The 40,601-nt window shown below is 67.4% G+C and carries 44 protein-coding genes; 25 read left to right on the top strand and 19 right to left on the bottom strand.

All coding sequences use genetic code 11. The annotated features are described in order from the left end of the window. Positions 1-121: 121 nt before the first annotated feature. Complete coding sequence (locus ORI27_RS29505) at positions 122-943, bottom strand: alpha/beta fold hydrolase (RefSeq protein WP_266000695.1); 822 nt, start codon at positions 941-943, stop codon at positions 122-124. A 53-nt stretch (positions 944-996) separates the two neighbouring features. On the opposite strand from ORI27_RS29505, the gene ORI27_RS29500 reads away from it, so the two are divergent. The 3 genes from ORI27_RS29500 (at position 997) to secA (ending at position 5,453) form a co-directional block, all read left to right on the top strand. Then, complete coding sequence (locus ORI27_RS29500) at positions 997-1,626, top strand: ComF family protein (protein WP_266000701.1); 630 nt, start codon at positions 997-999, stop codon at positions 1,624-1,626. A 295-nt stretch (positions 1,627-1,921) separates the two neighbouring features. Further along, entirely contained in the window at positions 1,922-2,596 is a 675-nt protein-coding gene (hpf, locus tag ORI27_RS29495) for a ribosome hibernation-promoting factor, HPF/YfiA family (RefSeq protein ID WP_407666464.1), read from the top strand. Positions 2,597-2,672: 76 nt separating this feature from the next. Beyond that, the gene (gene secA, locus ORI27_RS29490; RefSeq protein WP_266000694.1) at positions 2,673-5,453 is read left to right on the top strand and encodes a preprotein translocase subunit SecA; all 2,781 of its coding nucleotides are present in this window, start codon (positions 2,673-2,675) and stop codon (positions 5,451-5,453) included. Between the two features lie 55 nt (positions 5,454-5,508). On the opposite strand, the gene ORI27_RS29485 is transcribed toward secA, so the two are convergent. After that, complete coding sequence (locus tag ORI27_RS29485) at positions 5,509-5,970, bottom strand: Rv3235 family protein (protein ID WP_266000693.1); 462 nt, start codon at positions 5,968-5,970, stop codon at positions 5,509-5,511. Positions 5,971-6,150: 180 nt separating this feature from the next. On the opposite strand from ORI27_RS29485, the gene ORI27_RS29480 reads away from it, so the two are divergent. The 5 genes from ORI27_RS29480 to ORI27_RS29460 all read left to right on the top strand — a co-directional run bounded on the left by ORI27_RS29480 (position 6,151) and on the right by ORI27_RS29460 (position 11,488). Next, positions 6,151-7,560, top strand: coding sequence for a WS/DGAT/MGAT family O-acyltransferase (locus ORI27_RS29480; protein ID WP_266000692.1), 1,410 nt, complete (start codon positions 6,151-6,153; stop codon positions 7,558-7,560). 25 nt (positions 7,561-7,585) lie between these two features. Beyond that, the gene (gene ppk2, locus ORI27_RS29475) at positions 7,586-8,443 is read left to right on the top strand and encodes a polyphosphate kinase 2 (protein ID WP_266000691.1); all 858 of its coding nucleotides are present in this window, start codon (positions 7,586-7,588) and stop codon (positions 8,441-8,443) included. Positions 8,444-8,452: 9 nt separating this feature from the next. After that, positions 8,453-8,971: a DUF6912 family protein gene (locus tag ORI27_RS29470; protein ID WP_266000690.1), complete on the top strand. Its 519-nt coding sequence runs from the start codon at positions 8,453-8,455 to the stop codon at positions 8,969-8,971. Positions 8,972-9,033: 62 nt separating this feature from the next. Then, the gene (locus tag ORI27_RS29465) at positions 9,034-10,182 is read left to right on the top strand and encodes a ferredoxin reductase (protein WP_266000689.1); all 1,149 of its coding nucleotides are present in this window, start codon (positions 9,034-9,036) and stop codon (positions 10,180-10,182) included. A 70-nt stretch (positions 10,183-10,252) separates the two neighbouring features. Beyond that, a complete protein-coding gene (locus ORI27_RS29460) occupies positions 10,253-11,488 on the top strand; it encodes a fatty acid desaturase family protein (protein WP_266000688.1) in 1,236 nt (411 codons plus the stop codon). A 76-nt stretch (positions 11,489-11,564) separates the two neighbouring features. Here ORI27_RS29460 and ORI27_RS29455 read toward each other — a convergent pair whose 3' ends face one another. The 3 genes from ORI27_RS29455 to aroA are packed head-to-tail and all read right to left on the bottom strand — an operon-like array spanning position 11,565 to position 14,726. Further along, positions 11,565-12,413, bottom strand: coding sequence for an aldo/keto reductase (locus ORI27_RS29455; protein WP_266000686.1), 849 nt, complete (start codon positions 12,411-12,413; stop codon positions 11,565-11,567). Positions 12,414-12,453: 40 nt separating this feature from the next. Next, positions 12,454-13,443, bottom strand: a complete 990-nt coding sequence (rsgA, locus tag ORI27_RS29450; protein WP_266000684.1) for a ribosome small subunit-dependent GTPase A — start codon at positions 13,441-13,443, stop codon at positions 12,454-12,456. Continuing rightward, positions 13,440-14,726 carry a 3-phosphoshikimate 1-carboxyvinyltransferase gene (gene aroA / locus ORI27_RS29445; RefSeq protein ID WP_266000683.1) on the bottom strand — a complete coding sequence of 429 codons (1,287 nt, stop codon included), beginning with the start codon at positions 14,724-14,726 and terminating at the stop codon, positions 13,440-13,442. Before aroA ends, rsgA begins: the two co-directional genes overlap by 4 nt. A gap of 44 nt (positions 14,727-14,770) precedes the next feature. Here aroA and ORI27_RS29440 point away from each other — a divergent pair, with 44 nt between their 5' ends. The 3 genes from ORI27_RS29440 to ORI27_RS29430 all read left to right on the top strand — a co-directional run bounded on the left by ORI27_RS29440 (position 14,771) and on the right by ORI27_RS29430 (position 18,982). Continuing rightward, complete coding sequence (locus ORI27_RS29440) at positions 14,771-15,550, top strand: SOS response-associated peptidase (protein WP_266000682.1); 780 nt, start codon at positions 14,771-14,773, stop codon at positions 15,548-15,550. A gap of 55 nt (positions 15,551-15,605) precedes the next feature. Beyond that, the gene (locus tag ORI27_RS29435; RefSeq protein WP_266000681.1) at positions 15,606-17,144 is read left to right on the top strand and encodes an aldehyde dehydrogenase family protein; all 1,539 of its coding nucleotides are present in this window, start codon (positions 15,606-15,608) and stop codon (positions 17,142-17,144) included. Positions 17,145-17,245: 101 nt separating this feature from the next. Further along, positions 17,246-18,982, top strand: coding sequence for a sensor domain-containing diguanylate cyclase (locus ORI27_RS29430; RefSeq protein WP_266000680.1), 1,737 nt, complete (start codon positions 17,246-17,248; stop codon positions 18,980-18,982). On the opposite strand, the gene ORI27_RS29425 is transcribed toward ORI27_RS29430, so the two are convergent. Together ORI27_RS29425 and ybaK are read right to left on the bottom strand one after the other, a co-directional pair. Continuing rightward, positions 18,979-19,830, bottom strand: coding sequence for an SDR family oxidoreductase (locus ORI27_RS29425; protein ID WP_266000679.1), 852 nt, complete (start codon positions 19,828-19,830; stop codon positions 18,979-18,981). The genes ORI27_RS29430 and ORI27_RS29425 overlap by 4 nt on opposite strands. Before the next feature lie 10 nt (positions 19,831-19,840). After that, complete coding sequence (ybaK, locus tag ORI27_RS29420; RefSeq protein ID WP_266000678.1) at positions 19,841-20,329, bottom strand: Cys-tRNA(Pro) deacylase; 489 nt, start codon at positions 20,327-20,329, stop codon at positions 19,841-19,843. Positions 20,330-20,571: 242 nt separating this feature from the next. Here ybaK and ORI27_RS29415 point away from each other — a divergent pair, with 242 nt between their 5' ends. Beyond that, positions 20,572-21,207 (top strand): sigma-70 family RNA polymerase sigma factor, encoded by a 636-nt coding sequence (locus ORI27_RS29415; protein WP_266000699.1) that lies wholly within the window; start codon positions 20,572-20,574, stop codon positions 21,205-21,207. Further along, positions 21,204-21,518, top strand: a complete 315-nt coding sequence (gene rsrA / locus ORI27_RS29410) for a mycothiol system anti-sigma-R factor (protein ID WP_266000677.1) — start codon at positions 21,204-21,206, stop codon at positions 21,516-21,518. The genes ORI27_RS29415 and rsrA overlap by 4 nt, the downstream gene beginning before the upstream one ends. A 51-nt stretch (positions 21,519-21,569) precedes the next feature. Here the strand turns inward: rsrA and ORI27_RS33230 are convergent, their stop codons facing one another. Beyond that, complete coding sequence (locus tag ORI27_RS33230) at positions 21,570-21,644, bottom strand: 50S ribosomal protein bL37 (RefSeq protein WP_099252079.1); 75 nt, start codon at positions 21,642-21,644, stop codon at positions 21,570-21,572. 112 nt (positions 21,645-21,756) lie between these two features. Here ORI27_RS33230 and ORI27_RS29405 point away from each other — a divergent pair, with 112 nt between their 5' ends. Both ORI27_RS29405 and ORI27_RS29400 read left to right on the top strand, forming a co-directional pair. Further along, positions 21,757-21,972 (top strand): biotin/lipoyl-binding carrier protein, encoded by a 216-nt coding sequence (locus tag ORI27_RS29405; RefSeq protein WP_036345994.1) that lies wholly within the window; start codon positions 21,757-21,759, stop codon positions 21,970-21,972. Positions 21,973-21,976: 4 nt separating this feature from the next. After that, positions 21,977-23,473 carry a sensor histidine kinase gene (locus ORI27_RS29400; protein WP_266000676.1) on the top strand — a complete coding sequence of 499 codons (1,497 nt, stop codon included), beginning with the start codon at positions 21,977-21,979 and terminating at the stop codon, positions 23,471-23,473. 87 nt (positions 23,474-23,560) lie between these two features. Here the strand turns inward: ORI27_RS29400 and ORI27_RS29395 are convergent, their stop codons facing one another. Together ORI27_RS29395 and ORI27_RS29390 are read right to left on the bottom strand one after the other, a co-directional pair. After that, positions 23,561-23,815, bottom strand: a complete 255-nt coding sequence (locus ORI27_RS29395; protein WP_059021738.1) for a WhiB family transcriptional regulator — start codon at positions 23,813-23,815, stop codon at positions 23,561-23,563. A 248-nt stretch (positions 23,816-24,063) separates the two neighbouring features. Beyond that, a complete protein-coding gene (locus ORI27_RS29390) occupies positions 24,064-25,038 on the bottom strand; it encodes a diacylglycerol/lipid kinase family protein (protein WP_266000674.1) in 975 nt (324 codons plus the stop codon). A 91-nt stretch (positions 25,039-25,129) separates the two neighbouring features. Here ORI27_RS29390 and ORI27_RS29385 point away from each other — a divergent pair, with 91 nt between their 5' ends. The 4 genes from ORI27_RS29385 (at position 25,130) to ORI27_RS29370 (ending at position 27,404) form a co-directional block, all read left to right on the top strand. Then, positions 25,130-25,603, top strand: a complete 474-nt coding sequence (locus ORI27_RS29385) for a GtrA family protein (protein ID WP_266000673.1) — start codon at positions 25,130-25,132, stop codon at positions 25,601-25,603. Between the two features lie 160 nt (positions 25,604-25,763). After that, positions 25,764-26,600 carry a lysophospholipid acyltransferase family protein gene (locus ORI27_RS29380; protein WP_266000697.1) on the top strand — a complete coding sequence of 279 codons (837 nt, stop codon included), beginning with the start codon at positions 25,764-25,766 and terminating at the stop codon, positions 26,598-26,600. Positions 26,601-26,622: 22 nt separating this feature from the next. Then, a complete protein-coding gene (locus tag ORI27_RS29375) occupies positions 26,623-27,021 on the top strand; it encodes a hypothetical protein (RefSeq protein WP_266000671.1) in 399 nt (132 codons plus the stop codon). A 152-nt stretch (positions 27,022-27,173) separates the two neighbouring features. Beyond that, a complete protein-coding gene (locus ORI27_RS29370; protein ID WP_266000670.1) occupies positions 27,174-27,404 on the top strand; it encodes a hypothetical protein in 231 nt (76 codons plus the stop codon). Positions 27,405-27,459: 55 nt separating this feature from the next. On the opposite strand, the gene ORI27_RS29365 is transcribed toward ORI27_RS29370, so the two are convergent. The 3 genes from ORI27_RS29365 to ORI27_RS29355 are packed head-to-tail and all read right to left on the bottom strand — an operon-like array spanning position 27,460 to position 29,641. Next, positions 27,460-27,939 (bottom strand): GNAT family N-acetyltransferase, encoded by a 480-nt coding sequence (locus ORI27_RS29365; RefSeq protein WP_266000668.1) that lies wholly within the window; start codon positions 27,937-27,939, stop codon positions 27,460-27,462. Continuing rightward, positions 27,936-29,033: an isochorismate synthase gene (locus ORI27_RS29360; protein ID WP_266000667.1), complete on the bottom strand. Its 1,098-nt coding sequence runs from the start codon at positions 29,031-29,033 to the stop codon at positions 27,936-27,938. The genes ORI27_RS29365 and ORI27_RS29360 overlap by 4 nt, the downstream gene beginning before the upstream one ends. Next, positions 29,030-29,641 carry an acid phosphatase gene (locus ORI27_RS29355; protein ID WP_266000666.1) on the bottom strand — a complete coding sequence of 204 codons (612 nt, stop codon included), beginning with the start codon at positions 29,639-29,641 and terminating at the stop codon, positions 29,030-29,032. Before ORI27_RS29355 ends, ORI27_RS29360 begins: the two co-directional genes overlap by 4 nt. 70 nt (positions 29,642-29,711) lie before the next feature. Between ORI27_RS29355 and ORI27_RS29350 the strand changes: the two genes are divergently transcribed. Continuing rightward, positions 29,712-30,515: a ParA family protein gene (locus ORI27_RS29350; RefSeq protein WP_266000665.1), complete on the top strand. Its 804-nt coding sequence runs from the start codon at positions 29,712-29,714 to the stop codon at positions 30,513-30,515. Here the strand turns inward: ORI27_RS29350 and ORI27_RS29345 are convergent. Together ORI27_RS29345 and ORI27_RS29340 are read right to left on the bottom strand one after the other, a co-directional pair. Next, positions 30,512-31,735, bottom strand: coding sequence for an Rv3212 family protein (locus ORI27_RS29345; RefSeq protein WP_266000664.1), 1,224 nt, complete (start codon positions 31,733-31,735; stop codon positions 30,512-30,514). The two genes, ORI27_RS29350 and ORI27_RS29345, sit on opposite strands and share 4 nt — an antisense overlap. A gap of 20 nt (positions 31,736-31,755) precedes the next feature. Then, positions 31,756-33,270 (bottom strand): DEAD/DEAH box helicase, encoded by a 1,515-nt coding sequence (locus ORI27_RS29340; RefSeq protein ID WP_266000663.1) that lies wholly within the window; start codon positions 33,268-33,270, stop codon positions 31,756-31,758. Positions 33,271-33,520: 250 nt separating this feature from the next. On the opposite strand from ORI27_RS29340, the gene ORI27_RS29335 reads away from it, so the two are divergent. After that, a complete protein-coding gene (locus tag ORI27_RS29335; protein WP_266000661.1) occupies positions 33,521-34,204 on the top strand; it encodes a ferritin-like fold-containing protein in 684 nt (227 codons plus the stop codon). On the opposite strand, the gene ORI27_RS29330 is transcribed toward ORI27_RS29335, so the two are convergent. After that, positions 34,205-34,777, bottom strand: a complete 573-nt coding sequence (locus ORI27_RS29330) for an MmpS family transport accessory protein (protein ID WP_266000660.1) — start codon at positions 34,775-34,777, stop codon at positions 34,205-34,207. It lies immediately after the preceding gene. A 185-nt stretch (positions 34,778-34,962) separates the two neighbouring features. Between ORI27_RS29330 and ORI27_RS29325 the strand changes: the two genes are divergently transcribed. Continuing rightward, positions 34,963-35,211, top strand: a complete 249-nt coding sequence (locus ORI27_RS29325; protein WP_266000659.1) for a DUF3107 domain-containing protein — start codon at positions 34,963-34,965, stop codon at positions 35,209-35,211. A 15-nt stretch (positions 35,212-35,226) separates the two neighbouring features. Here the strand turns inward: ORI27_RS29325 and ORI27_RS29320 are convergent, their stop codons facing one another. Beyond that, positions 35,227-35,901 carry a TetR/AcrR family transcriptional regulator gene (locus tag ORI27_RS29320; RefSeq protein WP_266000658.1) on the bottom strand — a complete coding sequence of 225 codons (675 nt, stop codon included), beginning with the start codon at positions 35,899-35,901 and terminating at the stop codon, positions 35,227-35,229. A gap of 163 nt (positions 35,902-36,064) precedes the next feature. On the opposite strand from ORI27_RS29320, the gene ORI27_RS29315 reads away from it, so the two are divergent. From ORI27_RS29315 to ORI27_RS29305, 3 genes are all read left to right on the top strand, one after another. Then, positions 36,065-37,108, top strand: coding sequence for a DUF3152 domain-containing protein (locus ORI27_RS29315; protein ID WP_266000657.1), 1,044 nt, complete (start codon positions 36,065-36,067; stop codon positions 37,106-37,108). A 200-nt stretch (positions 37,109-37,308) separates the two neighbouring features. Beyond that, positions 37,309-38,490 carry an adenylyltransferase/sulfurtransferase MoeZ gene (gene moeZ / locus ORI27_RS29310; protein WP_266000696.1) on the top strand — a complete coding sequence of 394 codons (1,182 nt, stop codon included), beginning with the start codon at positions 37,309-37,311 and terminating at the stop codon, positions 38,488-38,490. 36 nt (positions 38,491-38,526) lie between these two features. Then, on the top strand, positions 38,527-39,381 hold the full coding sequence (locus ORI27_RS29305) for a TIGR02569 family protein (protein WP_266000656.1): 855 nt from the start codon (positions 38,527-38,529) through the stop codon (positions 39,379-39,381). On the opposite strand, the gene ORI27_RS29300 is transcribed toward ORI27_RS29305, so the two are convergent. Both ORI27_RS29300 and ORI27_RS29295 read right to left on the bottom strand, forming a co-directional pair. Next, a complete protein-coding gene (locus ORI27_RS29300; RefSeq protein ID WP_266000655.1) occupies positions 39,378-39,674 on the bottom strand; it encodes an MGMT family protein in 297 nt (98 codons plus the stop codon). The genes ORI27_RS29305 and ORI27_RS29300 overlap by 4 nt on opposite strands. A 2-nt stretch (positions 39,675-39,676) precedes the next feature. After that, positions 39,677-40,465, bottom strand: coding sequence for an alpha/beta fold hydrolase (locus ORI27_RS29295; RefSeq protein WP_266000654.1), 789 nt, complete (start codon positions 40,463-40,465; stop codon positions 39,677-39,679). Positions 40,466-40,601: the final 136 nt, after the last annotated feature.

The following is a 40,601-nucleotide window of genomic DNA, read 5'->3' as shown; positions in this document are numbered from 1 at the left end:
AACAAGGCGGGCCAGGAGTCACAGGAGTCGCCAAGCGCTCCAACATCCCAGCCCGCTATACCCAAGCCTACGACGAGCCCACAAGTAGCTTGACTTCAGTTAGGAACTCAAAACAGATCCCTCAAAGGTGAGCCAACACCCGCTCAGCGAACGCCTCCGGATGTTCCCGGTGCATGAAGTGCCCGCCGGGCACTTCCTCGATGGTGTAGCCGTCGGTGAACATCCGGGAAGCGCGACGGTAGTCGGACACCTCGGCGACCGGATCATCAAGTCCGGCAAAGACGATGGTCGGCACGGTGATCCTCGCCTTCAGTGACGGCGACGGGAGTGGGGACAGCTTGCGGTAATAGCCGAAAGCCGCGTCGAGGCTCCCCGGATGGGAGAAACAATCACGGATGGCGTCGAACTCCTCTGAAGGGGGAGTCCACGTCGGTGACCATCGCCGGTAGATGGCGGGCAACGCCGCGAAGTCGTTGCGGGCGAAGCGTTCCGCAGCGCCCGGAAGTTTGTATGCCGCGAAATGCCTCGCACCCCAGAGCTTCTTGGGCGACGGCTTCAATGTCGCCGGGTGTGGAATGGCGAGAGTGATCAGTTTGGTCACGCGGCCAGGGCCCAGCGCTGCCGCACCGTATGCCGCCGCCGCGCCCCAGTCGTGGCCGATCAACACCGCCTCAGAAGCCCCCAGTGCGTCGATCAGGGCAAGCGGATCGCGGGCCAGCGTTTCCTGATCGGCATCCACCGCAGGCACTCCGCTCGGGTGGTACCCACGCATGAGCGGCGAGACGGCGTGGTACCCCTTCGCGGCGATGCGCGGGCGCAGATCGTCCCAAGTGTGCGCCGTGTCCGGGAAGCCGTGGAGCATGAGCACGAGGGGCCCGGAGCCCTCCTCGATGTAGGCGAACGTCAGCCCCTTCGCCTCGACGAATCCGGTCGTCCCAGCCATGTCCTGTGGACAGGACACCGGGTGTGTCGGCCGCAACCGCCACACTCGAGGCCATGCTCGACCTCATCCTGCCGCTGGAATGCGGAGGCTGCGGCACGCCCTCGACCACGTGGTGTGACGCCTGCGCGGCGATACTGGCGGTCCACGCCGACGAACCTCACCTCGTCACGCCGCGCATCGACCCGGGTCCACCCGTCTTCGCCCTCGGCCGCTACGCCGGTCCGCGGCGACAGGCCATCGTCGCGGTCAAGGAACGCGGGCGCCGCGATCTCGTCGCACCGCTGGCCCGCGCCCTGGCCCTGGGCATTCACCAGCTGGTCAGCTGGGGCATCCTGGACACCCCGTTCACCGTCGTCCCGGCCCCGACCCGCGCCGCGGCCGCCCGCCGCCGCGGCGGCGATCCGATAACCCGGATCGCGGCGCGGGCCACCCGAGATCACCCGGAGATCGACGTCACCCAGGCGCTGCGTACCCGCGCCATGGTTCGCGACTCCGTCGGTCTCACCGGTGCCGCCCGTGAACGCAACGTGACGGGCCGCATCAAGCTGAGGCGCCCGGTCAGCGGCGAAATCCTGCTCGTGGACGACATCGTCACCACCGGCGCGACGGCCCGCGAAGCCGTCCGGGTGCTTGAGAAAGCCGGGGCCAAAGTGACCGCTGTGCTGACCCTCGCGCAGGCCTGACCAGGTCCGCTAGTACGTCCTTGTAACAAGGGTCGAAAGACTTGGAAACAGGTGCGCCAAAAAGGTGGCACGGCGCCGTGAACAACGACTACCGTCGGGGCCAACACACCGTGAACACATCACGGGGCGGGGTCTACACCACAGGCCCGCCACTTCGCCGACCACGGTAGGAGGTGAGGTTCCTCGACCCCTGGCGCCGGCGGGTGAAACTCGTGCCACCCCTGTCGGCGCAGCTCCCCATACAGGCCGGCACGCCTGAGTGCGTGCAACCCGTAAGAGAAACGAGTTGTCAAGCATGTCAATCGATTCCGTGAATTCCGGTCAGCTCCTGACGGATGACGACCTTGCCGAAGACCAAGCCAACGCCGAGGTGCAGGTGTGCGGTCGCAACGTCGAGATCCCCGATCACTACCGCGTCTATGTCGCGCAGAAGCTCGCTCGCCTCGAACGGTTCGACCGCTCCATCTACCGCTTCGACGTCGAGCTCGAGCACGAGCGCAACCGGCGCCAGCGCAAGAACTGTCAGCACGTCGAGATCACCGCGCGCGGGCGCGGGCCGGTCGTCCGTGGTGAAGCCTGCGCGGACAGCTTCTACGGGGCCTTCGAAGCCGCCGTTCACAAACTCGAGAACCGGCTGCGGCGCACCAAGGACCGGCGCAAGGTCCACTACGGCGACAAGACGCCGGTATCACTGCACGAGGCCACCGCGGCGACACCCCCGATCGACGCGGCCGCGGCGTTCAAGCCCGAGAAGCCGGCCGCCCAGGAACCGGTGGTCGACGACCACGAGCCGGGACGCATCGTGCGCACCAAGGAACATCCCGCCAAGCCGATGACCGTTGACGATGCGCTCTACGAGATGGAGCTGGTAGGGCACGATTTCTTCCTGTTCCAGGACAAGGAGACGGATCGTCCGTCGGTCGTCTATCGCCGGCACGCCTACGACTACGGGTTGATCCGGCTGGGCTGATCGCCGGCTGCCCGGGCTCGACCAGCGCGTCACCTAGGATGGAGGGCGCCCAAGCCTCCAATCCAAAGGGATAAACGTGCTGTCGAAGTTGCTGCGCCTCGGCGAAGGTCGCATGGTCAAGCGCCTCAAGGGGGTGGCTGACTATGTCAACACCTTGTCTGACGACGTAGAGAAGCTGTCCGACGGGGAGCTGCGGGCCAAGACCGACGAGTTCAAGAAGCGCGTCGCGGACGGCGAAGGCCTCGATGACCTGTTGCCCGAGGCTTTCGCCGTGGCGCGCGAGGCGGCCTGGCGGGTGCTGAGCCAGCGCCACTTCGACGTCCAGGTGATGGGCGGCGCGGCCCTGCACTTCGGCAACGTCGCGGAGATGAAGACCGGTGAGGGCAAGACCCTGACCTGTGTGCTTCCGGCCTACCTGAACGCGCTGTCCGGGGATGGCGTACACGTGGTCACGGTCAACGACTACCTGGCCAAACGTGACAGCGAGTGGATGGGCCGCGTGCACCGCTTCCTCGGGCTCGAGGTCGGCGTGATCCTTTCGGGCTTGACCCCTGATGAGCGCAGGGCGGCTTATGCCGCCGACATCACCTACGGCACGAACAACGAATTCGGTTTCGACTACCTGCGCGACAACATGGCCCACTCGGTCGAGGAGATGGTGCAGCGCGGCCACAACTTCGCCGTCGTCGACGAGGTCGACTCGATCCTGATCGACGAGGCCCGCACCCCGCTGATCATCTCCGGCCCCGCCGATGGTGCCTCGCACTGGTACACCGAGTTCGCCCGCCTGGCGCCGCTGATGAAGAAGGACACCCACTACGAGGTCGACCTGAAGAAGCGCACCGTCGGTGTGCACGAGTTGGGTGTGGAGTTCGTCGAGGACCAGCTCGGCATCGACAACCTGTACGAGGCGGCGAACTCACCGCTGGTCAGCTACCTCAACAATGCGCTCAAGGCCAAGGAGCTGTTCGAGCGCGACAAGGAGTACATCGTCCGCAACGGCGAGGTGCTGATCGTCGACGAGTTCACCGGCCGTGTGCTGATCGGGCGCCGCTACAACGAGGGCATGCACCAGGCCATCGAGGCCAAGGAGAACGTCGAGATCAAGGCCGAGAACCAAACCCTGGCCACGATCACCCTGCAGAACTACTTCCGGCTCTACGACAAGCTCTCCGGCATGACCGGCACCGCCGAGACCGAGGCCGCCGAGCTGCACGAGATCTACAAGCTCGGTGTGGTCGCGATCCCCACGAACCGCGCGATGGTCCGCAAGGACCAGACCGACCTGATCTACAAGACCGAGGAAGCCAAGTACATCGCGGTCGTCGACGACGTCACCGAGCGCTACGAAAAGGGCCAGCCCGTCCTGATCGGCACCACCAGCGTGGAGCGCTCCGAGTACCTGAGCCGCCAGTTCCAGAAGCGGCGCGTCCCGCACAACGTGCTCAACGCCAAGTACCACGAGCAGGAGGCCAGCATCATCGCCGAGGCCGGCCGGCGCGGCGCGATCACGGTGGCCACCAACATGGCCGGCCGCGGTACCGACATCGTGCTGGGCGGCAACGTCGACTTCCTGGTCGACAAGCGGCTGCGGGATCGGGGCCTGGATCCCGTCGAAACCCCGGACGAGTACGAGGCGGCCTGGCACGAGGAACTGCCCAAGGTCAAGGCCGAGGCCGCCGAGGAGGCTGAGCACGTCATCGAGGTCGGTGGGCTGTACGTGCTGGGCACCGAGCGGCACGAGTCTCGTCGTATCGACAACCAGCTGCGCGGTCGCTCCGGGCGTCAGGGCGACCCCGGTGAGTCCCGGTTCTATCTGTCGCTGGGCGACGAACTCATGCGGCGATTCAACGGCGCGACGCTGGAGAGTCTGTTGACGAGGCTCAACCTGCCTGACGACGTGCCGATCGAGGCCAAGATGGTGACCCGTGCCATCAAGAGCGCGCAGACCCAGGTCGAGCAGCAGAACTTCGAGATCCGCAAGAACGTCCTCAAGTACGACGAGGTGATGAACCAGCAGCGCAAGGTCATCTACGACGAGCGCCGCCGGATCCTGGAGGGTGAGAACCTGCAGCAGCAGGCCCACGACATGCTGGTCGACGTGATCACCGCCTATGTCGACGGCGCCACCGCCGAGGGCTACGCCGAGGACTGGGATCTCGAGCAGCTGTGGACCGCGCTCAAGCAGCTCTACCCGGTGGGCATCGACTACCACGACCTGATCGATACCGACGCCGTCGGCGAAGCAGGCGAGCTGACTCGTGAGGAACTGCTCGACACGCTGGTCGAAGACGCCGAAAAGGCCTACGCCACACGGGAAGCTGAGATCACGGGACTCGCCGGCGAAGGGGCCATGCGGCAGCTGGAGCGCAATGTGCTGCTCAACGTCATCGACCGCAAGTGGCGTGAACATCTCTACGAGATGGACTACCTCAAGGAAGGCATCGGCCTGCGGGCGATGGCGCAGCGCGACCCGTTGGTCGAGTACCAGCGTGAGGGCTACGACATGTTCGTCGGCATGCTCGAGGGCCTGAAAGAAGAGTCGGTCGGCTTCCTGTTCAACGTCCAGGTCGAGGCGACACCGGCACCCGCGGTGGCCCCCGTCCAGACTCCGCAAGGGCTGGCCGATCTCGGTGCCCAGCAACAGGAGCCAGCGCCGGCATTGCGCGCCAAGGGGATCGAGGACGAAGACTCGCGCAAGCTGACCTACTCGGGGCCCGCCGAAGATGGTTCGGCCGAACTGCAGCGCAACGGCGGCGGCAAGCACGCCGCACCCGCGCCGGGCACCAGCCGCAAAGAACGTCGCGAGGCGGCTCGCAAGCAGGCCAAGGAGAGCAGGAGTCTGCGGCGCGGCTAGTTGGGCGACGATGCGGCGCAGCGAAGTGAGCCGCTGAGGAGTCCGACGATTGGCACTAGCCGATGTGTAGCGCGACCACCTGCCAGCGCACCCCGGTCGGGGTGGCCACTTGCTCGACTCGGCAGGCGATGGCATGGATGCGGTCGTCTCGGCTGTAGCTGGCGGCCACCTCGGCGGCGGACCCCTCGGAGTCGACCGGCTGTATCCGTAGCCGGCGCAGCCGCGCGGCGCCGCGGCCCTCGTGGCGGGTCACCGCCGGCAGCAGTGAATCGACCAATCCTGCCGCCAGCAGCGGGCGCAATTGGGATAGCGGCCGCCGCCGGTCGATCACCTCGAGCACCCGGCGGAGGGCCGCGTCGGCGAACCCGGCGGCGGCGCGCATCGGTGTGGCCCGAGTTGGCCGTGGTGCCGGCGGCCGCGGTAGGGCGTCGGCGCGGGGGCGCAACAGACGAGTCTGCCGGGGTGCTGTCTGAAGCACGGGCGGTTCGTAGTCGACGACGGGAATGACGCAGGACATAGACACTCTCCGGTGCTCGGTCGGTGGGACCGGCTGCCGGAGAGGGGCAAGCCGATGGCGACATGATGGCACACTCGCGGCATCGGCGTATGCACCCGCGATGCGGCGGTCGGGGGTGGGCGGTTACCGTGTCGAGACGGAGTGGGTGGGGGAGTAGTAGATGAGGGGAATGTCACGACGATGGTGACTCGGTTGTCGGCATCGGATGCGTCGTTCTATCACCTGGAAAACACCTCGACCCCGATGTATGTCGGCTCACTGGCGATTCTGCGCAAGCCCCGTTCGGGCCTCAGTTATGAAACCCTGCTGGAGACCGTCGAAAGTCGACTGCCCCAGATCCCGCGCTACCGCCAGAAGATCCGCGAGGTCACCCTGGGCCTGGCACGTCCGGTGTGGATCGACGATCCCGACTTCGACATCACCTATCACGTGCGGCGCTCGGCGCTGCCCTCGCCCGGCAGCGACGCGCAGCTGCACGAACTCATCGCCCGGCTGGGCTCCCGCCCGCTGGATCGGTCCCGCCCGCTCTGGGAGATGTACCTCATCGAGGGGCTGGCCAAGAACCGGCTGGCGATCTACACCAAGTCCCATCAGGCCCTCGTCAACGGGATGACGGCGCTGGAGATCGGCCACGTCGTCGCCGACCGTACCCAGAAGCCACCGACATTCGGTGAGGACATCTGGATTCCGGGTCCCGAGCCCACCACCAGCCAACTGCTGGTCGGGGCGGTCGGTGAGTGGTTCGCCCGGCCGCGGGTGCAGATGCAGGCGGTCCGCTCGGCCATCGGCGAGGTCGCCAACAACAGCGGTGAGTTGACCGAGCTTGCCCGGCGGCTGACCGACGTCGCCCGCACCGTCGCCCGCGGCACCGCCCCCAGCAGCCCGCTGAACACCAAGGTCTCCCGCAACCGTCGATTCACCGTCGCCGCCGGCTCGCTGGCCGACTACCGGCTGGTGCGATCACGCTACGACTGCGACGTCAACGACGTCGTGCTGGCCGTGATCGCCGGCGCCCTGCGCAATTGGCTGCTGTCGCGCGGCGAGCCCGTCACCAACAGCTCGACGGTCCGGGCGATGGCACCCACGTCCGTGTACCCGGAGGCCGACCTGGACACGTCGGGTCCGGGCCAGGCCATCAGCGAAGTGGCGCCGTTCCTCGTCGACCTGCCGGTGGGCGAGGGTAACGCCGTGGTACGGCTATCCCAGATCGCCCATACCACCGAGTCGCACTCGGCCGCTGCGAGTTTGGTGGATGCCCGCACGATCGTCACGCTGTCCGGGTTCGCGCCGCCCACCCTGCACGCGATGGGTACCCGGGTCGCCACCCAGTTCTCCGCGCGCCAATTCAATCTGCTGATCACCAATGTTCCGGGGCCGCAGTCACAGATGTATCTCGCCGGTGCCAAGCTCCTGGAGATCTTCGCGGTGCCGCCGTTGTTGCACAATCAGGTTTTGGCCATCGGTGTGACGTCGTATTGCGGCATGCTGTATTTCGGCATCAATGCCGACCGTGACGCCATGAGCGATGTCGATGTGTTGCCGACCCTGCTCGCCGAATCGCTCGACGAGTTGCTCGAAGCCGCGCAATAGGCCCCGGTAGAAGTACTATTCGGCGATGAGCAAGGTCGATTCCGGCGGTGCGGATTCAGCCAAGAAGCGCAACCGCAAGATTCCCAAGGACGTCTATAGGGCCGAATTATTCCGGCTGCAAACGGAATTGGTGAAGCTGCAGGAGTGGGTCAAATCCACCGGCGCGCGGGTCGTCGTGGTATTCGAGGGCCGGGACGCGGCGGGCAAGGGCGGCACCATCAAACGCGTCACCGAATATCTCAGTCCGCGCGTCGCGCGGATCGCCGCCCTGCCCGCGCCGACCGAACGTGAACGCGGCCAGTGGTATTTCCAGCGCTATATCGAGCACCTGCCGGCGCGCGGTGAGATCGTTCTGTTCGACCGGTCCTGGTACAACCGTGCCGGGGTCGAGCGGGTGATGGGATTCTGCAGCCCCAAGGAGCACACCCTGTTCCTGCGGCAATGCCCGATCTTCGAGCAGATGCTCATCGATGACGGGATCATCCTGCGCAAGTACTGGTTCTCGGTCTCCGATGATGAACAGCTGCGCCGGTTCAAGTCGCGCCGCAACGATCCGTTGCGGCGCTGGAAGCTCAGTTCCATGGACTTGGAGTCGGTGTACCGCTGGGAGGACTATTCCCGGGCCAAGGACGAGATGATGGTGCACACCGACACCCCGAACAGCCCGTGGATCGTGGTCGAGTCCGACGACAAGAAACACGCCCGGCTCAACATGATGGCCCACCTGCTGGCCAGCATCGACTATGACGAGGTCGAGCATCCCGCGGTCGAATTGCCCAAACGACCGGTGCTGGGCAACTACCAGCGCCCTTCGCGGGAAGTGTCGACCTATGTCGACGACCACGTCTCCACCCTGCTCGGGGACCGCGAGAAGGGCGGCTAATCTGCCGGTATGCGGGTCTACATCCCGGCCACGTTGGCCATGTTGCAGCAGCTGGTCGCCGACGGGTCGCTCCGGCCGCTCAGCGGGACGGCCTTCGCCGTGACGCCGACGCTGCGGGAGTCTTACGCCGAGGGCGATGACGAAGAACTGGCCGAGGTGGCCATCAGCGAGGCGGCGCTGGCGTCGTTGCGGCTGCTGGCCGGTGCGGGCGGTGACGAGCAGGCCGGCCCGTCTTCCCAGGGGCGTCCGCTGCGTCGCGCGGTCCTCGTCGCCGATGCGGACGCGACCGCCCGGCCCGATCTGGACGACGCCGTGGTCCGGGTCAGCGGGCGGATCACCCTGGATCAGGTGGTCGCCGCCTACGTGGACAACTCCGATGCGGAGCCGGCGGTGAAGGCTGCGATCGCCGTCGTCGACGACGCCGACCTGGGGGACGAGGACGCCGAGTTCATCGTGGGTGATGCCCAGGATCACGCCCTGGCCTGGTACGCCACCCAGGAGCTACCGTTCCTGCTCGATTTGCTCTGAGCGCCTAGATACGGGACCGTAAGTTACGGTACCGTAGGTTTGACGGCGGCAGGAGGCGTGCGATGGCGAAGAGCCAGGTGAAGATCAGTGCGAACGTGGTCGACACCATACGGCCGACGGTCGTCGGCGAGGGACGCAATCCCGCGATCGACGCGGTGCGCGCCCTGGTCGGGCGGATCACCACGCCATTGTTGCCCGACGACTATCTGCAGTTGGCCAATCCCTTGTGGTCGGCGCGCGAGATGCGCGGCCGGGTGCTCGAGGTCCGCCGCGAAACAGAGGACTCCGCGACGCTGGTCATCAAACCGGGCTGGGGCTTCACCTTCGACTACCAGCCCGGCCAATACATCGGAATCGGTCTGCTGGTCGACGGCCGCTGGCGGTGGCGATCCTATTCGCTGACCTCTAGCCCGCATGCCCACGGGGCGGGCCGTTCGCGCACCATCACCATCACCGTCAAGGCGATGCCCGAAGGATTCCTGTCCACCCACCTGGTCGGCGGCGTGAAGCCCGGCACGATCGTCCGGCTGGCGGCGCCTCAGGGCAACTTCGTGCTGCCTGATCCCGCGCCGGCCTCGGTGCTGTTCGTGACCGGTGGCTCCGGCATCACCCCGGTGATGTCGATGCTGCGGACCCTTGCTCGCCGAGACCAGATCGGCGATATCGTTCACATCCATTCGGCTCCAACCGAATCCGATGTCATGTTCGGCAGCGAGCTGGCCGAGCTGGCTCGCGACAACGACGGCTATCGGCTGACCGTGCGCACCACCCGCACCCAGGGGCGCGTGGACCTGCGCCGGCTCGACGACATGGTCCCGGATTGGCGAGAGCGTCAGACCTGGGCCTGCGGCCCGGAGGGAATGCTCAGCGAGGCCGAGAAGGTGTGGCAGGCCGCCGGGATCGGCGAGCAGCTGCATCTGGAGCGGTTCGCAGCGTCCCGGGCTGCCGTTCACGGACAGGGTGGCTCGGTGACCTTCGGCCGCAGCGGCAAGACGGTGACAGCGGACGCGGCGACGTCGCTGATGGAGGCCGGCGAGCAGGCCGGGGTGCGGATGCCCTTCGGCTGCCGGATGGGCATCTGTCAGTCCTGCGTGGTGGCTCTCGTCGACGGCCACGTCCGCGATTTGCGCACGGGTACCGAGCACGAACCGGGTACCCGGATCCAAACGTGCGTTTCGGCCGCGGCGGGCGACTGCGTGGTCGATGTCTGAGGTTTACTGCTTAGTAACCTACGGGAACGTAGGTTACGGTAGCGTAGGCGCAAGAAGGGAGGCATGAGTTATGGCAATTACCGATGTGGACGCGTTTGCGCATCTGACCGACGCCGACATCGAGAGCTTGGCGGTCGAGCTCGACTCCATCCGCCAGGACATCGAGGATTCCCTGGGCGCGCGGGATGCGCGCTACATCCGCCGCACCATCGCAGCCCAGCGCGGCTTGGAGATCGCCGGAAGGCTGATACTCACCGCCAGCTCCAAGCGATCGGCGTGGTGGGCCGGCACCGTGACCCTGGGCGTGGCCAAGATCATCGAGAACATGGAGATCGGCCACAACGTCATGCACGGCCAGTGGGACTGGATGAACGACCCCGAGATCCACTCCTCGTCGTGGGAGTGGGACATGAGCGGGGCGTCCAAGCACTGGCGGTTCACCCACAACTTCATGCATCACAAGTACACCAACATCTTGGGCATGGACGACGATGTGGGCTACGGCGTCATCCGAGTCACCCGTGATCAACGCTGGAAGCCGTTCAATCTCTACGGCAACCTTCTGTTCAACACCCTGCTGGCCATCGGTTTCGAGTGGGGCGTCGGGTTACAGCACCTCGAGCTCGGCAAGATCTGGAAAGGGCGCGACGATCGCAAGGCCACCTTGATCCGAGTGCGCGAGTTCGGCGCCAAGGCCGGGCGGCAGCTGCTCAAGGACTACGTCGCCTTCCCGGCGCTGACCTCGCTGTCCCCGGGCGCCACCTATCGCTCGACGGCCACCGCGAACGCAATTGCCAACGTGATCCGAAACGTGTGGGCCAACGCGGTGATCTTCTGCGGCCACTTTCCTGATGGCGCAGAGAAATTCACCAAGACCGACATGGTGGGCGAGAGCAAGGGTCAGTGGTACCTGCGGCAGATGCTGGGCAGCGCCAACATCGACGGCAGCCGGGCCATGGACTTCATGACCGGCAACCTGTCGTACCAGATCGAGCATCATCTGTACCCCGACTTGCCGAGTAACCGGCTGGCCGAGATCTCGGTGCGGGTGCGCCAGGTCTGCGACAAGTACGACCTGCCCTACACCAGCGGCCCGTTCGTGGTGCAGTACGCCAAAACCTGGCGCACGATCGCCAAGCTGTCACTTCCGGACAAGTACCTGCGCGACACCGTCGATGACGCACCGGAGACGCGCAGCGAGCGGATGTTCGACGAACTGGGTAAGGAACCGCGCCGCGGGCTCAAGTCCGCCATCGCGGCCGTGCGGGCCAAGCGCCGCGAGAAGCGTATCGCCAAGGCCGCCTAAGGTCATCGCATCGATTCTGCGGCCAGAGCGCGGATCGTCGGCGTGTCGCCGCGCTCACCGCAGACTCGATGCGGCTTTACTTCGGGATCCAGTCGAAGACATCCGGGTTCGGGCCGATGCGCCCGGCCTCACCCTTGTCGAGGGCGGTGATGGCATCGATGTCCTCGTCGCCCAGCTCGAAGTCGAAGATCTCGATGTTCTCCTTGATCCGTTCCGGCGTGACTGATTTCGGGAAGACGATGTCGCCGCGCTCGATATGCCAGCGCAGCACCACCTGGGCCGGGCTCTTGCCGATCCGCTCGGCGATCCCGCCGATCACCGGGTCGCCGAGCACCGCTCCCTGGGCGATCGGTGACCACGCTTCGGTGAGGATGTCGTGGTCGGTGCCGTAGGCGCGCAACGCGTCGTTGGCGAAGTACGGGTGCACCTCGATCTGGTTGACGGCGGGCACGGTCTCGGTGTCGCGGGCCAGTTCTTCGAGGTGGTGGATCTGGAAGTTGGACACCCCGATGCTGCGGGCGCGGCCGTCTTTCTTGAATTCCTCCAACGTTTTCCAGGTGGAGACGAAGTCGCCGTCGTACAGCGTCGGGAGCGGCCAGTGGATCAAGAACAGGTCCACATAGTCATAGCCGAGTGCCTCGATCGTCGCGTCGAACGCGCGACGGGCATCGTCGGGCTTGTGAAAACCGTTGTTGAGCTTGCTGGTGAGGTAGACCTCACCGCGGTCGATGCCGAAATCCCGGATGCCCTGCCCGACGCCCTTCTCGTTCTGGTACATCTCCGCGGTGTCGATGTGGCGATAGCCGATCTCCAGGGCGGTGCGCACCGCCGAAGCGGTTTCTTCGGGCGGGATCTGGAAGACGCCGAACCCGAGTTGCGGGATCTGGGTGCCGTCGTTGAGTGTCAGATTCGGAACAGTGCTCATGTCTTCGGCGTGCCCTCTCAGTTGGTGTTGCAATCAATTATCAGTACGCGGTGCCTTCTGACAACGCGGACAGCAGGCGCCGCGCCGCTGCGACGCGCCGCGCGGGTGCCCCGGTCAGCGCGTCGAGCGCACATTCGGGGTCGGCCGGGGGACCCATGTGCCCGCACCCGCGAGGGCAGTCCCCGATCGCGTCCGCCAGATCCGAAAACGCCCGCAGCACATCGTCGGGTTCGATGTGGGCCAGGCCGAACGACCTGATGCCCGGGGTGTCGATCACCCAGCCGCCGACGGGCAGCGGCAGCGCCACCGACTGCGTCGAGGTGTGCTTGCCCTTGCCGACGCCCGACACCTCACCGGTGGCGCGGTCTGCTTGCGGTACAAGGCGATTCACCATGGTGGATTTGCCCACCCCGGAGTGGCCGAGCAACACGGTGACCTGCCCGGCCAGCAAGCGTTCCACCTCATCGAGAGGATCGTCGCGGCCGGCGGTCAGCACGGTCAGCTCCAGATCGGAGAAGTGTTCGGCGAACGGCTCGGCCGGCGCCAGATCGGTCTTCGTCAGGCAGAGAATCGGCCTGATCCCGCCGGCGTATGCCGCGATCAGCGCCCGGTCCACCAGGCCGGTGCGCGGCGGAGGGTCGGCGAGCGCGACGACGATGAGCAACTGGTCGGCATTGGCCACGACGACACGTTCGGTGGTATCGGTGTCATCCGCGGTGCGGCGCAACACAGTCCGCCGTTCGCCACGGCGCACGATCCGGGCCAGGCTATCGGGCCGCCCGCTGAGATCGCCGACCACGTCGACCAGGTCGCCGACGACGATGGGGGTGCGGCCCAATTCGCGGGCGCGCATGGCGGTGACGTGGCGGTGCGGGTCACCGTCCAGGACGCAGCCCCAGCGGCCGCGATCGACGGTGACCACCATGGCCGACACCGCGTCGGCGTGTTCGGGACGGGTCTTGGTGCGAGGGCGCGAGCCACGGCCCGACCTGATTCTGACGTCGGACTCGTCGTACTCGCGTGGGCTCAACCGCGGCTCACCATCTCGGTCCACAGCGCCGCGAAGTCCGGCAGGGTCTTGCCGGTGGTCGCAATGTCTTCCACGGCGACTCCGGGCACCCGCAGCCCGATGATGGCCCCGGCCATCGCCATCCGGTGATCGGCGTAGGAGTGCCAGGTGCCGGCGTGCAGGGGAGTGGCGGTGATCTCCAGGCCGTCATCGGTTTCGGTGCACCTACCGCCGAGCCCGCCGATCTCGGTGGTCAGCGCCGCCAACCGGTCGGTCTCGTGGCCGCGAAGGTGCGCGATGCCGGTCAACCGAGACACCGAGCCCGGCGCCGCCAGCGCGGCCAGCGCCGCCACCGCCGGGGCCAGCTCGCCGACATCGTGCAAGTCCACATCAAAGCCGTCGTAGAACTGTGGACCGCGCACCTCCAAGTGTGAATCCGTGAGGTGCACCGTCGATCCCAGCAACCCGAGGATCGCCAGAATGGTGTCGGCCGGCTGCACGCTATCGGCCGGCCAGCCGGTGATACCCACCGTGCCACCGGTCACCACGGCCGCGGCCAGAAATGGCACCGAGTTGGACAAGTCCGGCTCGACATCCCAATGCCGGGCCGCGATGCGTCCCGGCGCCACCCGCCATTGGTTGGCTCCTCCGTCATCGACCTCGACGCCGGCCTCGCGCAGCATGGCCACGGTCATCGCGATGTGCGGTGCCGAGGGCACCGAGGTGCCGGTGTGCACCACGGTCACCCCCTGGGTGAAGGCCGCACCGGAGAGCAGCAGGCCAGAGACGAACTGAGAGGAAGCCGACGCGTCGATATGGACGGTGCCACCCTCGACGGCGCCGAGGCCGCGGACCAGGAACGGCAGGCCCGCGCCGTCGATGTCGACACCGAGCCCACGCAGCGCGTCGAGCAGGGGAGCGATCGGCCGGCTTCGGGCCTGCTCGTCACCGTCGAATTCGACGACCGAGGTGCTCAGCGCCGCCAGCGGCGGGACGAACCTCAGCACGGTGCCGGCCAGCCCGCAGTCGATCCGCGCCTGCGGTCCCGGGGCCAGTGCTCCGCCGACCGCCAGCTCGGCGCCCGCGCCGGACACGTCGATGCCCAATGCCCGCAGGGCTCCGATCATCAGGTCGGTGTCGCGACTGCGGAGGGCGCCGCTGATCGAGGAGCGGCCGTTTCCTTGCGCCGCGGCCAGTGCCGCGAGCACCAGGGTGCGGTTGGTCTGCGATTTCGAGCCGGGCACGGTCACCATGGCGTCGACGGCTGTCTCCGTCCAGGGTGCCGTCCATAGCTCGGTGCTCACGGCTTACATCCTGCCCTGTCGGGTGCGTGCGCCACGATGGAGGCATGTGCGGACGTTTCGCGGTGACCACCGACCCGGCTCTGCTCGCGGAGAAGATCCAGGCCATCGATGAAGTTACAGCGGGCACCTCGGCTTCTGAGGCCCGCGGACCCAACTACAACGTCGCGCCGACGGCCACGGTCGCCACCGTGGTGAGCCGCCACAGCGAGGCTTCATCTTCTACGGACACGCCCACCAGACGGGTGCGGTTGATGCGCTGGGGCCTGGTGCCGCCGTGGGTGAAGGCGACCGCTGACGGCACCCCGGAGGCAAAGGGCCCTCTGCTGATCAACGCCCGTGCCGAGAAGGTCACCACGTCACCGGCATTCCGGGCGTCGGCGAAGAGCAAGCGCTGCCTGGTACCGATGGACGGCTACTACGAATGGAAGCCCAACCCGGACACGCCGGCGGGCAAGAAAGCCCGCAAGACCCCGTTCTACATGCATCGGGATGACGGTGAGCCGCTGTTCATGGCCGGCCTGTGGTCGGTCTGGAAAGCAAATGATGCCGCGCTTCCGCTGCTGACATGCACGATCATCACCACCGACGCCGTCGGGGAGCTCGCCGAGATCCACGACCGGATGCCGCTGGTGGTCGCACAGCGGGATTGGGACCGCTGGCTGGACCCCGACCAGCCCGCGGACACCGAACTGCTCGGCGCACCGCCGGATATCGCGGGCATCGACGTGCGGGAGGTGTCCACCCTGGTGAACAGCGTCCGCAACAACGGGCCCGAGCTCATCGAGCCGGCCGGCCCGCACAACCAACCGGTTGGCCTGTTCTAGCGGCTCGGCAGCGGCTACGCTCGCAGGCAAGTCCTGCCCAGCGAGAGGAGCGGCCATGACCGCTGTCGAGCCGAAGGCCGATCAAGCCACCATCACCGTGCGCAACCCCGCCGACGGGCGTGTCGCCGGCACCGTGCCGGTCGACGGCCCCGATACTGTGGCCGCTAAGGCCAGGGAATTGCGTCTGTACCAGACCGAGTGGGAAGAGATCGGCCCGCGCGGGCGGAAAGCCTGGATGTTCAAGTGGCAGGACTGGATTCTCGACAATGCCGACCACCTCACCGAGGTGCTGATGTCGGAGACCGGGAAGTCGCGTAAAGATGCCAGCCTCGAACCGGTGGCACTGGCCGACTCGATCAAGTACTGGGCTGGAAACGCCGAGGCCTTCCTGGCCGATGCTCATCCCAAGCCCCACACCCTGATCTACCGGGTGAAGAAGCTGACCACGGTGTACCGCCCCTATCAGCTGGTCGGGATCATCGAGCCGTGGAACTTCCCGCTGGCGATGTTGGCCCTCGACGTGGTGCCCGCGCTGGCAGCGGGCGCCGCCGTGCTGTTGAAACCGTCTGAGGTGACCCCGCTTTCGGCCGTCGAGTTCGCCCGCGGCTGGACCGAGGTCGGGGCGCCGCCGGTGCTCGGGTTGGCCACTGGGTATGGCGAGACCGGTGCCGCGGTGATCGACAACGCGGACTATGTCCACTTCACCGGGTCCACGGCCACCGGCCGCAAGGTCGCGGTGGCGTGTGCCCAGCAGCTCAAACCGCTCAGCCTGGAACTCGGCGGGAAGGACCCGGCGATCGTGCTGGCCGACGCCGACGTCGACCGCGCGGCCAACGGCATCGCCTGGGGTGGGATGTTCAACTCCGGGCAGGTGTGTATCTCGGTGGAGCGGGTCTACGTCGAGGCTCCGGTGTACGACGAGTTCGTCCGCAAGCTCACTGCGAACGTCCGCAACATTGCTCAGGGGCAGGAGGATTCGGGCTTCAAGTACGACACCGGTGCGATGGCCACCGCCGCCCAGTGTGACATCGTCGACCGCCACGTCCAGGAGGCGGTCGCCGCCGGGGCTCGGGTGCTGACCGGCGGCAAGCCCACCGGCGTCGGTACCTTCTTCCAGCCGACCGTGCTCGCCGACGTCACCCCGGCCATGTCCTGCATCGCCGAGGAGACCTTCGGCCCGACCCTGCCGGTGGTCAAGGTCGCCGACGAGGACGAGGCCATCCGGTTGGCCAACGACTCCAAGTACGGGCTCTCGGCCACGGTGTGGACCGGCGACATCGACCGCGGTGAGCGGGTGGCCCGGCGGCTGGATTGCGGCGCGGTCAACATCAACGACGCACTGACCAACGTGTTCTGCCCCTCGCTGCCGATGGGTGGCTGGAAGGACTCCGGCATCGGCTACCGGGCCGGCGGTCCCAGCGGGCTGATCAAGTTCTGCCGCCAGCAGGCGATCACCGCACCGCGGATCCCGACCCAGAAGTCCGAACTGGTGTGGTACTCGTCGTCGCGTCGGCAGGCGCGGATGGCGATCCGGGCGATGCGGGCCTTCGCCGGCAAGGGCGTGCGCCGGTTCGGGGTGCGCCCCGGCAAATAGGGCTTCAACGCGTTTCAATTCGTGCTTGGGGTGGCCGACCGGGGGTTAAGTTGGTCGAGGTGGGGGGAAACCAGTCAGGCGAGCGCGATCCTCAGTCCCGCTTGAGCACCTTGCTCATGCTGTCGGGGCGCGCGGCCTTGGGTGTGGTGTTGGCCATTGCCGCGGTGGACTGGCTGGGCTGGGCGACCGGAACCGAGCGATTGACCCGCGTCTGGCCATCCTGGCCACAAATGGTGCCGTGGACGGCGCTACTGCTGGCCGCGCTGGCGGTCGCGATTCTCGTTCTGTCCGGCGAACCCTCGCCTGCCAGAGTGCGGGTCGGATGTGGCCTCGCGGTCGTTGCGGGTCTAGCCGCCGTGGCGTTCCTCACCGAATACGCGGCAGGCCTGCGCCTGGGGCTGGATCAGTGGTGGTTCCCCGGCGAGGTTCGAGCCATGCAGAAGACCTGGCCGGGCCGTCCCAGCCCGCAGACCGCCGCGACAGTTCTGCTGCTGGCGATCGCCGTCGGGTTGACGCGGCTCGATCAGCGATGGGCCCGGGCGGTGCGCGTGGTGAGCCTGGTGGCAGGGGTTGCGTTGCCGGCCGTCATGGCCGCCGCCTACTTGTTCCAGGCGCTCTCCGTCATCGCTGTCACGCCGTCGACAGGTATGGCGATATCTACCGCCTTGTGCCTGCTGCTGCTGGGTGCGGCCAGCTTCGCCGCGAGGCTCGACCACAACCCCGCCGCCTGGCTGCTGGCTCGATCCGACGCTTGGACCCTGGTCCGAATGGTCGGGGTCCTGGCCGGCCTGCCCATCGTCATCGGGCTGTCGCGACTGGCCCTGCTGATGCTTGGCGTGCCAAGCGATGCGGCCTGGGCCTTGTCGATCTCGGTGGGTACCGTCACCACCGGCGTCGCAATGTTCTATCTCAGTCAACGTGAACAGCGACTACTCATCGACAAGGAACTCCTGAGCCGCGAGCGTGCGGATGCCGAGGCCCGCTACCGGATCCTCGCCGAGAACGCCGTCGACACCGTGATCCGCCTGCATGGCACGGAGGTCGAGTGGATCTCGCCGTCGGTGCAAGCCGCGTTCGGTGATCCGCCGTCGCTGTGGGTCGGATCTGACTTCACCGGCCGCGTCCATCCTGACGACATGCACGTGGTGGCGGCCAGTGCGCAGCGGATAGCCGCGGGTAAGCCCTCGGTGGGACGGTTCAGGGTCCGCACGGCCGGCGGTGGTTACCACTGGGTCGATTGCCGCTCCAAGCCGTACTTCGACGGCGACGGCCAGGCCGACGGCTTGATCGCTGCGCTGCGGGTCGTCGACGACCAGGTAGATGCCGAGCGACGGCTCGAACATCTGGCGCGGTTCGACCCGCTGACCGGTCTGGTGAACCGCGCCGAGGTGATGCGACGCCTCGAGGCAGCGCTCGACGGCCAGCCCGAGCCGGGCTCCTACATCGGCCTGCTCTTCTGCGACATCGATGAGTTCAAGAAGATCAACGACACTCAAGGCCATGCGGTTGGTGACCTTGTCCTGGCCACCATGGCGATGCGGGTCCATGAGTGTGTGCGGCCGGGAGATACCGTCGGCCGCACCGGCGGTGACGAATTGTTGATCCTGTTACCCGGCATCGGCGGCATCGACGAGGCGACCGCGATCGCCGAGGCTATTCGCTCGCGCGCCGCTGAACCGATCCCCCACGGGGACAGGACCATCTGCGCCACCTTGAGCATCGGTGTGACGCTCGCGTCTCCCGGTGAACCCGTCACCTCCATGACCACCAGAGCCGACTCGGCGATGTATCGGGCCAAACACGCGGGCCGCAACGCCGTCGTGTGCCTGGCTCCCTAGGACGGGTAACCGGGCGGGTTGGGGGTGTCGACCCACAGGTCCACGCCCAGCTCGGAGCCGGGCACGCAGTCGTACACCGACAGGTCGCTGACCCCGGACTCCAGTAGCACGTCCTCGCACAGCAGGGTGTGTCCGGTGTATTCGCCGGCCGGCTTGCTCAGCACCCCGTAGGCGGCGTCGGAGTACACCTCCGGCTTGCGGGAGCGGGCCATCGCCTCGTCGCCGCCGAGCAGGTTCTGCACCGCGGCGGTAGCGACCATGGTGCGCGGCCACAGGGTGTTCGACGCGATGCCCACCGAACGCATCTCCTCGGCAATCCCCAAGGCACACAAAGTCATTCCGAACTTCGCCATCATGTAGGGGGTGGGCTTGAGCCACTGCGACTCCAGCCGGATCGGCGGCGAGAGAGTGAGGATGTGGGGATTCTCCCGACCCTTCATATGCGGGATACAGGCCTGCGAGACGGCGTAGGTGCCGCGAACCTGGATGCCGTTCATCAGATCGAAGCGCTTGAGCGGCACCTCTTCGATCGAGCCGAGGTTGATCGCCGAGGCGTTGTTGACACAGATGTCGATGCCGCCGAACTGCTCGACAGCCTTGGCCACCGCCGCGGCCACCGAGTCGCCGTCGCGGACGTCGCCGACCATGGGCAGGGCCTGGCCGCCGGCATCCTCGATCTCCTTGGCTGCGGTGTAGATGGTGCCCGGCAGTTTGGGATGGGGCTCGGTGGTCTTGGCCACCAGCGCGATATTGGCCCCGTCTGCCGCGACGCGCTTGGCGATCGCCAACCCGATGCCGCGGCTTGCGCCGGAGATGAACATGGTCTTGCCGGAGAAAATACCTGCCATCCGTGCCACCCTAGACCGCCCGGATGTCGGCGGTCACCGCGTCGGTCAGCCGAACCAGGTCCTGCGGGGCGAGCGCCAGGTCCCAGCCGCGCTTGCCGGCGCTGCACAGCACCCTCTCAAAGCCCAGTGCCGACGCGTCCACCACCGTCGGCAGCCGCTTGCGCTGGCCCAGCGGTGAGATGCCGCCCAGCACGTAGCCGGTGGCGCGCTCGGCCGCCGCCTGATCGGCCATCGTCACCTTGGACAGCCCCAGCGCCGCGGCGGCGGCCTTCAGCGACAGCTTCCACGGCACTGGTAACACGGCCACCGCCAGCGTCGAGCCGGCCGCGATGACCAGCGTCTTGAAGATCTGTTCGGGCACCAGGGAATCACCGGCGAGAGCGGCGACCGCCTCTTCGCCGTAGGACTGTGATCGCGGGTCGTGGTGATAGCGCAGCACCTCATGGGCCACACCGGCCTTCACCAGCGCGGCGATCGCCGGGGTTGCTGCACGACTCACCGGCACAGTTAACCGTGGGAAATAGCTCGATGAGAAATCCTGTTGTGGACAGTATTCGCGGCCGTCGAGGCCGCAATCGGAAAAGCTGTTGGTCACAGCCTTAGGATTGGAAGGAGAGAAGTCCGGTGTCAGTCGCAGTCTGCATGATGGCCCAAGAGCAGGCGCCCGCACTTCTCATCCGTCCGATACCGCTGCCGGAGTCCGTCTGGGGCGCCGCGGCAGAAGGGACTGTGTCACCCACGATGACCGATATCGACACCGAGGCACCTCAGCGTGAGGAGTCCGACGCGGAATTGACCGCGCGCTTCGAGCGTGACGCGATTCCGCTGCTGGACCAGCTCTACGGCGGTGCCCTGAGGATGACGCGCAACCCGGCAGATGCCGAAGACCTCCTGCAGGAGACCATGGTCAAGGCCTATTCCGGGTTCCGGTCGTTCCGAGAGGGCACCAACCTCAAAGCGTGGTTGTACCGGATTCTGACGAATACCTATATCAACAGCTACCGCAAGAAGCAGCGCCAGCCGGCCGAGTATCCGACCGAGGAGATCACCGACTGGCAGTTGGCGGCCAACGCCGAGCACACCTCCACCGGACTGCGCTCGGCCGAGGTCGAGGCTCTTGAACTGCTGCCAGACACCGAGATCAAGGAAGCTCTGCAGGCGTTGCCGGAAGAGTTTCGGATGGCGGTGTACTACGCCGACGTCGAGGGCTTCCCGTACAAGGAGATCGCCGAAATCATGGACACCCCGATCGGGACGGTGATGTCCCGGCTCCACCGAGGCAGGCGCCAGCTGCGCGGCCTGCTGGCCGACGTCGCCAAGGAACGCGGTTTTAACCGCGGGCAGGCGGAGGGCACGCCGGAGGAGGTGTCCTCATGAGCGACGAACACGTATCCGGCGGCGACGAGGACTGGCGTCCGCCGATCGGCCCGGTCGACCCCGATCATCCGGAATGCGCCGCGGTGATCGCCGAGGTGTGGACGCTGCTCGACGGTGAATGCACGGCCGAGACGAAAGACCGGCTGCGCCAGCACCTCGAGGAGTGCCCGACGTGCCTGCAGTACTACGGAGTCGAGGAGCGCATCAAGAAGCTGGTCGCGTCCCGGTGCAGCGGAGACAAGGCTCCCAAGCATCTGCTGGAACGGGTGCGCCTGCAGATCAGCCAAACCACCATCATCCGGCGCGGATAGCGATCGCCTGCAATACAAAAGTGCCCGGCAGATTGCCGGGCACTTTGTGTATCAGCTGTTGGGCCGCCTGCCGTGGTTGGCTTTGCTGTGCTTGCGGTCACGCTTCTTACGGCCACGCTTGGCCATGATGTACCTCCGTTGATTTGACGCTGAATACAGTGTCTCACGGCGCCATCGAACCTCTGACCACCCGGTGTTGTGGTTCGATAGGAGCCGCATCGAGAGAGTGAGGGTGAAGATGGCCGAGGATGTTCGCGCCGAGATCGTGGCCAGTGTGCTCGAGGTCGTGGTCAGCAAGGGAGACCAGATCGGCGCGGGCGACACCCTGGTTCTCCTGGAGTCGATGAAGATGGAGATCCCGGTGCTGGCCGAAGTCGGCGGCACCATCACCGAGGTCAGCGTGTCCGTGGGCGACGTCATCCAGGCCGGCGACCTCATTGCCGTGATCGACTAGCTCCGTGTCCACCCTCGGTGACCTGCTCGCCGAGCACACGGTGCTGCCGGGCGGCGCCGTGGACCACCTGCACGCGGTGGTCGGCGAATGGCAGCTGCTGGCGGACCTCTCGTTCGCCGACTATCTGATGTGGGTGCGCCGTGACGACGGCGCACTCGTCTGCGTGGCCCAGTGCCGGCCCAACACCGCGCCGACCGTCCTGCTCAAGGACGCCGTCGGCAGCGTCGTCGCCCAAGGTGAGCTACCGCTGGTGACGTCGGCGTTCACCTCGGGCGCCATCGGACGTGGCGACAGCGATCCGAAGCTGCGGGAGCCCGATCTCGATGTCGAAGCCGTCCCGGTCCGCTATGGGACCCAGGTGGTGGCGGTCCTGACCCACCAGACCGCGCTGGCCGAGCGGCGCACGTCCTCGCCGCTGGAACGGGCCTACCTGGACTGTGCGGGCAATCTGCTGCACATGTTGTCGGAGGGCACGTTTCCCAACGTCGGCGATCTGGCGCTGTCGCGATCGAGCCCGCGGGTCGGCGACGGTTTCATCCGCCTCGACGTCGACGGCGTGGTGGCCTACGCCAGCCCGAACGCGCTGTCGGCGTACCACCGGATGGGGCTGGCGGTTGAACTCGAGGGGCACAACCTGGTGGCGATCACCCGGCCGCTCATCTCCGACCCTTTCGAGGCCCAGGAACTCGCCGAGCATGTGCGCGACTCACTGGCTGGCGGATCGAGCATGCGACTGGAAGTCGACGCCGGCGGTGCCGCCGTGCTGCTGCGCACGCTGCCGCTGGTGGTTCACGGCGCCGCGGCCGGGGCAGCGGTGCTCATCCGGGACGTCACCGAGGTGAAGCGCCGTGACCGCGCCCTGCTGTCCAAGGACGCGACGATCCGCGAAATCCATCACCGCGTCAAGAACAACCTGCAGACCGTCGCCGCACTACTGCGCCTGCAGGCTCGCCGCACCAGCAACGAGGAAGCTCGCGAGGCGCTGATGGAGTCGGTACGCCGGGTGGCCTCGATTGCGCAGGTGCACGAGGCGTTGTCGATGTCGGTGGACGAGGAGGTCAACCTCGACGAGGTGATCGACCGGATCCTGCCGATCATGAACGACGTGGCCCGAGTCGACTCGCCCATCCGGATCAACCGGGACGGGGCGCTGGGCGTGCTCGACGCCGACCGGGCCACCGCGCTGGTGATGGTGGTCACCGAACTGGTCCAGAACGCCATCGAGCACGCCTTCGAGTCGTCGGCGAAGCAGGGTTGTGTGACCATCCGGGCCGAGCGCTCGGCCCGGTGGCTGGATGTCGTCGTGCACGACGACGGGCGCGGCCTCCCGGACGGTTTCAGCCTGGAGAAGTCCGATCGGCTGGGCCTGCAGATCGTGCGGACCCTGGTGACCGCGGAGCTGGACGGCTCGCTGGGAATGCACGACGTTCCCGGCGGCGGGACCGATGTCGTGTTACGCGTGCCACTCGGGCGACGTGCGACCGCGCGAGTTCCGCAATAGCAAATGTGACCGAGCCGACATTTACAAATAGAAATCGCGGCCCCGGGCATTTGCCGGGGGCCGCGATCTTACGAACTGCGAAAGGACTCAGACGCCGCTGCGCGCGCGGGTGCGGGCATTGCGACGCTTGAGCGCACGGCGCTCGTCCTCGCTCATGCCGCCCCAGACGCCGGCATCCTGGCCGGAATCCAATGCCCAGGTCAGGCACTCCGTCGTCACCGGGCACCGGTTGCAGACGAGCTTCGCATCAGCGATCTGGGCGAGCGCCGGACCACTGTTTCCGACCGGGAAGAACAGTTCCGGATCCTCGTCACGGCAGACCGCCTTGTGGCGCCAATCCATTTGTCGTTACTCCTTACTATGTGCGCGACGAACCGCGCAGGCTTTTCCTTCGGCTGTTAACGCGTGCACACAATTGTTTCTGTGCTGTTGCATCCGATCGTTTCACAGCCTCGACGGATGTCAATAGGACGCAGTTAACACGTGTGCAATCTCACTACAAGGTTTGGCTGGGGGTGGGTTTCCTAGCCCTCTACCCGTTTGTACTACACTCAACCCATCTGCGCCCTGAACCAGCCAGCGTGAAGCGATTACCGCTGGTCAGGAGGTTCCGCCGCAGGCGGAGCCACGACACTCAGCACCCCGGGAACCGCCCGGAACGTCATTTCCTCGCGAAGGCCCAGGAAATCCCCATCGATCTGGCTGGCGACCGGTTCGGCGCTGATGATCCGCACTGAGGCCACATCGTCCTCCCGGATCAGGTGCTTGCCCTTGATGTCGTGTTTCTTGGACACCATGCGTCGCACCAGCATCAGGTTTCTCCAGACGTTCATGCTGGTCACGGCGAAGAGCCCCAGGCCGGTCTCGAAGGTGGTGTCCGGGTTGGTCCACACCGGCCGGGTGTTGGCGTAGGTCCACGGGCTCGAGTTGGAGATGAACGCGAAGTAGACATCGGTGATCGGCGGCCGATCGGGCAGCTCGAGGGTCAGGAGGGGCTCTTTGCGGGCGCTGGCCAACATCTCGCGTACCGCGACCCGGATGTAGCGCCCGGCAGTTACCTTGCGGCCCTTCGCTCGCTGCGCTTCGACGGCTGCCACGACGTCGCCGTCCACACCCATCCCGGCAGTGAACACCGCCCAGCGCTCGCCGCAGTCCATCAATCCGATCCGCCGCCACGGCGCGCCGTTGCGGCGGGCGCCGAGTAGGTCGACCAGCTGATTGGTGGCCACGATCGGATCCGGGCTGATGCCCAGCGCCCGGGCGAACACGTTCGCCGATCCGCCCGGCACCACGGCCACCGCGGGCACCGTGTCGCTCCGCTCCTGCCCGCCGGGCCTGCCCAACAGCCCGTTGACCACTTCGTTCACGGTGCCATCGCCGCCGTGGACGATGATCACGTCGGTACCGTCATGCTTGGCGGCCGCGGCGATCTCGATGGCGTGACCACGGTGATCGGTGTGGACGACGGCCAGCTCGACTCGGCTCTCCAACGCATGGGCGAGCAGGTCGCGGCCGGCGGCAGTGGTGGACGTGGCGTTCGGGTTGACGATCAGGACGGCGCGCACGAGCCATGAGCCTAACCGCGAGCCGAGACGGGAATCGAAGTGTTTGCCTGCTCATCACTGACGGGTCAGCTGCCGGTGGCATGCTCGCGACGTGGTGGTGGAGTCGGAATCGGATTCGGCCAGTGCCGTCGGCTGGTTCCACCGGGCTTGCGAGGCGGTGGTCGCGCGCCTGCCGTTCGGTCTGAGTTCCGTTGTGGCGCCGACATTTCTGGGTTTCGTCGTCATCAACTCCGGCACCTTCGCCCTGGATCTGATCGTGCTGACGCTGCTGCACGGCTTCTTGCATGCGCCGTTCGGGCTCGCGGTCACGCTGGCCTATGCATGTGCCTTCGCCGCGAGTTATGTCCTCAACCGCGTGGTGAACTTTCAGTCGCACGGTGCGGTCGGGCCGCAGGTGGCCGTGTACGTCGTCGTGGTCGTGATCAACTACCTCGCGTTCATCCTCGGGGTCTCCACCGCGCTGCGCGCATTCGGCGTCGAATACCACCTGGCCCGGATCGCGGCGGGTGCCTGTGAGGGGATCTACATGTACTGCGCCATGCGGTGGGTGGTGTTCCGGCGCTGATCCCCGCGGATCCAGGTGCTTCTCAGGGAGCCGGGGTATAAAGAACGAACTAGTTCGTTTTTAATGGAGCGGGTTCGGGTGAGGAGTCACAGTGAGCGGTAGACCAGATGCCGAGCGGGCGTCGCGCACCACGGTCGACGGGTCGGCACTTGCCGCCGTCATGGATCACCCGCCTCGGGTGCGGGTCCTCAAGCGTGTGCTGGGCGTTGTCGCCGACAGCGTTGACCCGGTGGTCGAGTTGTGGCGCCCGTACATCGACGGCTTGGGCAACCTGCCCGCCGATGGCCGATTTCTGTTGGTGGGCAACCACACTCAGACTGGCAGCGTCGAGAGCCTGCTGATCCCGTATGTCGTCCGACGGGCGATCGGGGTCCGGGTGCGGCCGCTTGCCGACCGCCAGTTCGGGCAGATGCGCGGCCTGCCCGGCGACCTGCTGGCGGCATTCGGCGGTGTCGTCGGCGCTCCGGAGACCGCACGTGAACTCATGCGCCACGACGAGACGGTCCTGGTCTTCCCCGGGGGCGGTCGCGAGATACCGAAGTTCAAAGGGGAGGAGTACACCCTGCGCTGGGAGGGGCGTTCGGGGTTTGCGCGGGTCGCGGTGGAGAACGGCTACCCGATCGTGCCTGTGGGACTGGTCGGCGGAGACGACGTCTACCGGAGCCTGACGTCGCGGCGCGGCGCCTGGGGCCGGTTCAGCCAGGCGGTGAGCAGCCGCCTCGCCGGCCGAGACGATATGGCCATACCGCTGATGCGCGGCGTGGGGCCGACACTCATTCCCCGGCCGGAGCGGATGTATCTGCGGTTCGGCGCCCCGATCGACACCACGACGCCGGTCGGCGTCGACGCGGCGGGCTGGGCCGAGGTGGTCAAGCGGCGCACCCAGGCTCAGCTCGAGCAGATCCTCGACGACCTGTTGCTGCTGCGCCAGAGCGATCCCTATCGCCGGCTGAGCCCGTTGGGCTGGTTCCGGGCCGCGCGTCCGGAATCGGGGTAGCACGACCGGCTACCGTACAAAGGTGACCGAGCCTGATCACCCTCCCGTCGTCCGTTATGCCGGTTTCGTGGCCGCAGGCGAAGGTGCGGTGGCAATCGTGGTGGCCGTCGTACTGGTGGTCCGCGGCATTGCCGGCGCCGACCAGCACATCGTGAACGGGTTCGGCACCGCCGGTTGGTTCGCCGTGATCGGTGCTGCGGTGCTGGCCGCCGGCTGGGCGCTGGTCACCGGGCGGCGGTGGGGCAGAGGCATTGCGGTGTTCGCCAACCTGCTGCTACTGCCGGTGGCGTGGTACATCGTGCGCTCCCACCAACCGATTTATGCGGTGGTGATCGGCGCGGTCGCCGTGGCGGTACTGGCCATGCTGTTCAGTCCGCCGGCGGTGCGCTGGCTGGCCCGAACCGACCGGGATTCCCGCTAAGTCGGCGCCTCTGTCCCCCATTCGGTGGACCGGCGATTCCGCATGCGCATGGTCCGATCGGTGGAGTGACGCAGATCACCCGTGCGGGCAAGGTAGCTGGCACCAGGGCCGCCGAACGATCTCCGGCCCCACCGAAGCGAAAGGGAACAGCCATGAGGACCGAACGAGTTTCCAGGACAAAGCGGGCGGCAACCTTGGTCGGGGCAGGGCTCACCACGGCCCTTCTCGCGATCGGAATCCAATCGGCACTGGGACAATTGGGCGTCGGTAATGCCGCCCCGCGCGCGATGACGGAATGTGCTGAGCAGTCGACCGCGGACAACGCCACGCTGGGCTGCGCTCCGGATGTCATTGCCGACACCACCGACCAACTGACCGAATAAGGGTGGCCCAGGCCGGATTCGGCCCGCCGGACAGCTCCGGTCCGAGCCGCAGCCGTCAGGCCTCGGCGGCCAGCGCGTCGAGCTTCGGGCCGGTCAGCCGGTAGGTGATCCACTCCGACATCGGCTTGCCGCCGACCGCGTCGTAGAGCGCGATCGCGTTGACGTTCCAGTCCAACACCGCCCACGTCAGGCGGGTGTAGCCGTGGTCGACGCATTCCCTGGCCAGGGTCGCGAGCAGGGTGCGGGCCAGCCCGCGACGGCGGAACCTCTCCCGCACGAACAGGTCCTCCAGATAGATGCCGGTCACTCCGTCCCAGGTGGAGAAGTTGCGGAACCACAGGGCGACGGCGGCGGCCTCACCGTCGACCTCGGCGAGATGGCAGAATCCGATCGGGTTCTGCGCGAAAAGCGCTGTGGTGATCTGGCTTTCTGTGACCGTGCACTGATCGGACGCGTGCTCGAATTCAGCGAGCTCACGGATCATCGCGACGATCTCGGCCTCGTCACCCGGACGGGCCTGACGGATCACGATCATTGCTGCACCCCCAATGCCGACAGGATGGTTTTGAATTTCGTTGTGGTTTCGCTGACTTCGTCGTCGGGATCGGACTCGGCGACGATACCGCCACCCGCTTGCGCGAGTGCGCCCAGGCGGTCGGCGGACAGTTGGGCGCCGCGGATGGCGACCACCCAGCGGCCGTCGCCGTGAGCGTCGCACCAGCCCACCGCGCCGGCGTAGAAACCTCGGTCGCCTTCCACGTGTGCGATCAGGTCGGCCGCATCCTGCGTCGGCACGCCGCCGACCGCCGGAGTGGGGTGTAAGGCCAGAGCCAAATCGATTGCGGTGGTGGATGTGTCGCGCAGCCGGCCGCGGATGGGTGTGGACAGATGCCACAGAGCGGCGGTGCGGCTCAGTTGTGGCCGGGCCGCCACGTCGAGGTCGGTGCACATCGGTTCCAGCAGGGCGCGCATGGTGTCGACGACCAGCTGGTGTTCGTGGCGGTTCTTGCCCGAATCGGCCAGTGCGGCGCCGTTGGCGGCGTCGGTCTGCGGATCGGCCGATCGCGGTGCCGACCCCGCGAACGGCTGGCAGCTCACCCGGTCTCCGGAGCGGGCGACGAGCAACTCCGGGCTGGCGCCCACCAACGCGGTGCCGAGGTAGCGGCCTCCGGCCGGGGACAGATCGGCCAGGTAGGCGGTGGCCTCGGCGTCTTGGGTCACCAGCCGCCGCAGGATCTCTCGTCCATCCAGCGGGCCGTCGGCGACCAGTCTCAGTGCGCGCGCCAAAACCACCTTCTGCAAAGAGCTTTCGGGATCGGTGAGGCGCTCGAGAACGGTGTGGATGCGGGCTCGGTGAGCATCGGGCGAGGGGAGGGTCGCCGCGATCCGGACCGCGGGCAGCGCCGTGGTCGGCCACGCCGGAAGTGCGTCGGAGAAGGTCACCGACCTCGGAGTCAGTAGCGCGGCCTTGCTCCGGACGTCGAACGGCAGCGCGCCGACCACCACGTCGGCGGTCCCCGCGGCCAGTGCGGCCGCCGCCGCATCGACGTCGTCGTACCCGGTCTGGATCCCGTCGCCGACGACCGTCCCGGCAGGCCCGCTCAGCACAAAGGACGGTTGCGCCATCACGTCCCGGTGACCGGTTCGCGGTGGCTGGTCATCCCCAGCGCCGAAAGCTGCCGCAGTCCGTACTCGAACCCGCACACCGCGACCGAGGCCGCCGCGAACCCGTACCGAGCGCCTTCGCGCAGGGGTTGTTCAACCCAGCGGGTGACCACCGAGCGGGAAAAATGGCCGTGGCCGACGAACACCACGTCGCGCTCGACCATGTGCTCCAGCGCGTAGGACACCGCCTGGTCGGCGCGCATGCTCACCTGATCGACGCTCTCGCCGCCGGGGCAGCCGTAGGTCCACAGCAGCCAGCCGGGTGTCTCGGTGCGGATCTGGTGGGTGGTCAGACCTTCGTAGTCGCCGTAGTTCCACTCGGTCAGCAGGGGGGAGACCTCGTCGACGGTGAGCCCGGCCAGCTCGGCGGTGGCCAGGGCGCGCTTGCGCGGGCTGCTGATCACCAGCGGGTGGTCCAGTCCGAGGTGTTCGAGCGTCAGGGCTGCGAGCGTGGCTTGTTCCCGTCCGCGCTCGGTGAGATCGAGGTCGGTGGTACTGGTGTGCTGGCCGCTTTTGGACCACTCGGTTTCGCCGTGACGAAGCAGGACCAACCGATGCGTGCCGACGCTCACGTCCATTGATTCTGCCCGATGACCAGCCGCACCGTAACAGCCGGGACGCAACTGCGGCGAACCTGCAAGGATGGTCCCCGTGACCCGAGTATTGGCGGTGGCCAACCAGAAGGGTGGGGTGGCCAAGACAACCACGGTCGCATCTTTGGGGGCGGCTTTCGTCGATGCGGGCAAGCGTGTCTTGCTCGTCGACCTCGACCCACAGGGGTGCTTGACCTTCTCGCTGGGCACCGATCCGGACAAGTTGCCGGTGTCGGTGCATGAGGTGCTGCTCGGTGACGTCGAGCCCGGTGCCGCGCTGGTGGACACCGCCGAGGGCATGACGCTGTTGCCGGCCAACATCGACCTGGCCGGCGCGGAGGCCATGCTGTTGATGCGGGCCGGGCGCGAGTATGCGTTGAAGCGCGCGCTGGACAAGCTCGGTGACGACTTTGACGTGGTGCTCATCGACTGCCCACCGTCACTGGGCGTACTCACCCTCAACGGGCTCACGGCTGCCGACGAGGTGATCGTGCCGCTGCAGTGTGAGACGCTGGCCCACCGCGGGGTCGGCCAGTTCCTGCGCACGGTGGACGATGTGCAGCAGATCACCAATCCGAACCTCAAGCTGCTGGGCGCGCTGCCCACGCTCTACGACTCGCGCACCACGCACAGCCGCGACGTGCTGCTCGACGTCGCCGACCGCTACGACCTGCCGGTGCTGGCTCCGCCGATCCCACGCACCGTGCGCTTCGCCGAAGCCAGCGCGTCGGGGTCGTCGGTATTGGCCGGCCGAAAGAGCAAGGGCAGCACCGCTTACCGCGAGCTGGCCGCGGCGTTGCTGAAGCACTGGAAGTCCGGCAAGGCGCTGCCGACCTTCACTCCCGAGATCTAGCGGCCGAAGGCGGTCAGCGCCGCCCCGCGCTGCTCGATCACCATCGAATCGGTGACGGCGGGGACCACCGGCCCCGAGCCGGCCGGGTGGCTGACCGCGATCACTCGCTCGTTGGTCCCGTCGGCCGGGTCGTACACGCCGATGCCGGTGGTCAGCGGGATGAGCAGCCGGCCGGCCATCATCGTGCCCGGGCCCAGCGGCCCGACCGGGCCGGCCGCTTCGATGGTGTAGCGATAGGACAGCCGGCTGTCGAAGACCTCCACGCTGTCGCCGGTCCACCAGGTGATCAGATCGCCGGCGCGGGTGACCGCCTGTGCCGGGTTGGCCAGTACCGGAGGTTTTTTCAACAGCTTGCTGGATACCTTGGTGCCGGTGTCGTCGTAGACGGCGATCTCGGGGTGCGGTGCGGGCAGGTACACCGCGGTCGTGGTGCCCGAAACGGCCAGCACCCGCGCCTCCGAATCGGTGGCGACACCGGGCAGCGGCACGTTCTTGGTATCGGGTTCGTCTTCTTCTTTCGCCGGCCGCAGCAGCGTCAGGCGTAGGTCGTTCTGGTCTCGGCAGGCTTCCAGGACCGACACCGCCTCGTCGCTGGCGGCCGCCGACATCAGCGTGCAGCCGGTGCCGATGCCCTGATTGACCGGTTTGACCCGGGCGTCGATCTCGCCGTAGGACAACATGCGCACCAGATCCGAACGCCACAGTTCCAGCCGGGTGGGCCCGGCCGAGAGGATGGCGCTTCCGTTCGAGCTGAGCACCACGTGCTTGTCGGCGTAGGCGGTGCGGGTCGGGCCACGGCGCCCGGTACCGCCGTTGATGCTGCTGACCTGCCCGCAGCCGCGGATGTCGGGATACACCGCGACCGCGAGGTCATAGACGTAGGACACGCCGCACAGGTCGGTGTCCCGGGCGAAGGTCCACCGGACCTGGCCGGTCTGGGGGTCGTGGCCCTCCACGGTGTGCCCGTCGCCGGTCACCACGGTGCCGGCGACCACGACCGGGCTCAGGGTGCGTGGGCTGACCGCGGTCCACAGCTGGCGCAGCGTCTCGGGAACCACCCGAGCCGGAACCGGATTGGGCGCCGGCGAGGTCGCGGGCCGGCTGATCGTGGCCCGCGCCGAGCTGTTCCACCAGAAGGCGGCGGCGATCGCGGCCACGACGAGTGCGATCGTCGCCGCGGCGACGAGATCGCCCTTGGTGCGGCGCTCGGGTCTGACCATCTAGGCGACGATAGCGGTCGTCAGCCCGCTGTTGCCGGGGCCTCAGCGGCGTTGCGCGGCCGGCGCCGGCGCCGTCGCTTGCGCGCCGGGCTGTCGTCGCCGCCGTCGGCCGGCTTGGCGTTGTCGCCGGAGGCGGGGGTCGCCGCGTCCGCGGTCGCCTCGACATGCCCGGTGGCTTTCTGGCCACCGCGGGTGCGGCGGCGGGACCGGTTGCGGGCGGGCCGCTCCCGGTCGGAGTCCGTCGAACTGATCCGGGTGCCGTCCTGGCGCTTGGCGGACTGCCCCGACTTGCGCGCGTTGCCGATCGTGCCGCCGGCCTCGGCCGGGATGTTCAGCTCCTCGTAGAGGTGCGGGGAGTTGGAGTAGGTTTCGGCCGGGTCGGCGCACTCCAGCTTGAGCGCCTTGTCGATCATCGACCAGCGGTCCAGCTCATCCCAGTCGACCAGGGTGACGGCGATGCCCGTCTTGCCGGCGCGGCCGGTGCGCCCGATGCGGTGCACGTAGGCCTGCTCGTCCTCGGGGATCTGATAGTTGATGACGTGGGTGATGTCGTCGATATCAATGCCGCGTGCCGCGACATCCGTCGCCACCAGCACGTCGATATCGCTGTTGCGGAACGCCTTGAGTGCCTTCTCGCGGGCGATCTGGCCCAGGTCGCCGTGCACGGCGCCGACCTTGAAACCGCGCTCGGCGAGTTCGTCGGCGACCTTCTGGGCGGTGCGCTTGGTGCGGGTGAAGACCATCGTCGCGCCGCGACCTTCGGCCTGCAGGATGCGGCTGACCATCTCCACCTTGTCCAGGGCATGGGCGCGGTAGACGAACTGCTCGGTGGTGTCGTGGGTGGCCGCGCCTTGCACGCCCTCGGCCCGGATGTGGGTGGGCTGGTTCATGAACGTACGGGCCAGCGTGATGATCGGATCCGGCATGGTCGCCGAGAACAACATCGCCTGCCGCTTGTCGGGGAGCAGCTTGAGAATGCGCTCGATATCGGGCAGGAAGCCCAGGTCGAGCATCTCGTCGGCTTCGTCGAGCACCAGCACCGACAGGCCGCCGAGCTGCAGGTGGCCTTGCTGGGCCAGGTCCAGGAGCCGGCCCGGGGTGCCGACGACGACGTCGACACCCTTCTGCAGGGCCTCGATCTGCGGCTCGTAGGGGCGCCCGCCGTAGATCGCGGTGACGGTCAGCTTGCGGGACTCGTCGGCCTGCAGGTACTTGGCAGCCGTGACCAGGTCGCCGTGCACCTGCAGGCACAGCTCACGGGTCGGCACCACGACGAGGGCGCGCGGGATGCCGGACAGCGGGCGCTCGGTGTCGGTGGTGATCCGATGCAACAGCGGCACGCCGAAGGCGAAGGTCTTGCCCATACCGGTGCGGGCCTGGCCGATCAGGTCGTCGCCGGCCAGCGCCAGCGGCAGCGTCAGCTCCTGGATGGCGAAGGCATGCTCGATGCCCTGCTCGCCGAGGGCGCGGACGATCTCGTCACGAACCCCGAGTTGCGCGAATGTGATTTGGGGGTGAGTTGTCAGTGGTGTCATGTGGTCGCGTTGTGCCTTCCGATGTCGTTCCTCGTCTGCGGTTCCACGCGCGCACGAGTTCGGACTTCGGAATGGAGTCGGCGTCAAGAATTTCGATGCCGATTCGCCGGGCCCCGCACTGAGGGAGGCGGGCCCACTGCGTGCACGCACATTTCCTTGACCACGCCTCACGGCGTTGATCAGGTCCCATCATAGCTGGTCGCGGTTACTGGGCCTGATCGCGGCCCGCGCCGGGACTACAGTGACGGCCATGACCGCCCCTCAGCCTGCCGCGGCGTCATCGGCGCGGATCTCCGCCGACCATCCCGGCGTCAACGAGTTGTTCGCGCTGTTGGCCTACGGCGAAGTGGCGGCGTTCTACCGGCTCACCGACGAGGCCCGGATGGCGCCGGACCTGCGGGGCCGGATCAATATGGCCAGCATGGCCGCCGCCGAGATGGCCCATTACGACCTGCTGCACGACGCATTGCAGGCCCGCGGCGTCGACGTCGTCCCGGCGATGTCGCGCTACGCCTCCGCGCTGGAGAACTATCACCGGCTGACCACCCCGAGCACCTGGCTGGAGGCTCTGGTCAAGACCTATGTCGGCGATGCGCTGGCGGCCGACTTCTACCTCGAGATAGCCGACGTGCTGCCCGATGAGGTGGCCGCCGTGGTGCGCGGGGTCCTCTCCGAGACGGGCCATTCGCAGTTCGTGGTCGCCGAGGTTCGTGCGGCGGTGACCACCAGCGGGCGGCAGCGCAGCCGGCTGGCGCTATGGTCGCGCCGGCTGCTCGGTGAGGCGATCACGCAGGCCCAGTACGTGCTGGCCGATCATGACGAACTGGTCGACCTGGTGCTGGCCGGCCCGGGCGGGCTCGGGCAGGTGGCCGATTTCTTCGACCGGCTGCAGCGCACGCATGACGACCGGATGCGCCAGCTCGGTCTGGCCTGACTAGCGGTTGCAGGTCGCCGAGATCGTGTTGTCCGTCTGGGCGGCCACGGTGGCCCCGTGCGCGTCGGTGATCCAGCAGTTCAGCTGACTGCCGCCACTGCTGGCCGTGACGTAGTTGACCGGCACGGTGGGAATGACGGTCAGCCGCCAGGGCAGCGCGACGTTCTCGACCGTGCGCAGCGCTCCCGTGTCGTCGGCGTAGGTGATGGACACCGGGTCGTCGGGGCGTTGGTTACCCGCGACGGTGTAGACGATTTCGCGGGGATCGACCATCGTCTGGGCCATCGGGGTGGCCGCCGCGGCCGGCGGCGGAACCAGAACGGGTGTCTCCAACGGCAGGCCCGGGACGGTGACGGTGACGGTGACGGGCGCGGGCGCCGGGGTCGACGTCCGGGGACCGGGGATGGCCACCACCGTGCGGGTCGGGGTGGTGCCGAAATCCGCGGTGGTGGTGGCGGCGTCGCCGGTGCGTACGACGAACGTCGTCGCCGAGGCGGCGACCAGTACGCCGGCGGTGGTCAGCGCGACCCGCGGCCACTGGACCAGCCGCTGTCGGCGCTTCTTCTCGCTCACGACGCAAGGTTAAGGACCCCCAACCCTGACCGCGGCGCGCCGCGCCTGCCCGTTGCCATGCTGTTATCCCAGCTTGACGCCCAATTCGCTAACTGCGAACGGCTGCGGGTAACCACGCTCAATCGCGTCCATTAGCCTTCTGGGGTAGTCGCGTACGCGACGCAGACGAGAGAGAAGGGGCCAGCGTGGAGGTCAAGATCGGTGTCACGGATAGCCCGCGTGAGCTGGTGTTCACCAGCTCGCAGACACCCGCCGAGGTCGAAGAACTGGTGACCTCGGCGTTCTCGAAGGGTGGTTCGGACGTGCTGAGCCTGACCGACGACAAGGGACGCCGCTTCCTGGTGCAGACCACCAAGATCACCTACGTCGAGATCGGCGTCGCCGACGTGCGCAGGGTCGGATTCGGGATCGCCGCGGGCCCGGCCGGCGCGTAGCGCGCCGTCGGATCGTCAGGAGCGCGTGAGCGGGACGTGTGACAGGCCGCCCCAGGCGAACTGCACCGTCCCGTCGACCGCGGCCTCCTTGGAGATCGGGCGGTCGGCGTCCAGCCAGTAGCGCGCGCAGTCGACGCTGATGGCGACCAGCCCGACCGCGATCATCCGGGCGCGGTGCGGATCGAGCCCGGAATCTCGGCTGATCAGGTCGAACACCGCGTCGGTGCACGATTCGGTGGCGACCTTCACCTGGGAGGCGACCTGCGGCTCGGTGATGTAGTCGTTCTCGAAGATCAGCCGGTAACCCTGGCTGTCGTGCTCGATGAAATCGAAGAAGGCCTGCACGGCCGCGCGCAGCCGCTGACGGTTGTCGGTGGTGGTGCGCAGGGCTTGCCGCACACCGGACACCAGATTCTCGACGTGCCGGTTCAAGACGGCCAGATACAACTCGAGTTTGCTCGAGAAATGTTGATAGAGAACGGGCTTGCTCACGCCGGCGCGGTCGGCGATCTCATCCATGCCGGCGGCGTGATAGCCGCGGTCGACGAAGACTTCACTGGCGGCGACCAGCAGTTGGCCCCGCCGCTCGTCGCGCGGTAGACGGCTGCCACGCCGGGGAACGGTGGCAGTACGTTCGCCAGTGGCCGTTCGAGCGGATTTCCGCTCGGCCGTGTCGGCGAGTTCGCTCATCGAGTCCTCAATCCGTGTGTGGCCGGGCGGCATTGCCCCCGCTCTCCCGGCCCCGTCGAACTGACATTACTACCCGGGCGCGGTTACTCGCCCGTAGCGCGCTCGGGCGAGGGTACTGGCGCGCCGGAAGTGCGGTGTTCGGCTGTTGTGCCATCCTGGGTCGGTGACCTACGACCCGGGGCACCGCGGCGACGGTCGGGTGCCCGTGCTGCGCAACGAGTGGCGTGAGCCGCTGCGCGCCCTGCGGGACCCGTTGGCGGGGGAGTCGGGCCGGGCCAGGTCCAACCGGGATCAGCGCCGCCAATGGCGCAAGCAGACCTGGCTGGGCAGGTTCATCTCGACCTACGGCTGGCGCGCGTACGCGCTGCCGGTGCTGGTGGTGCTTACCGGAGTGGTGCTGTATCAGACCGTCACCGGAACCGCCGCCCCGGCCGCTGAGAACGTCGCCCACAGCGGGGTGGAGGGTCCGCCGACGATCGGGTCGAGCGGCACCGCCATCATCGGTGCCCCGCCGCGCGGCCTGACCGAGTTCGACGCCAACCTGCCGACCGGGATCCTGCCCGAGGGCGGGGCGATCACCGAGGCGGGCGCCAAGACGTGGCACATCGTGCCCGGCACCACGCCCAAGGTCGGTGAGGGCACCGCGAAGACGTTCACCTACACCGTCGAGGTGGAAGACGGTATCGACACCGGGTCGTTCGGCGGTGACGAAGGTTTCGCCCGGATGGTGACCGAGACGCTGGGCAACCCGAAGAGCTGGATCCACAATCCGCAATTCGCCTTCGAGCGCATCGACGACAGCTCACCCGATGTGAAGCCGGATTTCCGGGTGTCGCTGACCTCGCCGATGACGGTGCGCGAGGGGTGCGGCTACGAAATCCCGCTGGAGTCCTCCTGCTACAACCCGGCCTACGGGCCCGACGCGCAGCCGCGGGTGTTGATCAACGAGGCCCGCTGGGTGCGCGGCGCGGTGCCCTTCCAGGGCGACATCGGCTCCTATCGGCAGTATCTGATCAACCACGAGGTCGGCCACGCGATCGGCTATCAGCACCATGAGCCCTGTGCCGACAACGGCGGCCTGGCGCCGGTGATGATGCAGCAGACCTTCTCCACCGCCGACGACGACGCTTCCCGGTTCGACCCCGAGTACGTCAAGCCCGACGGCAAGTCCTGCCGGTTCAACCCCTGGCCGTATCCGATCGCCTGATTTCTGCCTGACTTCTGGCGTGAGCGTGCGCGCGGTGCCGGCCTCTGCGGCGTGTCGCGGTGCCGACGCGCACGCTCGCGGCGGCTCCGGGAAGGTTTCGGGGCTGTTTGCCGTTGATGTGGCCAGCTGCTGAGATGGATGGTGAATGTCCGTCGGGCTAGTAGATCCGAGCCGATACCGAGGAGTGTCCGGTGTCCCCGTTGCCGCCGCTGGTCGAACCCGCCGCCGAGCTCACCCGTGAAGAGGTCGCGCGCTACAGCCGCCACCTGATCATCCCGGACCTCGGCGTGGACGGGCAGAAACGCTTGAAGAACGCCAAGGTGCTGGTGATCGGCGCCGGTGGCCTGGGCTCGCCCACCCTGTTGTACCTGGCCGCCGCCGGCGTCGGCACCATCGGCATCGTCGAATTCGACCTGGTCGACGAGTCCAACCTGCAGCGCCAGATCATCCACGGCCAGTCCGACATCGGCCGGTCCAAGGCCGAAAGCGCCCGTGACTCCATCCGTGAGGTGAACCCGCTGGTGACCGTGCACCTGTACGAGCACCGGCTGGAACCCGACAACGCGGTGGCGCTGTTCGAGCAGTACGACCTCATCCTCGACGGCACCGACAACTTCGCCACCCGCTACCTGGTCAACGACGCGGCGGCGCTGGCCCACAAGCCCTACGTGTGGGGGTCGATCTACCGCTTCGAGGGGCAGGCCTCGGTGTTCTGGGAGGACGCGCCAGCCGATGAGGATGGCAATGAGCGCAGCCTCAACTATCGCGACCTCTACCCGGAGCCGCCGCCACCCGGCCTGGTCCCGTCCTGCGCCGAGGGCGGGGTGCTGGGCATCCTGTGCGCCTCGATCGCCTCGATCATGGGCACCGAGGCCATCAAGCTGATCACCGGAATCGGGGAGACCCTGTTGGGTCGGTTGATGGTCTACGACGCCCTGGACATGACCTATCGCACGATCCGGATTCGTAAGGATCCCGAGACGCCCAAGATCACCGAGCTCATCGACTACGAATCGTTCTGCGGCGTGGTGACCGACGCCGCCGCCGACGCCGCCCAGCACTCGACCGTCACCCCGCTGGAGCTGCGTGACCTGCTCGATTCCGGCAAGAAGGTGGCCCTGATCGACGTCCGCGAGCCGGTGGAGTGGGAGATCAACCACATCACCGGTGCCGAACTCGTCCCGAAGTCGGTCATCGAGTCCGGTGAGGGCCTGGCCAAGTTGCCGCACGACCGCGTCCCGGTGCTGTACTGCAAGACCGGGGTGCGGTCTGCCGAGGCGCTGGCCGTGGTGAAGAAGGCCGGCTTCTCCGATGCCCTGCACCTGCAGGGCGGCATCGTCGCCTGGGCAAAACAAATCGATCCCGACATGGTCATGTACTGACGGCTACTTTGCGTCGCGACAATTTAGGCTGTCTGGGTGACCGACGACCGCCCGCCTGAGCATGTCTTGGCGGCCTTCGGTCTCAAAGGCCAGGATCCCGAACCCCTCGGTGCGGGCTGGGAGGGCGGTTTCCGCTGCGGCGAGGTGGTGCTCTCGGTAATCGCCGACCATGCCAGGGCGGCCTGGTCGGCAAAGGCCCGCGAGACGTTGTTCGTCGACGGGGTGCGGCTGGCCCGGCCGGTGCGGTCCACCGACGGTCGCTATGTGGTGTCGGGTTGGCGGGCAGACACATTCGTCGCCGGTACGCCCGAGCCGCGCCACGACGAGGTCGTCTCGGCCGGGGTGCGGCTGCACGAGGCCACTGCCAAGCTGGAACGGCCGAGGTTCCTGACCCAGGCGCCGGTGGCGCCCTGGAGCGATGTCGACGTGTTCATCGCCGCGGATCGCGCGGCCTGGGAGGAACGGCCGCTGCATTCGCTGCCGCCCGGGGCGCTGGTGGCGCCGGGCTCGGCCGACGGCGAGCGGTCGATGGATCTGATCAACCAACTGGCCGGGCTGCGCAGACCGACCAAGAGTCCCAACCAGCTGGTCCACGGTGACCTGTACGGCACCGTCCTGTTCGCCGGCACGGCGGCGCCGGGGATCACCGACATCACCCCGTACTGGCGGCCGGCGTCGTGGGCGGCGGGGGTCGTCGTCGTCGACGCACTGGCTTGGGGAGAGGCCGACGACGGCTTGATCGAGCGGTGGGACGCTCTGCCCGAGTGGCCGCAGATGTTGTTGCGTGCGTTGATGTTCCGGCTTGCCGTACATGCCCTGCATCCGCGGTCGACGGCGGCGGCGTTCCCCGGTTTGGCGCGCACCGCCGCGTTGATCCGGCTGGTTCTCTAGAACGCGTGGCGGGTTTCGGCCAGATTCACCCTGCCGTCGTCGGCCAGCACGCCTTCGGCCCGCAGCAGCTCGAGCTGGCGGCTCACCAGGTGCGCGGCCGGCCGGCCCGACGCGGTGATCACCCGATGCCACGGCAGGTCCGAGGAGTCCGTGCGCATGATCCAGCCGACGATGCGCGGGCTGGAAAGTTCTGCCGCCGAAGCGATGTCACCGTAGGTGGCAACCCGGCCCGCCGGTATCGACGCGACCAGGCGGCGCACCAACTCGACCTGTTCGTCGGTGACCGGGGCCATCGCTATTGCGCTCCGAGCACATCCCGGATGACCTTGGCGGTCTCCTCCGGTTTCGCGTGCGCAACCATGTGCTGGCAGGCGAATTCGACCAGGGTGAAGTCCGCGCCGAGTCGAGCGGACAGGCCGTCGATCAGTTCCGCGCCGACATAGGGCGGATCCGTCCACTGTGCCCGGATCAGCGTCGTCGGAGTTCCTTTGTGCGGCAGCACGATGTCGCGGGCCAGCTCACTCCAGTAGGACATCATCGCCGGCACGCAGATCCGCCAGCCGTAGCGGCCGTTGGGCAGGACGAGAAGATGCTCGTCGAGATCGGCGTCGAGCTCGGCCGGATCGACATCGGCCCACGAGCCGGTGAACTTCTCGGTCCGGGCTTCGTCCCGGTCGGTGTAGTCGGGCGATTCCAACATGTCCTCGGCGATCTCGCGCATCCACTGCCCGTCCAGGCCGATCGCGGGGTCGAGCAGCACCAGCCCGGACACCAGATCCGGGCACGCCGCGGCCAAATGGAGGGCGATCGCGCCACCGAAGGAATGCCCCACCACCAACACCGGGCCGTCGGCGGCGTCCTCCACCAGCGTCGCCAACGCCGCGATGTTGGCGTCGATCGTCCACGGCGCCGACCACGAGGAGCGGCCGTGCCCGATCAGATCCGGTGCGGCCACCGCGATTTCGGGTAGGTGCTGGTTGACCAGCGTGCGCCAGCGGCGGCCATGGCCGGTCAGGCCGTGGATCGCGAGAACCCGGACGGGTCCATCCGCGCCGAATCGGTGAACGTGCAGCGGGTGGGTCACGGGTTCATGGTGCCACTTCACCAACTTGAGTTCCTAACTGAAGTCAAGCTACTTGTGGGCTCGTCGTAGGCTTGGGTATAGCGGGCTGGGATGTTGGAGCGCTTGGCGACTCCTGTGACTCCTGGCCCGCCTTGTT

The sequence above is a fragment of the Mycobacterium pinniadriaticum genome (assembly GCF_026242045.1).
Taxonomy (GTDB): Bacteria; Actinomycetota; Actinomycetes; order Mycobacteriales; family Mycobacteriaceae; genus Mycobacterium; species Mycobacterium pinniadriaticum.
Note: the sequence above shows the minus strand (reverse complement) of the source record. Positions and strands in the feature narration are given on the sequence as shown.

Excerpts from the sequence above, each read along its gene's own strand:
- ORI27_RS29505 (WP_266000695.1), bottom strand. The coding sequence starts at position 943 with ATGGCTGGGACGACCGGATTCGTCGAGGCGAAGGGGCTGACGTTCGCC.
- ORI27_RS29500 (WP_266000701.1), top strand. The coding sequence starts at position 997 with ATGCTCGACCTCATCCTGCCGCTGGAATGCGGAGGCTGCGGCACGCCC.
- hpf (WP_407666464.1), top strand. The coding sequence starts at position 1,922 with ATGTCAATCGATTCCGTGAATTCCGGTCAGCTCCTGACGGATGACGAC.
- ORI27_RS29485 (WP_266000693.1), bottom strand. The coding sequence starts at position 5,970 with ATGTCCTGCGTCATTCCCGTCGTCGACTACGAACCGCCCGTGCTTCAG.
- ORI27_RS29480 (WP_266000692.1), top strand. The coding sequence starts at position 6,151 with ATGGTGACTCGGTTGTCGGCATCGGATGCGTCGTTCTATCACCTGGAA.
- ppk2 (WP_266000691.1), top strand. The coding sequence starts at position 7,586 with ATGAGCAAGGTCGATTCCGGCGGTGCGGATTCAGCCAAGAAGCGCAAC.
- ORI27_RS29470 (WP_266000690.1), top strand. The coding sequence starts at position 8,453 with ATGCGGGTCTACATCCCGGCCACGTTGGCCATGTTGCAGCAGCTGGTC.
- ORI27_RS29465 (WP_266000689.1), top strand. The coding sequence starts at position 9,034 with ATGGCGAAGAGCCAGGTGAAGATCAGTGCGAACGTGGTCGACACCATA.
- ORI27_RS29460 (WP_266000688.1), top strand. The coding sequence starts at position 10,253 with ATGGCAATTACCGATGTGGACGCGTTTGCGCATCTGACCGACGCCGAC.
- ORI27_RS29455 (WP_266000686.1), bottom strand. The coding sequence starts at position 12,413 with ATGAGCACTGTTCCGAATCTGACACTCAACGACGGCACCCAGATCCCG.
- ORI27_RS29440 (WP_266000682.1), top strand. The coding sequence starts at position 14,771 with ATGTGCGGACGTTTCGCGGTGACCACCGACCCGGCTCTGCTCGCGGAG.
- ORI27_RS29435 (WP_266000681.1), top strand. The coding sequence starts at position 15,606 with ATGACCGCTGTCGAGCCGAAGGCCGATCAAGCCACCATCACCGTGCGC.
- ORI27_RS29425 (WP_266000679.1), bottom strand. The coding sequence starts at position 19,830 with ATGGCAGGTATTTTCTCCGGCAAGACCATGTTCATCTCCGGCGCAAGC.
- ORI27_RS29415 (WP_266000699.1), top strand. The coding sequence starts at position 20,572 with ATGACCGATATCGACACCGAGGCACCTCAGCGTGAGGAGTCCGACGCG.
- rsrA (WP_266000677.1), top strand. The coding sequence starts at position 21,204 with ATGAGCGACGAACACGTATCCGGCGGCGACGAGGACTGGCGTCCGCCG.
- ORI27_RS29405 (WP_036345994.1), top strand. The coding sequence starts at position 21,757 with ATGGCCGAGGATGTTCGCGCCGAGATCGTGGCCAGTGTGCTCGAGGTC.
- ORI27_RS29395 (WP_059021738.1), bottom strand. The coding sequence starts at position 23,815 with ATGGATTGGCGCCACAAGGCGGTCTGCCGTGACGAGGATCCGGAACTG.
- ORI27_RS29380 (WP_266000697.1), top strand. The coding sequence starts at position 25,764 with ATGGATCACCCGCCTCGGGTGCGGGTCCTCAAGCGTGTGCTGGGCGTT.
- ORI27_RS29370 (WP_266000670.1), top strand. The coding sequence starts at position 27,174 with ATGAGGACCGAACGAGTTTCCAGGACAAAGCGGGCGGCAACCTTGGTC.
- ORI27_RS29365 (WP_266000668.1), bottom strand. The coding sequence starts at position 27,939 with ATGATCGTGATCCGTCAGGCCCGTCCGGGTGACGAGGCCGAGATCGTC.
- ORI27_RS29350 (WP_266000665.1), top strand. The coding sequence starts at position 29,712 with ATGGTCCCCGTGACCCGAGTATTGGCGGTGGCCAACCAGAAGGGTGGG.
- ORI27_RS29345 (WP_266000664.1), bottom strand. The coding sequence starts at position 31,735 with ATGGTCAGACCCGAGCGCCGCACCAAGGGCGATCTCGTCGCCGCGGCG.
- ORI27_RS29340 (WP_266000663.1), bottom strand. The coding sequence starts at position 33,270 with ATGACACCACTGACAACTCACCCCCAAATCACATTCGCGCAACTCGGG.
- ORI27_RS29335 (WP_266000661.1), top strand. The coding sequence starts at position 33,521 with ATGACCGCCCCTCAGCCTGCCGCGGCGTCATCGGCGCGGATCTCCGCC.
- ORI27_RS29320 (WP_266000658.1), bottom strand. The coding sequence starts at position 35,901 with ATGAGCGAACTCGCCGACACGGCCGAGCGGAAATCCGCTCGAACGGCC.
- ORI27_RS29300 (WP_266000655.1), bottom strand. The coding sequence starts at position 39,674 with ATGGCCCCGGTCACCGACGAACAGGTCGAGTTGGTGCGCCGCCTGGTC.